The organism is Brevibacillus sp. FW301-21C12A (assembly GCF_058788915.1).
In genome coordinates this window covers 55,296-109,028 of record NZ_JBYTBG010000014.1, presented here as the reverse complement: position 1 = coordinate 109,028, position 53,733 = coordinate 55,296, and the positions used below count along the sequence as shown (strand labels likewise).

43 protein-coding genes and 2 pseudogenes (1 of these 45 cut by a window edge) are annotated in these 53,733 nt (G+C 44.9%); 33 read left to right on the top strand and 12 right to left on the bottom strand.

The genetic code is table 11. From position 1 onward, the window contains the following. Positions 1-70 precede the first annotated feature (70 nt). The 27 genes and pseudogenes from AC3WQH_RS11565 to AC3WQH_RS11435 all read left to right on the top strand — a co-directional run bounded on the left by AC3WQH_RS11565 (position 71) and on the right by AC3WQH_RS11435 (position 40,093). The gene (locus AC3WQH_RS11565) at positions 71-481 is read left to right on the top strand and encodes a CheB methylesterase domain-containing protein (protein ID WP_005833254.1); all 411 of its coding nucleotides are present in this window, start codon (positions 71-73) and stop codon (positions 479-481) included. 140 nt (positions 482-621) lie between these two features. Continuing rightward, positions 622-978 carry a response regulator gene (locus tag AC3WQH_RS11560; protein ID WP_005833252.1) on the top strand — a complete coding sequence of 119 codons (357 nt, stop codon included), beginning with the start codon at positions 622-624 and terminating at the stop codon, positions 976-978. 309 nt (positions 979-1,287) lie between these two features. Beyond that, positions 1,288-1,485, top strand: a pseudogene (locus tag AC3WQH_RS11555) (RNA polymerase subunit sigma-70); the annotation flags it as partial. A 386-nt stretch (positions 1,486-1,871) separates the two neighbouring features. Further along, a complete protein-coding gene (locus tag AC3WQH_RS11550) occupies positions 1,872-2,105 on the top strand; it encodes a hypothetical protein (RefSeq protein WP_492332047.1) in 234 nt (77 codons plus the stop codon). Continuing rightward, complete coding sequence (locus AC3WQH_RS11545) at positions 2,106-2,498, top strand: type II toxin-antitoxin system VapC family toxin (protein ID WP_036712124.1); 393 nt, start codon at positions 2,106-2,108, stop codon at positions 2,496-2,498. A gap of 78 nt (positions 2,499-2,576) precedes the next feature. After that, positions 2,577-3,710: a DUF6155 family protein gene (locus AC3WQH_RS11540; protein WP_007781146.1), complete on the top strand. Its 1,134-nt coding sequence runs from the start codon at positions 2,577-2,579 to the stop codon at positions 3,708-3,710. A 12-nt stretch (positions 3,711-3,722) separates the two neighbouring features. Next, positions 3,723-4,361: a UPF0158 family protein gene (locus AC3WQH_RS11535; RefSeq protein WP_007781149.1), complete on the top strand. Its 639-nt coding sequence runs from the start codon at positions 3,723-3,725 to the stop codon at positions 4,359-4,361. A gap of 28 nt (positions 4,362-4,389) precedes the next feature. Next, on the top strand, positions 4,390-4,686 hold the full coding sequence (locus AC3WQH_RS11530) for a nucleotide exchange factor GrpE (protein ID WP_157179516.1): 297 nt from the start codon (positions 4,390-4,392) through the stop codon (positions 4,684-4,686). A gap of 187 nt (positions 4,687-4,873) precedes the next feature. Beyond that, the gene (locus AC3WQH_RS11525; protein ID WP_007781152.1) at positions 4,874-6,538 is read left to right on the top strand and encodes an SWIM zinc finger family protein; all 1,665 of its coding nucleotides are present in this window, start codon (positions 4,874-4,876) and stop codon (positions 6,536-6,538) included. Positions 6,539-6,689: 151 nt separating this feature from the next. Next, positions 6,690-6,869, top strand: a complete 180-nt coding sequence (locus tag AC3WQH_RS11520) for a hypothetical protein (RefSeq protein ID WP_007781155.1) — start codon at positions 6,690-6,692, stop codon at positions 6,867-6,869. Beyond that, the gene (locus AC3WQH_RS11515; protein ID WP_238504109.1) at positions 6,862-7,446 is read left to right on the top strand and encodes an ATPase; all 585 of its coding nucleotides are present in this window, start codon (positions 6,862-6,864) and stop codon (positions 7,444-7,446) included. Before AC3WQH_RS11520 ends, AC3WQH_RS11515 begins: the two co-directional genes overlap by 8 nt. Positions 7,447-7,811: 365 nt before the next feature. Continuing rightward, positions 7,812-8,879 carry a restriction endonuclease-related protein gene (locus AC3WQH_RS11510; RefSeq protein WP_197186982.1) on the top strand — a complete coding sequence of 356 codons (1,068 nt, stop codon included), beginning with the start codon at positions 7,812-7,814 and terminating at the stop codon, positions 8,877-8,879. Further along, the gene (locus tag AC3WQH_RS11505; RefSeq protein WP_197186981.1) at positions 8,876-11,965 is read left to right on the top strand and encodes a pPIWI_RE_Z domain-containing protein; all 3,090 of its coding nucleotides are present in this window, start codon (positions 8,876-8,878) and stop codon (positions 11,963-11,965) included. Before AC3WQH_RS11510 ends, AC3WQH_RS11505 begins: the two co-directional genes overlap by 4 nt. Beyond that, positions 11,949-14,414, top strand: coding sequence for a pPIWI_RE module domain-containing protein (locus tag AC3WQH_RS11500; RefSeq protein WP_197186980.1), 2,466 nt, complete (start codon positions 11,949-11,951; stop codon positions 14,412-14,414). The genes AC3WQH_RS11505 and AC3WQH_RS11500 overlap by 17 nt, the downstream gene beginning before the upstream one ends. A gap of 15 nt (positions 14,415-14,429) precedes the next feature. Continuing rightward, a pseudogene (locus AC3WQH_RS11495) lies at positions 14,430-15,385 on the top strand (3'-5' exoribonuclease YhaM family protein). 92 nt (positions 15,386-15,477) lie between these two features. Then, entirely contained in the window at positions 15,478-16,599 is a 1,122-nt protein-coding gene (locus tag AC3WQH_RS11490; protein ID WP_197186979.1) for a Fic family protein, read from the top strand. Positions 16,600-16,726: 127 nt separating this feature from the next. Continuing rightward, entirely contained in the window at positions 16,727-17,104 is a 378-nt protein-coding gene (locus AC3WQH_RS11485; protein WP_197186978.1) for an HIRAN domain-containing protein, read from the top strand. A gap of 54 nt (positions 17,105-17,158) precedes the next feature. Continuing rightward, entirely contained in the window at positions 17,159-18,112 is a 954-nt protein-coding gene (locus AC3WQH_RS11480) for a helix-turn-helix transcriptional regulator (protein ID WP_492332046.1), read from the top strand. Between the two features lie 41 nt (positions 18,113-18,153). Further along, positions 18,154-21,117 carry a PD-(D/E)XK nuclease family protein gene (locus AC3WQH_RS11475; RefSeq protein WP_492332045.1) on the top strand — a complete coding sequence of 988 codons (2,964 nt, stop codon included), beginning with the start codon at positions 18,154-18,156 and terminating at the stop codon, positions 21,115-21,117. Beyond that, positions 21,110-24,454, top strand: coding sequence for a UvrD-helicase domain-containing protein (locus tag AC3WQH_RS11470; protein ID WP_492332044.1), 3,345 nt, complete (start codon positions 21,110-21,112; stop codon positions 24,452-24,454). Before AC3WQH_RS11475 ends, AC3WQH_RS11470 begins: the two co-directional genes overlap by 8 nt. Positions 24,455-24,872: 418 nt before the next feature. Then, positions 24,873-25,643, top strand: a complete 771-nt coding sequence (locus tag AC3WQH_RS11465) for a methylase (protein WP_492332043.1) — start codon at positions 24,873-24,875, stop codon at positions 25,641-25,643. Beyond that, positions 25,636-29,946, top strand: a complete 4,311-nt coding sequence (locus tag AC3WQH_RS11460) for an Eco57I restriction-modification methylase domain-containing protein (RefSeq protein ID WP_492332042.1) — start codon at positions 25,636-25,638, stop codon at positions 29,944-29,946. Before AC3WQH_RS11465 ends, AC3WQH_RS11460 begins: the two co-directional genes overlap by 8 nt. 322 nt (positions 29,947-30,268) lie before the next feature. Then, positions 30,269-32,953: a DEAD/DEAH box helicase gene (locus AC3WQH_RS11455; RefSeq protein ID WP_412836708.1), complete on the top strand. Its 2,685-nt coding sequence runs from the start codon at positions 30,269-30,271 to the stop codon at positions 32,951-32,953. A 224-nt stretch (positions 32,954-33,177) separates the two neighbouring features. Further along, the gene (locus tag AC3WQH_RS11450) at positions 33,178-35,718 is read left to right on the top strand and encodes a DEAD/DEAH box helicase (protein ID WP_238504430.1); all 2,541 of its coding nucleotides are present in this window, start codon (positions 33,178-33,180) and stop codon (positions 35,716-35,718) included. Between the two features lie 39 nt (positions 35,719-35,757). Next, positions 35,758-36,294, top strand: coding sequence for an HD domain-containing protein (locus AC3WQH_RS11445; RefSeq protein WP_023554869.1), 537 nt, complete (start codon positions 35,758-35,760; stop codon positions 36,292-36,294). 152 nt (positions 36,295-36,446) lie between these two features. After that, complete coding sequence (locus tag AC3WQH_RS11440; protein ID WP_492332041.1) at positions 36,447-38,807, top strand: DUF8426 domain-containing protein; 2,361 nt, start codon at positions 36,447-36,449, stop codon at positions 38,805-38,807. Continuing rightward, positions 38,807-40,093 (top strand): McrC family protein, encoded by a 1,287-nt coding sequence (locus AC3WQH_RS11435; protein WP_023554867.1) that lies wholly within the window; start codon positions 38,807-38,809, stop codon positions 40,091-40,093. Before AC3WQH_RS11440 ends, AC3WQH_RS11435 begins: the two co-directional genes overlap by 1 nt. Positions 40,094-40,457: 364 nt before the next feature. On the opposite strand, the gene AC3WQH_RS11430 is transcribed toward AC3WQH_RS11435, so the two are convergent. The 5 genes from AC3WQH_RS11430 to AC3WQH_RS11410 all read right to left on the bottom strand — a co-directional run bounded on the left by AC3WQH_RS11430 (position 40,458) and on the right by AC3WQH_RS11410 (position 45,455). Beyond that, positions 40,458-41,399, bottom strand: coding sequence for a tyrosine-type recombinase/integrase (locus AC3WQH_RS11430; protein WP_036715667.1), 942 nt, complete (start codon positions 41,397-41,399; stop codon positions 40,458-40,460). Then, a complete protein-coding gene (locus tag AC3WQH_RS11425; protein ID WP_492332040.1) occupies positions 41,396-42,070 on the bottom strand; it encodes a tyrosine-type recombinase/integrase in 675 nt (224 codons plus the stop codon). Before AC3WQH_RS11425 ends, AC3WQH_RS11430 begins: the two co-directional genes overlap by 4 nt. Positions 42,071-42,249: 179 nt before the next feature. After that, positions 42,250-43,393 (bottom strand): IS3 family transposase gene (locus AC3WQH_RS11420; protein ID WP_423236789.1). Its coding sequence is split into 2 segments (ribosomal slippage): positions 42,250-43,123 and positions 43,122-43,393, totalling 1,146 coding nucleotides; the frame shifts between segments, so codons are not numbered across the junction. A gap of 36 nt (positions 43,394-43,429) precedes the next feature. Further along, on the bottom strand, positions 43,430-43,927 hold the full coding sequence (locus AC3WQH_RS11415) for a hypothetical protein (RefSeq protein ID WP_492332039.1): 498 nt from the start codon (positions 43,925-43,927) through the stop codon (positions 43,430-43,432). A gap of 10 nt (positions 43,928-43,937) precedes the next feature. Continuing rightward, positions 43,938-45,455: a tyrosine-type recombinase/integrase gene (locus AC3WQH_RS11410; RefSeq protein WP_197186783.1), complete on the bottom strand. Its 1,518-nt coding sequence runs from the start codon at positions 45,453-45,455 to the stop codon at positions 43,938-43,940. A 75-nt stretch (positions 45,456-45,530) separates the two neighbouring features. Between AC3WQH_RS11410 and AC3WQH_RS11405 the strand changes: the two genes are divergently transcribed. From AC3WQH_RS11405 to sigK, 4 genes are all read left to right on the top strand, one after another. Continuing rightward, positions 45,531-45,704: a hypothetical protein gene (locus tag AC3WQH_RS11405; protein WP_197186782.1), complete on the top strand. Its 174-nt coding sequence runs from the start codon at positions 45,531-45,533 to the stop codon at positions 45,702-45,704. A 22-nt stretch (positions 45,705-45,726) separates the two neighbouring features. Next, entirely contained in the window at positions 45,727-46,488 is a 762-nt protein-coding gene (locus AC3WQH_RS11400; RefSeq protein ID WP_197186781.1) for a hypothetical protein, read from the top strand. Positions 46,489-46,758: 270 nt separating this feature from the next. Further along, complete coding sequence (locus tag AC3WQH_RS11395) at positions 46,759-48,420, top strand: recombinase family protein (RefSeq protein ID WP_197186780.1); 1,662 nt, start codon at positions 46,759-46,761, stop codon at positions 48,418-48,420. Then, the gene (gene sigK / locus AC3WQH_RS11390; RefSeq protein WP_238501168.1) at positions 48,356-48,901 is read left to right on the top strand and encodes an RNA polymerase sporulation sigma factor SigK; all 546 of its coding nucleotides are present in this window, start codon (positions 48,356-48,358) and stop codon (positions 48,899-48,901) included. The genes AC3WQH_RS11395 and sigK overlap by 65 nt, the downstream gene beginning before the upstream one ends. A 316-nt stretch (positions 48,902-49,217) precedes the next feature. On the opposite strand, the gene AC3WQH_RS11385 is transcribed toward sigK, so the two are convergent. From AC3WQH_RS11385 to AC3WQH_RS11355, 7 genes are all read right to left on the bottom strand, one after another. Then, complete coding sequence (locus AC3WQH_RS11385; RefSeq protein ID WP_005833246.1) at positions 49,218-49,514, bottom strand: hypothetical protein; 297 nt, start codon at positions 49,512-49,514, stop codon at positions 49,218-49,220. A 481-nt stretch (positions 49,515-49,995) separates the two neighbouring features. Beyond that, positions 49,996-50,148 (bottom strand): hypothetical protein, encoded by a 153-nt coding sequence (locus AC3WQH_RS11380; protein ID WP_492332038.1) that lies wholly within the window; start codon positions 50,146-50,148, stop codon positions 49,996-49,998. A gap of 5 nt (positions 50,149-50,153) precedes the next feature. After that, complete coding sequence (locus AC3WQH_RS11375; RefSeq protein WP_157179545.1) at positions 50,154-50,360, bottom strand: hypothetical protein; 207 nt, start codon at positions 50,358-50,360, stop codon at positions 50,154-50,156. A 22-nt stretch (positions 50,361-50,382) separates the two neighbouring features. Beyond that, on the bottom strand, positions 50,383-51,516 hold the full coding sequence (locus AC3WQH_RS11370; protein WP_492332037.1) for a hypothetical protein: 1,134 nt from the start codon (positions 51,514-51,516) through the stop codon (positions 50,383-50,385). A 115-nt stretch (positions 51,517-51,631) separates the two neighbouring features. Further along, positions 51,632-52,081 (bottom strand): hypothetical protein, encoded by a 450-nt coding sequence (locus AC3WQH_RS11365; protein WP_005833242.1) that lies wholly within the window; start codon positions 52,079-52,081, stop codon positions 51,632-51,634. Positions 52,082-52,125: 44 nt separating this feature from the next. Continuing rightward, positions 52,126-52,494, bottom strand: a complete 369-nt coding sequence (locus tag AC3WQH_RS11360) for an SMI1/KNR4 family protein (protein WP_007784817.1) — start codon at positions 52,492-52,494, stop codon at positions 52,126-52,128. Then, a complete protein-coding gene (locus AC3WQH_RS11355) occupies positions 52,454-52,585 on the bottom strand; it encodes a hypothetical protein (RefSeq protein ID WP_007784819.1) in 132 nt (43 codons plus the stop codon). The genes AC3WQH_RS11360 and AC3WQH_RS11355 overlap by 41 nt, the downstream gene beginning before the upstream one ends. 49 nt (positions 52,586-52,634) lie before the next feature. On the opposite strand from AC3WQH_RS11355, the gene AC3WQH_RS11350 reads away from it, so the two are divergent. Together AC3WQH_RS11350 and AC3WQH_RS11345 are read left to right on the top strand one after the other, a co-directional pair. Next, positions 52,635-52,922 carry a hypothetical protein gene (locus AC3WQH_RS11350; protein ID WP_005833238.1) on the top strand — a complete coding sequence of 96 codons (288 nt, stop codon included), beginning with the start codon at positions 52,635-52,637 and terminating at the stop codon, positions 52,920-52,922. 586 nt (positions 52,923-53,508) lie between these two features. Next, on the top strand, positions 53,509-53,733 hold the 5' end (the start) of the coding sequence (locus tag AC3WQH_RS11345) for a CarD family transcriptional regulator (RefSeq protein WP_005833235.1). Its footprint extends 303 nt past the window's final position; only the first 225 of its 528 coding nucleotides appear in the window; it begins with the start codon at positions 53,509-53,511; its stop codon lies off the right edge, out of view.

Here is a 53,733-nt window from a genome sequence, read left to right as displayed (position 1 = left end):
CCAAATTGGGGTGAAGTCCCTTTTTTATCCCTAGAAATCCTTGTGTCTCAAGGGCTCAGATTTCTGCAAAATGCTCAATTTAAAAGTGAAAGAAGCAGAAGATGGCGATGTTGTGATGCCAGGGATCATTTATATTGCTCCTGCAGGGTATCAAACTTTATTTCAAAAAACAAATGACGGAAAGACCATACTAAAAATTGTGCTGGATGAGAGCAAATTGTACAAGCCATCCATTGATGTTACGATTCATTCCGCATCTTTGATTTATCGCGACCGTTTATTGGTCGTTATTCTTACAGGAATGGGCACGGATGGGTTAATTGGTTGTAGTGAAGTGAAGCGGCAACGGGGTCATGTGATCGCTGAAGCTGAAGAATCATGTATCGTATATGGTATGCCTAAAGCTGTTTATGAGGCGGGGTACGCTGATCGACAAGTGTCTTTACCTAATATATATCAAGAGATTCTATCATTTATTTAGATGGATCTTTATTTTGCCAAACACAGGTATGCTCTCCTTATTACATGAATCCTTTCCAATCAAGTATTCTATTGCTATTGTTTACTCCTATTGAAAATGGGTATATGTTACTAGGACAAAAGGTTGAGGAGATGTAATTTATGGCTAGAATATTAGTCGTTGATGATGCTGCGTTCATGAGACTACGGTTAACGGACATTTTGACAAAAGGCGGGCATGAGGTAATTGGTGAGGCTGAGAATGGTTTGGAGGCAATAGAAAAATATGCACAATTAAAGCCTGATTTAGTCACAATGGATATTACAATGCCTGTGATGGAGGGAATAGATGCCGTAAAGGGCATTAAGAAAATCGATCCCAATGCATCAGTTATCATGTGTTCTGCTATGGGACAACAACAAATGGTTCTAAATGCTATTCAGGCTGGCGCGAAAGATTTTGTGGTGAAACCTTTTCAAGCAGACCGGGTACTCGATGCCATCAAAAAGATTGTCTAGGGGCTGTCCAAAAAGGGCAAATCCGCTAACGTTTAAAAATCAGAAACATTGCTATATCAACGTTTCTGACATACAAAGGGGCATCTCAAAGTCGAAATATCGACTTTTGAGACAGCCCCTTTTTAAGTCTTATTGAATGTTAAAAAACAAACTTGGGTTCCTGTCTTAACGAGAATTATTACAGAAACTGGACGAGATTGGTCTTTGGACACTTCACATTTGTAAGGGGTTTTCATGTGGTACTTGCACATCTGGGTATTCGCCCACATAAGGATAGAAGTAAGCTATCCAGACGTGGAGGTGGCAGCCATGTCCAGCATCATCGCGGCGCTTTCCCTTGTGTTCAAGGAACTTCTCATGTTTGTCGCTTATGTCAAGAACAACGCGTTCCCCCAGCCTCTTCAGGATACGGAAGAAGAAAAGTACCTCCGACTCATGGCAAAAGGCGATCCGTACGCCCGCAACAAGCTGATCGAGCACAATTTGCGGCTGGTGGCGCATATTGTGAACACGTTGTGAACACGAACCTATGTCAGGAAACGGCGCGTTTTGTGTGCAGCGGGCGGTTTGTGCGGTGAGGGAGGACAAGCCATCTGGATCGATAAGCTGGTCCGAAAGAGGCCGGCTTATCTCCTTCTGGATTTTGAGTGTGTTATGTTATACTGTTGGTAACACGAAATTAAGCGCTCCAGTATGACAGAAGAAACGATTATGACAGGAGTGAAATGATATCGAAAAACAGCGATCGATTCAAGCTGATGTTGAAGCCAATCCGGAGCTCCAATCCCTGATTGAGCAGAGCAGAATGGAATATAAATCCGGCAAAGCCCAGAATACGTCGGAAATACGGAAATATTTTGCAACTCTTAAATCGGAAGGTTGGTGTTTTAACCATGTCTTTGCCCAAAAAGATGGATCAAAAAACGGCTAATGAACTTCGTTCCATCTTGACGAAGATGAATATTACGCAAAGCAAAGTGAAAATCAATTTGGATAACCAAACGATTGAAGTCGAGGATGACTATTCCATTGATGACATACTTGAGTCGGCCGGGGTTTTAACACCGGAACAAGCTAAACAGTTGGCTGTTGAAGTCAAGAAAATGCGCGAGGAAGAGTGGAATTAAATGGATGGTTATTTACTCGATACCAATATCGCCATTGCACTGCTGGCTGGTGAGCATGCCGCGTTGGATTTTGTTCGGCAAGCCAGTGACGATCGGATGTCGATTTATTTCTCCGTCATTACGGAGTGCGAAGTGTTTAGCGGGCTGGAATCCGCTTATCGTTTGCAAGGAATCAAGCTGTTTAATTCACGAAGATGTATTGAGGTAAGTTCCAGTGTTGCCCGACTTGCCGGGGACATACGCAGGGAACAAAAGTCGAAAGGACGGAAGCTTAAAACTCCGGACGCAATTATTATTGCAACTTCTATTGAGCACCAGCTTGGTCTTGTATCAAGGGACCACGATATGAGCTTTGTTCGGGAAGCATTCGGTTTGCCGCTGTTTACCATTTAGCCTACCCATTGTAATTCCAACCGGGATACAGTGGGTTTGTTTATATACTCGGAATACTTAAAAGGAGAACAGACGATCATGGTTTATAGATGCAGAATCGAACTGAATGAGATTGCCCCGAAGATTTGGCGGGAGTTTCAATTTCATCCGGACGTGACGTTTCATCAGCTTCACAAAATCATCCAATCGGTCATGGGATGGGAAAATTACCATTTATACGAGTTTCATGTGAAAGAAAAGGTGATCGGTCTGCCCGATCCGACATTCGAGCATATAGAAGACCGCGAGGTGCTGAATGCACGGAGGGAAATCGTTCAGAAGCATGTTCACGAAGAAAACACCGTATTTACATACGTGTATGATTTTGGAGATGATTGGCAGCACACGGTTACGTTGATCAAAATCGACGCATCGACATCCGACCCGGCACCCTTGTGTCTAGATGGTGCCCGCGGCTGTCCGCAGGAAGATGTGGGAGGCGTGTGGGGGCATCAGCATATGCTGGAAGTACTGCTTACTCCCAATCATCCGGAGCGGGATCATTTTATAGGCTGGGTTCGAGAAGGATATGATCCCGAACATTTCTCCTGCGAAGAAGTGAATCAGGAGCTTGAGCGGCAGAAGGACAAGCTGATCCCCAAGTCACTGGTTAAGCGGCCGGTAGGGAAAAAGCCTGTGAAGCTGACGAAGTCTGCTCTGAATAAGCATCTGAAGCAGCTAAATAGCGACCAGCTTATCGATTTGGTGAAGGCTTGTTATGGCGCCAGCAAAGATATGGAGAAGTTTCTTGCTGTAAGAATACTGGGCGATGAAGCAGTAGAGTCTCTCTTTCAAGAGTATTGCAAGAAGGTTGAGAAAGAGTTTTTCCCTGAGCGGGGATTTGGCAAGCTGAGACTCCAGGAAGCGAAACATGCGATTTCGGAATTCGAGAGATTGACTGGAAATTCCAGGTACGCCCTGGAATTGAAGCTGGTCTACGTTGAAAATGGAGTTGATTTCACCCTAAGCTACGGGGATATTGATGAACGCTTCTACTACAGCATGGTGTCCATGTATGCCGATATCATTGATCAAGTAAATGAAGATGAAACAGCCGAGTTGTTCGACGAATTCGAGGAACGTCTCGAAGCCGTTGTTTCGAAAACAGAAGGGATCGGCTGGGGTTTTCATGACAATTTGGCTAATCTGCACGTTCAAATAAGATGGATTTAGGTGGGGAACTTAATGCGCGGCAGGAAGAAAAATAAGCGGACCGGTCAGAAAGCGGAATTCACGGGGCTGTTGGAGCAAGACGAGAATTTCTATTTTATCGCCGGATATACGGATGGAGGCTTCCCGTATGGAATCACGTGGGAGGAATATGAGGCGGAACAACGCGGCGAGTTGATCAAAGCGACAGTAGCTGAGGGAGAACCTATGAAAGAATTGAAATTGACCAAGCAGCAGTTTCAGGAGATTGTGGATGCATACGACATGTACGTAGAAGGAATAGAGTCCTTCCTGAATATCGAAACTGGAGATGTTGTCATGTTGCGAACGTTTGACCGGGATGAAGAGGACGAAGAATTAAGCGAGATCATTGAAGAAGGCTTTAATGAAATTTACTTTCGGATACCGAAACGGGAGTCGGATGAAGGATATACCGACATGGTTGATTTTGCGGAAACGGTTGAAGATAAAAAGCTGCAATCCACTTTGATGCACATATTAAGCGGCGGCAAGAGAATATTCCGAAGATTCAAGGATGCGTTATCTTCCGACAGCGAGCAGTTAGAGCGGTATTACCAGTTTGTTGAAGAGCAGAATCGCAAACGTGTTTCTGATTGGTTCGAATCCATTGAAGTGAAGTTGATTCTCGAGTAATAAAGAAATGTTTGGGCAGGGGATACCGGTGAAACGTTCTTCAAGACAGACGATGATTAAGCTGTATGCTCAAGCGGTCATTTCGGAACTTCAACAATTAGGTTATCCCAATGATCAAGCTAAAGCAGTCTTTTTTCGACACTATCGAGACATGAAACGCTTATTTGGTCTTGAGCAGAATGTATGCGATTTTGCAAAGATGATTGATGAATTTGAACGTGCCATGCAGAAGAAGCATGACCCGAGTGATCCCAATTCAATTGCTGTTGGCCATCTAAACCACTTGGCTAAAACATACATCCTTAAGCATAAAAGCAACAAATGAGCAGGATTATTTTCCAATCGGTAACCGATATACGACCTGTGTCGCTGTCACCATTTCTAAAAGATGAATATGTCGACGCTGCGGCAGATCAACATATTTTCTTTTTCACCACTGAGCGATCTTATCAGGTGTTCATCGACTATTGGAATTCCAAGATGGAAAGAAGCATCCAAAGGGGGTGGTCCTCTTGAATTTATCCGATTTTTCCAGATACATAGATCCTGCAGTTGTACACAGAGGGAAGGAATACGCGTCCGAAGGACGGGTAATTTCCTTGAAGTCCATTGCCGATGAAAAGTACACTGCGGTTGTGCGCGGGTACGAGGATTATGAGGTTTATGTAAGGCTAGACAACGAGAACAACATAATGGAATCGGAATGCGATTGTCCGTACGATTTTGGACCGGTATGCAAGCATCAAGTCGCCGTATTCCTCGAGCTTAAGAATAGAGAAGCAGACGGGGTATCTTCACCGGAACCGTCTCTCCGGCAACTGTTGGAAGCAGAGAGCAAGGAGAAATTAATCGAATTGCTGCTCTCGATTGCATCGGATTCATATACCGCGGAAGAGCGCATCAGACTCCACTTGTCGAAAAGGGGCGCGGATCAGGAGTTGGACGCCTGCCGACGGTTGATTCGATCCTACATTGACACATATTCGGATGATCATGGTTTTGTGTCTTGGCGGAACGTAAGCCACGCGGTGGAAGGTGCGAAGATCGTCGCTGAAAAGGCTCTCTCCGCCTTCGATGAAGAGGAATGGTTGCACGGGCTGGCGATTCTGTTTTGCATCATCGAAGAGATGATTGAATTATTGCAGTCCGCCGACGATTCGGACGGTGGAGTCGGGATCGTGATCGAAAGCTGTCTGGAATCGATCTTCAAGCTGGTTCAGGATCGCCATCATATTCCGGCGGAAGAACGCATGAAGATTTTCCGTCGGTTGTTGGAGGAGATACATCAACCTTATTATGACGGGTGGCCGGATTGGCAGCTCGCGCTCCTCGAGGCGGCGGGCGCGCTGATCGAGTCGGAAGAGATGCAACATCAATGGGATGATGCGGCGGATTCGCTCCTGGGTCATATGTCCGGGAGCAATTGGTCGAAGAGGTACGCAGACGAGCGGGTGGCTGTGCTCCGATATGGTCAAATATTGGAACGTTCAGATGAAGAACAGGCGAAAGCTTATTTGTATAGACATCTGCATTTCCCGGAAATCCGGGAGATTGCGATTCGTGCGGCGCTTGAGCAAGGCGATGCCGAGGAAGCGATCCGATTGGCGGAGGCCGGGGAAGCTCAAGATCAGGGGCTGCCGGGGCTCGTCTATCGCTGGAAGAAATATCGGTATGAGGCATACCATCGCACAGGACAAGTCGAACAGCAGCGGAAACTCGGGATGGAGCTGATCATGAACGGAGAATATGATTATTACCGGTCTGTGAAGGATACATTTTCGGATGAGGGAGAATGGTCCTTGTATCTGCAAGATATGTTAGATCAATTGGAGCAGAGCCCGAGGGGAGAGCATACGTATACCCAAATCCTGGTGGAAGAGGAGATGTTCGCACGGCTTTTGGAACATGTCCGCAAGGCACCTTACCGAATTGAATCGTTCTATGAGCAATTGCTTCCGCATTACCCGGAGGAGGTGAAGGCGCTTTTCGTGGCATATATCGAATTCCGGGCGGATCAATCCAGAGACAGGCGAGATTACGCCGATGTTTGCCGGATCATTCGAATGCTTCAACAGGTTGGCGGACGGAAAGAAGCGTTCACCGTCACACAAAAATTGTTAACCAGGTTTCCGCGAAGACCGGCTTTCCGGGAGGAGTTGGGGAAGATCCGTTTTTGAACTTTATAATGGAATAAGAAGTCACGCGGTTTGTGCACAGCGGATTTTTTTGTGATGAGGGTGGACAAACCGGTATGCGAAACCTGTAATTTTGATCATAATCGAATATGTTATAATAGTGTCTAAATGGAGACGGATTCGGTGGTGATCGATGATGGAGCGTGTTCAAGATTTGCAAAAACTGATCAAACTTACGGGCGATCGCGCGAAACTGGATGCAAAAGCGAACGGAACTTACATTGTTTATCAAACGGAAAAAGGCCAGATTGTCAAAGAATATGCAAACGGCCTGATCGAGCCGATCGACAATCCAGGGGTTCCTCATGAATGAGTTCTCCGCCGTGATGATTGTATTCGCCGGCAATAACGGCAGCGGTAAAAGCACCATTCGCAATCTGATAGTGGACAGGCTTGGTATCAGTGTCAATATAGATCCCGACGCTTTAGCTCGCGGCATTGATTCTGACCATCCGGATCGCCGCAAAGTATCCGCGGGCAAAGAAGCGATTAAGCTTGCGAGAGAATGTATTCAGCATAAACGAGATTTTTCGTTAGAAACGACTTTGGCTGGCGGCAATGCTATTCGACTGATACGGGATGCCAAGGCGAACGGCTTTGAAGTGACGATGTTTTATGTGGGTCTAAATGATGTTCGGCTCAATATCGAACGTGTTGCCGCCAGAGTTCAAACCGGTGGACATCATATACCGACTGAAGACATCATTCGGAGACAAACCACATCCATGCAAAATCTTCTGACTCACTTCCATCTTATTGATCATTTGATTGTGATTGATAATAGCGAAGTTTCCGGTAAAATCGTTATGCAAGCTGAACATAGTATTTTAAAATATCAGGCCGAATCTCTTCCAAAATGGGTGCATAAGATCAAGGATCAGTTACATTGATTATGGAGAATCATATGAAGTTTGAAATTAGCAAATCTAAGGAAAACAAAATTAATAATTGGGATAAATGTGAACCCAAAGATGTAACGGGAGCAAAGTTTGCGTACATATTTATACCAACAAGTCTAGGATTGGTTATCAAGGTCCAGTGTGATGTTTGTAAAAGGGAATTACTACTAACCGAAGATGATTAAATCTTGAATTTTACATTTCTCCCAATGTGAATAAGGAATTCTACGCGACCGGATTAGATCTGGTCGTTTTTTTTGTGCAGAACATATATTCGCTGACAAAGTGTTGTCATGACTTAACTATAAAATAAAAATATACTAGGTGATTCTTAATCCATTACCGGTGGTGTTGAAATGCAAATTGATAAGAATGATGTGAGGGATTGTTTGTTAAACTTAATCGCAGGTTTGTCACAGTGGGGAGAAGACTTCAGCGAGCCGCCGGCTCTATTGCGTCAAGGACATATGCAGTTTGTTCGACTCCTGATGTTGGAGGGAAAAAAAGCTCCAATTGATTTGCATTCACTTATTCAATTGTTGCAAAAACCGGCAGAAGAATGGGGAATTGTAGTAGCCGGTATCTATCCGGAGGAAGCGCCGCTCTTGATTCCGGATCTGGGCTTGTCACCAGACGCACGTGAATTTAAAATCATGTACGATTCGCCTGAAGAAGCTCAGACACAAGAAATAGTAGAGATATTGCGCTACTGCCGAGGGACAATGCCGATGCTAGAGGAGAAGTACCGAAAACTTCGAGAGTTCCTTATTACCAATCCGGTTGTATCTGCTTACCGTTTAATGGAGTTTGGGCTGGAGCTTAAGGATACAGAACTGATGAAAAAGCTTAGTCGCTGTTATGAAGAAATTTCGGACGATGTAGAACGATATCGCAAATGTCCACGATGCGGATGGACGCTGGAATTTCGTAACGATCACTGGCAATGCGGGGCAGAAGATCTTTGTGGGAAACTGGCCAGTCGCGGAGAGCTTAAGAAATGGGAAATCCATGAGCCCATGCATCGATTGCGTTATGGAATTTATCGGTACACGATGTTGCCAGGGTTGGCTGAACTTACAGCTAAAGATTGGCTAACGAAGAAAGGTTACAAAGTTGAACTCTTTCCGCAAGTAGACCGGTTTGATTTAGCCGTCGAATTGGATACGCATATCGTCTATCTGGATATGAAGGATTTTAAGCACCCCCTACACCTGGCTAACTTCTTCAATAAAATGCAACCCCACCAACTAGAGAAATATCGAGACCCACATGTATATATTGTCATTCCGCAATACCGAACGAAAATATACCCCGGTTACTCGAAGCTTGTTAAACAAGCACTTATGGCTCATGCGAGTCATCTGAAAGTCATAAATGAGCGGGATGTGCAGAAGCATCTGGCTGGGGAGGCAACGGAGAGATGAGAGTATCGTATTGGACCTATTTTGAGCAGTTCCTTCCGCGTCTCTTGCCATCTGGATTGCCGCGGCAAAACATTGAAACCATTTATACTGTGGAATTGTTCGTTACAGGATGTTTGATGGTTGATTCTTCTATGGATATCAGCGAAGGTTATACGATTTTATCAGGTTACGACTCACCTATTCTTCCCAAGCCTGCTCGGAAGGAGATTGCACACCGTTTAAGAGTTTTATATAGTGCTTTGCGCTCAAGGATGACATGGGACAACTTATTCGAACGATATGAAGAAGTTTCGGTTGAATATAGATTATATGAAAACGACGGTAGTCATTGGAGACTCCGGACTCCTGCCTTGTTCGCCGATCGCAGGAAATGGTACGAGCAATTATTAGAACAAGCTGTTGCCCATCTGTCTAAAGACATACACTTTGCTACATCAGGCAAGTTCCACTATTACAAATATAATCAGGAACAAGAGTCCATTCGTTATGTCGGAGAAATTCCACCGCCGTTGGTTAATACGTCAACATTTCCGAGATATAGACCGAAGGGGAGATTTACACTTCATCTTGGAGACGAGCATACCTATCAGACAGAGGGGATGCGAGAAGCTTCGGCAGCCTTGGAATGGAAGGAACGGGCCGGAATTGGACTTAAACTAAAATCATTGACAAACCCCAGTATCCGACAGTTTGAGTATAAGGGCTTACAGCATATCGTAGGGGGACTGGGGTCGGGAAAATCCACATTTATGGTGTTGGAAACGGATCGATTAGTCCGAGCAGGAGCTCGTGTCGGATTCATTGAGAGCAGTGTCCCTCAAGTATTAAATCGAGTTAAGGAACTTCGTTTATTGGGAATTAACGCTGTTCCTGTAATTGGAAGAACGGGTCGCCGTAAACATCAGAAAGATTATATATCCGCCCGTCGCCATCAGATTCGGGATGTAACGGATTGGGGGCAGGATTCTTATCTGGAACTCCGACATGTATCCGATTTTTGCATCATCCATGCCCTTGCCAATGACCATGAAAATACGACAGATTATCCATGTCGTCAGTTAATACAGCAGGAGAAAAAGTGCGTATGCCCCTATGCAGCCAGTTGCGGAATCTATCGCGATTTCGCAGCCCTGATCCATGCGGAAGTATGGGTTACAACCTCAGCAAGCATATTGAAAACAAAACTACCTGTTATGCTGGACCCTTATGAGAGAACAGTCTATGAAGCGATGTATGACTTGTTAGACATCATTTTCGTTGATGAAGCCGATGCGGTTCAGAAGCAATTCGACGATTCCTTCGTCTCCGAGATTGCATTGTTTGGTAACTCTCAGCATCTCTTTGAGAAGACCCTGTTAGAATCATTTCGAAAAACGATAGGTTATTATGGTAAGTATGCACATGACGAGGTTGTACAAGACTGGATGGATGTTCTGAATCGCCTTGAAAGCACCATCCGCCGCGGTGTATATCGTACATTGAATTTATCGCCTGAATTCGCTCAGTTTTTGTACCGGAAGCTATTACGGCTCTCTACCGAAGCTTATCGCATCAGTGGCGCTTTCGCCAAGGACGAACAGAATCGGGAGAGAATTGAACAGGAATTACGCAACTATGCGGATCATCCGCTGGACCACCCTATCTATGCAGATGTAACGAAAATGCTGCAAGCTCGAACGAAGAAGGAGCGGGAACAAGCTCTAACTACCATTCTCCATAAGTTGGGCGGTGAGACAAACCCTGTTGGAAGATTGAAATTCCCGGTTCATTCGTTGGAATTATATTTATGTCTGGCACTTATCGATCATGATATACAAGTGTTCATGGATCTTTATCCGCTAGTTCAAGCCAAATTAGGAAAATTATCTGAATTCGAGGGACTCTACACGATTCAACGTGAGTTTTCAGCAATTATGAAAGATGCGATGACAGGACGTATGACGGGGTATCTGTATGAAGTAAAACCTGGGAATGACACAGGTACATTCAAAGCCGTTCAGTATTCAGGTGTCGGTCGACTTCTCCTTGAAGACTGGCAATCGATCTACGCTGGAATAGATGGATATGAAGGTCCTGCGGTTGTTCTGCTTTCAGGTACAAGTCTGGCTCCAGGATCAGCCCATTATCATATTGCATCGTTGCCTGGATGGCTGTTGGAATCCAATCTGGGTGTTCCAGTCATTCACCAGGAATATTATCCGATCTATGAGCACGGGAAGGAAACCCCTATCCAAATATCCGGTGAGATTGAGGATAGGAGAGAACGAAATCTACGTGCGCTAACCGCCAAGTTAATGTCCAAGATTGAACAAGAATTGCTGGAGTGGCGTTACTCGGGTGCAAATCGTAAAGTGCTGTTGATTGTCAACTCTTATGAAGACGTTGCTGATGTCGGAGCCGTATTTGCATCACATTCTTCTTGGAAAAATAGATACCGCCAGTTAACGAGGGACCCGGATCATTTTCATGAAGCCGAGTTTTCAAGAGCAGAATTAGAGCGGTTTGCTAACGAAAACGCTGATGTGCTGATCGCCCCGTTACTTGCGATAAGTCGCGGTTATAACATTCTGGATGATACGAAAGGTTCATTATTCGGATCTGTGTTTTTTATGATACGGCCATATCCGATACCGCAGGACATGACCTATCTCATCCAACTTTTGCATGCCAAACTGCCTGACTTCATTGAACGTGCCGATTTTGAAGGCAAGCTTTATAGGCAGGCACTGGACCTCATTCGCAGCGAAAGTAATAGCTTGCTCCACCGGATGTACCGTAAACCAGACTATTGGTCCGTATTAAATCCTGCGGAGAGAAAGACCATAGCCTGGTATACGTTTATCCCAGTCTGGCAAACGATTGGAAGGCTTCTTCGCAAAGGCACACCGGCGAGAGTGTTCTACTGTGATGGTAAATTTCTAGCTCAGCCCATGCGCACGGATGTTGGGGAATCGATGTTGGATTACTGGCTGAAGATCATGGTGGATCATGAATCAAATCCAGCATTTCGCAGTTTATATGGACCATTTATAGACAGTATGAAAGTCATGATGGAAAGGAATGAGGCCCATGAGTCGGACTGGTAAATTGCTGCAGCTGTATGCTTTCGAGAGCGACCAAAATGCTTGGAATAATAAGCAGATCTATCTACTGGATATACCAACGGTTTGGAGAGAATTTATTCGTCAATTTTATAATGGCGTTAAGCTGCCCTTTGCGATTAAGCCATTAGGTAAAAAACTGCAAAGTATATTTCCACAGATCGTCTCGGTCAATAACCAATTTTATCTGGATGAAAACCGTCCGTGGCTCATTGCAACGCAGCCAGTCCCGGTTGGAATGATCCTATTCCTGGCTAAGGGATGGATGAACCAAATAGCAACGAGGCAAGGCGTAGCTGCAACGGATGATTTGGATACGAGTACAATGGACTGGCGAAGCGAGGCGGTAGATTCCATTTTGCATCGTGATTCAAGGTTAAAATATGAATTGCTTCCTGCTCTAGTTGCACATCAATTTTGCTTGAGTCCGAAACAACTACTGCTTGATAACCGGGATGAGCCTGTTGAGCTTATGTTCTCGCAGGTATATGCCACGCAAAAGGCAGAGTGCATGTCTGAGCCCATAACCACTAGATCTGGTACTTTTTCTTATGTCGTCCGATTTCGGTTACAATATAGGGCCGGTGAGCCGGAACGACTATTATTGATGGTTTCGGCTGGAATAAGACGGTTTATTACGAAACCACAGGAGACCAAATATCTGAAAGGCGGCATTAATAGCACGTTATTGGTTTCCATGGACAATCCTCTGATCAAAGATCAGGGAATGGGATTACGTTCGTACGCGAGTTTATCTTTTCGCAGAGAAGGTGGAACTGAGCCTTATACACGTTGGTCTGAAGGGCTCGACGAATTGTTTTGTGATGTCTTATGGGGCAATCCGTTATCGACTGAGGATATCTTAACAAATCCAGTCAAGTATCACTCAGATCGTTCCCCTAAGATATGGGTCGTTCATAATAACAGAGTCTTTAACCCCCTATATGTTGAAGCGGGAATCAGCATTCAGGAGAAAATGAGATTTTACGAGATGGTACGGGAGAATGTATCCGACTGGAGATCGCTTACGCCGTTGCCACTTGTGCCGAAGCCTAAGCTAGAAGGGACAAGGAGGCGAGTGAGAGAACCGATCCCACCCGTATACTGCGGTCATGATAAAGATTTTGTGCTTGAAGTGTGGGGACCGGACTCTCTTTATCAATGTGTCGTCGAAGCATTGAAGGCTAAAAAATATAAAGGAAAGTTGCTGGCTGAACATGTTGACGGAGAAGTTTTTAGGTTGAACTCTTCCTCTCGAAACCGCATCATTGTGGTCAAGTGTGACAGGAAGGACTATGTAGATGGCTTGGATCGCGGAGCACTTAAGGACCTGGCGGATGAACATCGAACCAACAAAATCCTCCGGAGCATCGAACATGTTAAAGGGAATCAAGCCATAACTTGCTCATTGATTGAAATATTGCCTAAAGACGACTGGAAGAAGCTTGGCGAAGGAATAGATCCCAAGCAAGCCGTACGCAAAGGGTTTCAATTAACGGGGAGGATCACTCAATTCGTCTATCCCGAAAACGGGGCAAAGAAGTCTAAACGTAAGAAAGATAAACCGGAGTCAAGCTATATTCACAAAGTCTTCAACTGTATTTTGGATTTATTGGGGGATGCGGGAGTTATCGATTACAAGGCACATATGGATGTAAATGAACAACGCCCAATCATAGCCTATGATCTGGTTTCAGGTGATAAAGGAACTTATGCGATTCTTACGAAATTGGAAGACGGTGTATTAATGGTAAAAAGCCGGGGCAGTGAGGAATGGTTGAGTTTATCAGAAGCTGTGTTGAAAACAGATCAATTTGATCCGCTTCCCAAAGCCCCGGATGCGCTAAAGAAAGAGGTCGCTCGCTGGTTCGGTGAGCAGTTAAGAATGGAACGAATGAGTGGCAAGGAGCCGATCGTATTAGTTGAAGCGGAGCTTCGATATAAAGGGTTGGACGGCATTCAAAACAACAAAATTGGCCGTGGTAAGAATCCTGACTTACCTGGATGGATACAGAACGATCAGGGGATGACCGTTATTCGTGTTAATTCCAATGATGACGTTCCAGCCTATGGTTTTCGCCCCATGTCATTCTCTATAGGTGTCTATTCTGATAACGAGTCAGGACTGTATTACGGTGTAGGAACCAAACCCAAGACCCAGAGGAACATTGCCAAATCTATGACCAAGTACGATAACCCTGAAACGGCATTTCAGCAACCCCGAGTTGTGGAATATATGCCATTAGGTCCGATGGATAGGCAAGACCGAGAGCGCTTAGCTTGGATGGTGCATCGCTTACGTGAAGTGTGCATCACCTTTGAATCGACTACGGCACAACCTTATCCCTTGAAAATGACGGGTACGTTAAAGAAATACTTACAATTCAAGGAATATGAGATTACTGAGGCAGAGGCAGAGTTTTTGGAGTTGTAGATGGGGGTGAAAAGAATGACTTTGATAAAAGAACTGACCACGAACGATGAGTTCGTCGGCTTCTATTTGCTGAAAGAGCTGGAGCTGAAGCAGACCAATACATCCCCGGCAAAGGATTACTTCGATTTGGTGCTGTGTGATGCCAGCGGCCAGCTCCCTGCAAAGTATTGGGATGTGAAGGAAACAGAAAAAGACAGCTTTTCTCCGATGACGCTAGTCAAAGTTCAGGGAATCGTTCAATTGTATCGGGAAAAGCCGCAGGTTAAGATCACCCGGATTCGCAATGTAAGTAATGAAGACGGTGTGTCCCTAACCGATTTATTCGGGCGGCTCCAATTGGATCTGCGGAATTATTAGAGGTCATATACAGAGTAATCGAGAGTATTTGGGACCCGGTCATTCGTGATATTGTAAGCTTTTGCGTCGATAAGGTGAGTGAGAAACTGGCTCATTATCCGGCAGCCAAAATGCACCATCATGCATACTTTGCAGGCTTGGCCTATCATATCGTTCGTATGCTAGAGATCGGCGAGTTCCTTTGCAAGCAGAGGGCATTTCTAAAAGAGGATATGATCAAAGCCGGGATTATCCTACACGATATTGCAAAGCCAGAGGAGATGATCGCTCAGCTTGGGGTCGTGACAGATTATAGCACTCAGGGAAAGTTGATCGGTCATATTGCAATGGCAGCTGGTTGGATCACAGAAGCTGCATTGCGGCTGGAACTTCCGCTTGATTCGGAACAAGTAATCGGATTGCAGCACCTTATTCTCTCTCACCATAACCTCGGAGAATGGGGGAGCCCGGTACAGCCGCAAACGGCAGAAGCGGTAGCATTGCACTATATTGACGCACTGGATGCCAAACTCCAGATGGCGGAGGACGCACTAAGCGCCACTTCGGACAAGGAGTTGTGGACACAGCCGGTCCGAGGGCTGGAGAATAAAGCGTTGTACAGGATGTCATTGTAGAAATTAAAATATACGAAGAAAATGCAATGAAACAAAAATACTTTGCGGCAAAATAGCGGCAATGGTATAATGTTATTGAGGAAGGTGATGTTATGTTTACACCCAAATATTCAATAACGGACACCATAGCCCGCAGACTAATGGATATACAACGCGCCAGTGTTGTGGTGGATTTGCTTCCACTGCCCGCATCTATTCTGGATTTGCTTAAGAAAGAATCGATGGAAAAGACGGTCATTCTTTCAACGAAAATTGAAGGAAACACGCTTGACGAGGCGACGAAGCGAAAAGTCTTGTACCAAACCAGCAATGACAATGAAGAGCAGGAAGTTTATAACTTAATGAAAGCTTTGGAATACCTGGATGAAGCCGAAAAAAGACAGCTCCCGGTCACAGAGGAATTTATTAAAAAGCTGCATGCTATTATCCGAATATCACACGGACGAAGACCGCGTGTTAGCGAGTATCGCGAAGAACAGAATCAAGTAGGCAGCCGCAATGCCTCCGGTTTTTATTTGCCGCCGGAATGGAAAGATGTCCCGATATTAATGGAGGATTTGGTTGCCTGGGTGAACTCGCCGGAAACCTATTCGGTTCCGGTTCCTATCAAGGCTGGCATATTCATGTGGCAGTTCCTAACGATTCATCCGTATTTGGACGGGAATGGCCGAACGGCTCGGATGATCACGACATATCTTTTACGACGCGGCGGATATGGCTTAAAGGGGTTATTTGTACTCGAGAATTTCTATGACCGCAACTTGGCTGAATATTATCGCCGACTCCAGTTGGGTCTCCATCACAATTATTATTTTGGGCGGAATGAAGCTGATTTGACGCCTTGGCTGGAATTCTTTATCGATGGTTTGGCGGAGGTTTTTCAAGAAGCCGCTGCCATCGTAACGGAGAAATCTGCTCAAATGACGAAAATCGAACCGGATCTAATTCGCAAGTTAGATCCCCAGCAAAGAATGGTGTTTGCTCAATTAACCTTTAAACAAGATACCCTAACGACAAGCGAAATGAGGGACCTGCTGCGTTTGTCGGACCGTTCAATAAGGGAAAAGGTAAGTCATTGGAGAGAAGAAGGATTCATTGAGCCGCGCGATCAAGACGCCAAAAGAGTTCGTTCGGTCAAATTATCCGCGGAATACGAGAAGTTGGCACAAGACATTCGGAATGCGCCGGATCAGTTTGCCCATTTTCTAAAATGAATGCAGCACTGCGATCTCAAGTTGAGATGCCGCAGTGCTTTTTTTGTGCGCAGAACATATATTCGCTGACAATCTATGGTCGTTGCGATCCGTCATAATGAAGGAAAGACATGCGGGAGTGAGTACAGTGGATCAACCGATCTATATCGCCGTCACAGGCACGCAGCATTACTACGGAGCAGCATTTCTAAAGCCGGGTCAGGTCGTTCACTTGATCAAAGACCCGGATAATCCGCATGACCATGAAGCGATAAAGGTGGATATGATCCCATTGGGCAAAATCGGTTATGTCGCCAACAGTCCGCATACCGTACCGAAAGGATGCCGCAGCGCCGGCCGGATTTATGATATGTTTGAGCATCATGTTTGCGGCATGGTGCGATTTGTCGTTAAGGATACGGCAATTGTTGAACTTACGCCGGGTCTAGAGGAAGTGTACATCATCAAAACGACAGAGAACGTTTCGTTTTCTCCTTATAGGCAGGAAGAACCAGGTAAAGCGTAGAATCCCAATGATGATAAGGATTTACATTCTATATGCCACGATAGGAGATATAGCATGACGGATAAAGTGATTCGGCTCTTTAAAATACTTCTCGCCATTCAATCCAATCCGGGGATTTCGGCCAAGGAGCTGGCGGACAAATGCGAGACAACGGATCGTACGATTTATAGGGACATGCGGATTTTGGACTTGATCGCACCGATTACAAACGAGGGTTACGGAAAAGGGTACCGTTTTGTCGGTAATTTCGCCATGTACCCGCTGAATTTCACGGAGCAGGAAGCGTTGGTGTTCTCTGTCCTGCCCTCCGTGTTGGACACCAGCAAATTGCCTCCAGGCTTTGAATCCGCCTACGACAAGGTGATGGCTACCCATGTGAAAGAAACCCGGAAGCGGTACGATACACTGGAAAATGTCGCAGACATGATCCAAATGGGCACCCCGGCTTATCGGGAGAACAGTGCCAACTTCTTGCTGCCCATCATGGAAGCGATTATCGCCAGTAAGACGATCAGGGCTGTTTACCATACCCAGAGCCGGAATGAATTGACGGAGCGCCAAATTGATCCGTACTATTTGGTCCCGCGGGATCAACGGTTTTACTTGATCGGCTATTGTCATTCCAAGCAGGACATTCGCACGTTTCGTATAAGCCGTTTCCGCCATGTAGAGTTGACAAGTAATCGATTCGACAAGGGTGATTTTAACATTGCTCAGTATATGAAGCATACCTGGTCGATTGAACGCGGGGATTCTTTAATCACTTTTAAGATTAAATTCCAACCTGATGTCGCACGGTATGTGAAGGAAGAAGAATTGTTCGTGAGACCGAAGATGACCGATCTGCCGGACGGCAGCTTATTATTCGAGGTCACCGTCAACCACGAGCGGGAGTTTATGAATTGGGTGGTTCAGTACGGACCTTCAGCGGAGATTTTAGAGCCTGCATCTGTCCGGGAAAAGTTCAAGGAACAGCTACAGCGTTGGGGACAGTTGTATGGGCAGTAAGGTGCTGTTGTTGAACGATAGACGAAAGGAAGGTGTCCCTTTTGAAAATAGCAGGCACGTTTCTAGAACGTTTATATGATGCAATCCGTAGAGAGCCATTTCGCCGCAAAATTGTTATTGCTCCTTCCTACATCGAAGGACAGTCCTGGTTGATGCGAATATGCCGGGAATTAGGGCCGGTTATGAATGTGGAGGTCCAAACGGTTCAATCCTTTGTAAGAAGTCAGGTTCAGTTCTCCCTGTATCAACAAGGGCTGACTTTAATCGGGGAACAGCGGTCCTTTTGGATTATCCATCATGTCATGGAACAAATGGCTTCCAAGCCGGATTCCTACATCGCGGTGGATCAAGTAAAGCCTGGTATTGCCATGCATGTTCACCAAGCCATTATGGATCTGCGCCGTGCCGGAGTGAGTGCGGGGGAGCTTCGAGACGACCACTTTATGAGCCAGCAAAAAGGCAGCTATGTCAGAAAGGTGTTGTCAGCGTATGAGCGCTTTCTGAATCAGCGGAGCTGGATCGATTTCCCCGGCCTTTTGTCGCATATACCAACCCAATTGCCGGAAAACGTGGAGCTTATTCTGCCAGACCCTATGCCGCTTTCACCGGTTTCCGCTCGAATGCTGGAGCGGTTGTCAAACGGACGGATGACGAGGATTATAGCGGTTTCTTCCTTCACTGACGTCCAATCCACAATGCCGTTCGGAAAGGTTCAGTTCTATCATGCGACCGGAAGGCTGGCGGAGGTTCGCGAAGCATTGAGACGCATTATTCAGGGCCGGATGCCATTGGATGAAGTGGAGATGATCGTACCGGATGAAGAATATGCGTTGGTTATTTCGACCATGTGTGCTTCTTTCGGTATTCCCTGTTCCTATGCAGACGGGCTGCCTGTGATTACATCCGGAATGGGAAGAGCCGCACATTTTCTGCTGAACTGGTTGGAGTCCGGTTATCAGGTGCGGCAGCTCGTATTGATGCTGCAGCAGCAATTGATCACGTTCTCCGATCGTGACCAAGGAATAACGAATGCGGATTGTATTCGAGCCCTGGAGAAAAGCGGAATCGGCTGGGGGAAAGAACGGTATATCAAGTTGCTGGGGTCGGGGCATGTTCGGTTCCAAGGGGATGCAGATGAAAGACCCGAAGAACGGGAGCGGACGGAACAACAACAGCGGGATGACGACATCAAGAAGCATCTGACAAACCTCCTGGGAGAATTGTTTCCAGACGAAGCGGCGCTCTCATCTCCTAAGGGAATCTGGGGATGGCTCGTTAACATCTTGGATAGATTTGGTGTATGCGGAACGGAAGAGGATGCGATCGTCCTGCAAGAAATGAAAGGTATCGCTAAAGAACTGCAGGAATGTCCTGTTCCGGACTCGATGCCGTTTCAGCAAATGTTCTTGTATGCCCGAGACATGCTGCAGGAACTTCGAGTCGGGGTGCAACGGTTACCCAAGCCCGGATTCCTGTACATATCGAGTTTGGCGAACGGGGGGATCAGCGGGAGAAAACATACGTTTCTTCTCGGGATGGATGAACAGTCGTGGTCCGGGAATATCAGGCAAAATCCCATGCTTCTCGATGAAGAGTGCAGACGGATCGATGCCGGGCTTCAAACAGCCGTGCAGAGACAAAGAGATCGGCAACGCCTTCGTGATGGTCGGCTTGGGATGATAAGCGGCAATATCACATTTAGCTTCTCGTCGTATGACTTGGCAGAAGGAGCGACAGCAAGCCCGGCTTTTCAACTTCTACAGGTATTCCGAAAAGTATCCGGAAAAACGAATGCGGACTATGAGATGTTGCACCGAAGCTTAGGCGAACCTGTCGGGTATTTGGATGTAGAGCAGCCATCCTCTACTGAGCTAAATGGACTGCCATTGGACGGCTCTCATTATGTCTTCCGACAAATCCATGCGAATGTAAACCTTATGAGGGACCGGCAATCCTTCATCGAATCGGTCTATCCGTCGCTTCGTCAAGGCAGACTTGCACTCGAGGCGCGTGGCAGCTCGCAAGTGACGGAGCATGACGGATATATAGCGGGGGATGAATGGACTGATTATTGGAAAGACCGGGACGAACGGACGCTTAGCGCAAGTCAATTGGAGAAGTACGCGGAATGTCCGATGCGGTACTTTTTCCAATATGTGCTCAGGATTCGCGTGAAAGATCAGGTGACTTTTGACCGTACCTCCTGGCTGAAGCCGAATGAAAGAGGCTCGCTGCTGCACGAGGTTTATCGTCGTTATATGACGGAAGTCAACGCAAGTAAAGTCATGCCTATTACACACGATCATGCCCGTTTGCTTCGTATTGCGGAGGAGACGATTCTCTTGTATGCCGAGCGGATTCCGGCACCGAGCCCTCATGTGTTTGAGAGGGAACGGCAAGCGATGCTCCGGGATGTGGACGTGTTCTATCGCATGGAATTGCAGGCTAAGACGGCTCCCCGGTTTTTCGAACAAGAGCTCATCGTGGACGGCCAGCCGTTGCACCTTGAGCTTGGCGAGGACATGGCGATTACGCTGCGCGGGATCGTCGACCGGATCGATCAAGTTGCGCCGCATCAATATCGGATTATCGACTATAAGACCGGCAGTCCTCGGCCTTACAAGGAAAATGGCATGTTCGCAGGCGGTACGCAGCTGCAACACGCGCTTTACGCAATGGGGACGGAGCTATGGATGCGGCAAACGGGTGTGGATTCTGATGCAAAAGTGCTTGAAGCGTCTTACGTCTTTCCAAGCGAACGGGGGCACGGGCAAGTGATTGCACGCCCGCAAACCGAACGGAATCGAGTCACCGCGGTGATCCGGGGAATCCTTTTGTCGATGGAACAGGGATTGTTTATTCCCGCTTCAAATCCTGCGGTCTGCCGATATTGCGACTATGCGGCTGTATGCGGAGAGCACGCAGAGATGATGGCCCATAAGCGAAAGGATGAAGCAAATTCGGAACTACTGCACACGCTGCTGGAGGTGGAGAACATTGAATGAACCATCCGATCAACAAGCTAGAAAGAGGATATTGGAGGAGCTGAACACGACCTTTCTGGTAGAAGCCGGTGCAGGCTCGGGAAAGACAACCAGCTTGGTCGGCAGATTGCTGGCACTCATCGAGTCCGGAACGGCGAAGATGGAGCATATTGCGGCGATCACCTTTACGAATAAAGCGGCGGATGAGATGAAGGAGCGTTTCCGCATTGCTTTAGAGCGGAAAACGGCTGATATTGAAGGCGAAACTAGAGAACGAATGGAAGAAGCTTTGGCCAATCTAGACCAAATCTTTATTGGAACGATCCATGCGTTCTGTTCCTCCATGCTTCGCGAGCGACCGATTGAGGCCGGATTGGACCCTTCTTTCGAAGAAATGGATGATGAAATGAATCGTGCGTTCCACGATCAATGCTGGGATGAATATCTGATTCAGCTGCAGGAGGAAGATAGTGAAGCACTTGCCTCCTTTACCGAGGTGGGAATCGACGTCAGCATCCTGAAGAATGTCTATGATCGGGTATCTATTTTTACGGATCTCCAAATCCCTTGCGAACCGGTTCATCGTCCTGATTTCAACCTCATCCGACTCTCCTTGCTTCCCATGATTGAAGAAGCCAACAGGTTTCTACCGACAGCTGAACCGGAAAAAGGGTGGGATAATCTTCAGGCAAAACTGCGTACTGCTAATCGTATGCTGCGGTTGTCGGATGAGCAGGACGATATGTTGATGCTAACGCTTGCGAAGATGTTTGACTTCAAACTGGATGTGAAGCAGTACAAATGGACGGATAAGAAGCAAGCCAAAGCCATATCCGAACGATTTCACGATTGGCAGATTACGGTCCTGTTCCCCTTTCTTCAATCGTGGCGGGAATATCTGTATCCGAAAGTCATTCAATTTGTCTTGCCTGCATTGGAGTATTGCAGAGAACGGCGATTGCAGGCAGGGAAGCTGAACTTTCAGGATCTGCTGATGTATGCCTGCCGTCTTCTGCGTGATTACCCGGAGGTTCGCGCATTTTTCGCCGGGCGCTACCAACGGCTTATGGTCGACGAATTTCAGGACACCGACCCGGTCCAAGCGGAAATGATGTTTCTCTTAACGGGGGCCGGCGATGATCCGAATGAACGGAATTGGCGGAAGCTTACTCCAAAGCCGGGTTCCTTGTTCCTCGTGGGAGACCCGAAACAGTCCATCTATCGTTTCCGCCGCGCGGATATTTCCATTTATAACGAGGTTAAATCGCGGATTCAAGCATGTGGAGATGTGCTTCACTTGACCAGCAATTTCCGATCCGTCGATGCGATCGGCGATTTTGTGAACGGGCAATTTGTCGGCAAGCTTCCCGTCCGGGAAACCGATGTTCAAGCGGCGTATGTCCGGATGGAAACGAATATACCGAATCCAAAGGGGAATAAGCGCGCGGGTCACGGGGTTTATGCACTCACTTACCCGAAAATTCCCGGAGGCAAGGATGAAGTAGCGGCGGTTGACGCACAGCGTATTGCCGCAACCATCGCGTGGGCTTGCCGCGACGGAAATTTGCAGGTTCAGGAGCGCAACGGTTCATCTTGGGTGCTCAGAGAGGCGCAGCCCAGCGATTTTCTTATATTGACAAGAACGAGGCATTATTTGCATCTCTACGCAGAAGAATTGGAGAAGCGGGGCGTTGCTGCGGAAACTGTCGGAAGCTCCGCTCTATACCCCGAGCTTCATACGCTGGGACAATTGGCCCTCTACCTGGCCGATCCATCCGATCAGGTGGCGATGCTGAGCGTCTTGCGCGGACCTCTATTCGGGATTAGCGACAAGGAACTAATGGCGTATCGTGTTCAAGGGAATGCGTGGTCGATCTACCGGCTGCCAGAGGAGTCAGCAGAACAGGATAATCGAGTTGTCGCTGCATGCCGGAAACTGCGGGAATATGCCAGCTGGGTGAAAGAATTGCCTGCATGGGCAGCCTTGTACCGCATTCTGGAGGATACTGGTCTTTTGCCTTATTCCACGGTGCAAGAAGCAGGGGCGAACCGTTCGGGAACACTGCTTAAAATGCTGGAATTATTGCAACGTGACGCCATGCTCGCATCGGATTGGCATGAACTGACGCGTGCGATTTCGAACATTCGGGAGAGTAACGGCATGGAAACCGCCAGTCTCTACGCGGGCAAAGGGCAAGCGGTTCGGATCATGAACGTGCATAAGGCGAAAGGGCTTGAAGCGCCTATCGTGTTTCTCGCTTGTCCTTGCGGGGAGAAGGATCATGACGCCGACCAGTTTGTTGATCGTTCGGAGGCTGAGGCCGCGGGCTATTTCCTGATCCAACAATCGAAAGGGTTCCAGAAGGAAACGATTGCCCAGCCGGTTGGCTGGGAAGCGATGAGCGTGCGGGAGCGAGCATTCATGCATGCGGAGCGGGATCGGCTTCTTTACGTCGCGGCGACGCGGGCCAAGCAAATGCTAGTCGTCAGTCTCTACCCCGAACAACCTGCCAAGTGCCCGTGGAGTTCACTCATGGATGGGATGGAGCTCATCCGGGAGTTGGATGTTCCGGAATCGGATGTTCAAACAGATGAGTATGATCGGGAACTTGACGGAGATATTGTAATTGGGACAACTTCATCTGGTTTATCCGGGTCCGAAGCCTCATCCATTGATCTAGGTGCTTACTTGGCCCAGAGAGAGCAGGTGTTCCATCAACTGCGCCAACCGACTTATGCCGAATCAACCGTTACCGGGCTGACGAAGAGCATGAGCGACACGCCGGAATGGTCAGCCACTGGGAGGGGCCAATCTTTCGGCAGCGTGATCCACAAGGGACTTGAAGCAGTTGGAAAAGGTCTTCCGATGAGCGAATTGCCTGTATACGTTCAATACCTCTGCCAGACCGAAGGAGTATCAGGGAAGGACGCGACTGATGCCCTGCCTATTATTCATGAAGTTCTAGACAGTGAACTCTGGCAGCGTAGTCTGAGAGCGAAGCAGCGATTGTTTGAAATCCCGATTATGATGGTTCAAAGCAATGGGGAGACAATGTCTTATCCCGCAACCGAGCAAACGATGTCGGAAACAGCCGCCGCGTCATTGACGCATCAGTCCATTAACGGCGGCAATCTCTTGGTGAAGGGTGTAATAGATTTCGCTTTCGAAGAGGAAGATGGCTGGGTGATCGTCGACTTCAAAACGGATCAATTGGATGAGAGCAAATTGGAGCAGTTTGTTCGGTTTTATGCGCCGCAAGTGCAGGCTTATGCTAAGGCCTGGTCTGATACGTTCGGTTATCGGGTGAATGAAGCTGGATTGTACTTCGTTAGTCTACGAAGATGGGTATCATGCTAGTGACGATTTATAAGTTTACTGATAGGAGGGCTAATGTGTTAGATATAGAGACTGTTCGGGCAAACTTTTTAACTCACGAAGGAGAAGTATTCCGCCAAATCCATGGCAGTGAATTTACGTATCGAGTGCCAAGATTTCTTGGAATGGAAACTTAGGGAGCTTTCAAATTTTCTATTTACTGCAAACAAATAGATGAATTATTGTTTGATCTTTTCCAAAACAAGATACTACGATAAGTACTTTTTTATAATTATAGTTCAGGGTAAAATGAAGCTGTAGATACATTTTAAGGGATGAATAAATATGATCAACTCCTAGATATCACAAAAGAAGCAATACAAGAATAAGCGGGAAATTTATTGGCAAAATCGTTGCTGATATGATGTCAGATCGATTGCTTGTGAATGGAGATAAAGACATGATGAGTAGTTCAACTGAATTAGCTTCAGATAAGGAAAAAATAATAAAAAATAAAAAACGTGTTCAAAATCACGGGGAAGTGTTCACACCAAAAAGGATTGTTAATAAAATTCTTGATTTGCCTAACCTTCGTGAAGCATGTCTGAACTTAACTTCCACTTTTTTAGAGCCCGCTGTGGGAGAAGGCACATTCCTAGTTGAAGTTTTAAATAGAAAGATGAAGATGGTAGTAAAAAATTACGGTGATGATTTAACAAGGTACGAGAACTATTCCCTACTTATATTGTCAACGCTATATGGTGTTGAATTGCTTGAAGATAACGCTCAAAAATGTGTTATGAATTTGTATCAAGTCTATTATGAAGCCTATCAGCAACAAGCAATTAAACATGGTGCAAAAGTGAAAAACAAAGTCTTAGACAGTGCTAAATTGATTATCTCTAAAAATATTGTACAGGGGAACTTTCTAACTAAATTAGCTTCTAATGGTAAACCTATTGTTTTTAGTGAGTGGAAACCTGTTAACGTTCATAAATACGTTAAGACAATTATGGTTCAACGCACTGAATATACGCTTGATGATATTCTTGGTGGCGTGGAAAAAGAAAGCGGAGAGCCTTTAGTTCATGCAGTAAAAGTGGAGCAACTGGATCTGTTTGACTTGTTTGATGACGATGATGTCACTAAAACAAAAGAAAAACGAATGAAATACGTTCCTGTAAAGATTACTGATGTCTATAAGGAAGAAATGGAGGAAGTCGATGAATAGAACAATCATTAATCCATATGAAGAACTGGACTTGAAAATATATGCCTATACCCTGCCTGAAGTTCCTTCTCATAAAGGTTACATTAAAATAGGTGAAACAAATAGAAAAGTTAGAAAACGTATTTTTGAACAGGTTGGAACGGTCGGACTCAACCCTAATATTCTTTTTGAAAAGATTGCAAAGAAGTCTGATGGTAAATGGTTCCATGATAAAGACCTTCACCGTTTCCTTCAACAGAATGGGATTCAGAAAAGGGATTTTAATGGCCATGCAGACGAATGGTTCTATTTTAATGGAACACTCGAAAAGGCGGAAATTCTAACGGACAAGTTTATAAGTAATGATTATGATGGAATTCAAATTGATGAAGCTCGTTCAACCTACAAACTTCGGAATGAACAAAGTAAAGCCGTTCAGCTAACTCTTGATTATTACAATAGTGGACAAGAACCAAGGGAGTTCCTTTGGAATGCAAAACCTCGCTTTGGGAAAACACTTACTGCATACGATTTTGTGAGAAAAATCAATGCAAGAAATGTACTGATCGTAACCAACAGGCCTGCTATAGCGAACTCATGGTTTGATGATTTTAAGAAATTTATTTCTTGGCAAGAAACAGGAATGAAATTTGTTTCTGAAACGGATTCTTTGAAAGGTAAGGCATTGTCTCGTGAGGATTTCATTGATTTTCTAAATTCTACTGACCATGAGAACCCATCGCAAATCACCTTCATTTCACTCCAAGACTTGAAAGGGGCGAAGTTTGCAGGTGGTGTTTATGAAAAACTTGAATGGGTTGGTCAGCTGAACTGGGATTTACTTATCATCGATGAAGCGCATGAGGGTGTTGATACCGCAAAAACAGATGTGGCGTTCGATAAAATAAAACGGAACTTCACTCTACACTTGTCAGGTACTCCGTTCAAAGCATTGGCAAACAACAAATTTAATGAAGAACAGATCTTCAACTGGTCGTATGTCGATGAACAAGAAGCCAAAACGAATTGGGACTACACAACTGGAAGTAACCCGTACGAAAATCTGCCAACACTAAGCTTATTCACTTATCAAATGAGTAAGATGATTGAGGATCAAGTCTCTAAAGGCTTAACATTAGACGATGATAGTAATGTTGATTATGCTTTCGATTTGAATGAATTCTTCAGAGTTAAAGACGACGGAAAGTTTGAATATGAAGCAAGCGTGAAAAAATTCCTTGATAACCTATCTTCAGGTAAGTTTCCTTTTGCTACAGATGAATATAGGAGCCAATTAAACCATACTTTTTGGCTTTTACCTCGTGTTAACTCTGCAAAAGCACTTGAAAAGTTGTTGAAATCACACCCTGTTTTTGGTGAGTATAAGATTGTTCTAGCGGCTGGTGATGGAGTAAGTGTTGACAGCGATTCAAACTTTGAAGAAGAAGGACTAGACTATAAAAAGAATGAGAACAGTTTCAATAGGGTTAAAAAGGCAATTTCTGAAAACGAAAAAACCATAACCTTATCTGTTGGTCAACTTACAACGGGTATAACAATACCAGAATGGTCTGCGGTGCTTATGCTTAGCAATATTAAGTCGCCAAGTTTATATTTCCAAGCCGCTTTCCGTGCGCAAAACCCTTATGAATTTGTTCAGGATGGTAAGCTTTATAGAAAAGAAAACGCCTATATCTTCGATTTTGCACCAGAACGAACGCTATTGCTCTTTGACGAATTCGCAAATAACTTATCAAGTGGTAACTCAAAAACAAGTGAAGAACGCAAGAAGAAGATTAAAAAGCTATTAAACTTCTTCCCGGTAATTGGGGAAGATGATGAAGGCAATATGCATGAGTTGGACGCAACTGAAGTTTTAACAATCCCGACAAAGATAACTTCAAAAGAGGTAGTAAAGCGTGGATTTATGAGTAATCTACTATTTTCGAATATCTCAGGAATTTTTGGAGGAAATTCACCATTCAAGGAAATACTTGACAAGATTAAACCAGAAAAGAACAAGCGTTTAATAGATCGTAGAGAAATCAACGTAACAAATCCAATGGTCGATGGTGATGGAAACGTTGATGTTCCTAAAGAAATTGTTATTAATCAAACGAAAGAAATTTTTGGTGACGCAATCTATAAAGTTATGGAAATACCTAATATACCTAAAATTCCCGAAACTACAACTATCACTACTGAAATCAAAGACACTCTAGATAGAGGGTTTAGCAAGTTGAAAGAGACATTCAACTTGAATAATTCTCAAGTGGATAAAGCAAAAAATGAAGTAACATCGGTAATTAAAGACGTAGTTCAAAAAAATGTAGAAACGTATCACAGTCAAATTAAAGAAATTGAACAAGACTATAATGTTCAAATTCAAAACGCCCAAGAAGCAAATGACGAAGTTAAATTAGAGCAACTAAAAACGGAATTGGAGCAGAAAAAGGTTGAGGTTAATCAAACATTCACTGAAAATCTTAATACAGAATTAAGTTCAACTGTTGAAACTGCAGTCGAAGAACAGATTGTCCGAGTGGAAGAGAAGAAGAAAAAGACCACTGAAGATGATGTTCGGGATCACTTGCGCGGATTTGCTAGAACTATTCCAGCATTCCTTATGGCTTATGGTAATGAAAACACCACTTTGAGTAATTTTGAAGAAAATATAGACGAGCCGTCTTTTGAAGAATTAACAAGTATTACAGTAGATGAGTTTAGGAAACTACGTGATGGCTTTGACTATGTAGACGATGATGGGAATAACCGTAAAGTGCCTGGTTTATTCAACGAAGTTGTGTTTAATGCTAGTATTAAAGAATTCTTTATTACTAAGAACAGATTATCGAACTATTTTGATGAAACACTGATTGAGGATATTTTCGATTACATTCCACCGCAGCAAACAAACCAAATTTTCACTCCTCGAAGAGTGGTAAAATTAATGGTTGATTTAATTGCAGAGAACAACCCGGGTATTTTTAAAAACTATAATATTAAATTTATTGATTTATATACGAAAAGTGGGCTTTATATCACGGAAATCGTTAAACGCTTGAATGAAGGATTGAAAGATCAAATTCCTAATTCTGAAGAACGTATTAAGTGGATTCTCGAAAATCAAGTTTATGCTTGTGCACCAAGTAACATCATATACAATATTGCTAAAAATTATATTTTTGCAGATTTCAAAAACATCTCGAGCAAAAATATAGTTGAATGTGATCTAACCGAATATGCAAAAAATGGTAATGCTAAAAAGAAAATATCAGAAATTTTTGGAGATGAGAATTTGAAATTCGATGTCATTATTGGAAACCCACCTTATCAAGAAATGGATGGTGGAGCACAAGCAAGTGCTAGCCCAATTTACCACCATTTTGTACGTTTGGCAAAAGAACTTAATCCAGAATTAATTTCATTCATAATGCCAACACGTTGGTATGCAGGAGGGAAAGGTCTTGATGATTTTCGTGATGAAATGTTAAACGACATTCATCTCAAAGAACTTCATGATTGGCTGACTCCAGAAGATATTTTCCCTAATACCAATATTCGTGGTGGCGTATGTTACTTCTTGTGGGATAAAAATTATGACAACAGCAAAAATCTTGCAAGAGTCGTAACATATGAAAACAACGCAATTGTCAGTGATATTTCAAGGTCGTTGAAATATAAAGACTTTGACATACTGATAAGAGACTCTAGAGCAATTTCTATTTTAGATAAAATAGATTGCAGTGGTAATAACAGCCTAATGGAGTATGTGTCTGCTCGTAACCCATTTGGATTTTCTACCAACTTTACTAAAAACAATAAATTTAAAAATGACAGTCGCTCTATGAATGAACCGATAAAATGCTACGCTAATAAAGGTATTGTTGGGTACATTGAGTTAATTGAAATAGAAAAAAATAACTTATGGATAAATAAATGGAAGGTTTTAACGCCATATTCCAACAATATAGGAACAGAGTTAAACGATGATAATCTAAATACAATTATTGCTGGTCCTAATTCAATATGTACCGAAACATATTTAGTTATTGGTGCAGACTTAGCTCTAAATGAAAATAGCGCAAACTCTTTAGCTAAATATATGAAAACCAAATTTGTTAGATTTTTGCATAGCTTGTCCAAAAATAGTCAACATGGTACTAGAAATACGTATAGATTTGTTCCTGTACAGGATTTTTCTAACAACTCCGATATTGATTGGTCAGTTTCAGTTCAAGAAGTAGACAATCAGTTGTATAGAAAATATGGATTATCTGATGAAGAAACGAATCACATTGAAACGAGAATTAAAGCAATGTAAGATACAAGTTGAAGCATGTTAATAAAGGAAGGTCTCGATCTGAAGCCGATCAAATAGAGGCTGAGACATTTCTTTTTGTTTCTTTAGTTTTGAAATAGAATTCTATCAATTTTACTGACAATCTTTTTATTGCAACCCAAACAAAGCGGTTATTTAATGCTTTGTTTGGGTTTTTTCGCATTTTCACAGGACTTACTGCCTATATTGTCGAATCATCAGTACAGGGGAATTATTCCATGGGAACGTATATTCTATGACAACGTGCTGTCGAATCAATATGTTCTAATATGATCAGCAGTCATTTGAGATGGAGGGATTGGGTATGGCATTTCTGAAATGCTCGGAATGCACCAATATGCTGAAGGCGATTCAAATTTCCAATAAGATCAGCCAAGCCGGGGAACAACGATTGCTTGAATATTCGCCAACCGGGATCAAATGCTCAGACTGGACTCCTGTAATTGAAAAACTCCGTGGATTCGAGGAGGGAATTTACTGTCCGTCTTGTTTTGCAATTGTTCCATTGGAGAAAGAAGAATTTATTTTATGTGAGGATAACCGGATTCCCGGCGTAGTAAGTCATGAATTTTCATCCGATGATGTACTGGATAAGCTGAAGAAGTTGGCCGAGGAAGAAGTTGCCGAGATTTATGTTCATACACTTCCTGCGAAAGAAGCTACTTTTGCGGATATTCCTGAATCTACACCGGAGCCCATCAAGGACGCCTTACATCGAATGGGAATTACGCAGTTATATTCTCACCAAGCACAAACAGCCGATGCAGTCCATTCTGGGTCGAATGTTGTCTTGGTCACTTCAACATCATCCGGAAAGACGTTGTCCTATAACCTGCCGATTCTTAGTCGTTTATATAACCATCCTGAAGAACGTGGATTATACATATTTCCAACAAAAGCGTTAGCAAATGATCAGTTGGATCAAATTAAACGTTTTGGCATGCAACGAACGGAGAATAATTCTTCCTTGGATGAGTGGTTTGAAACTCAATTGCACTTAGGAGATCGCCTGATTCATATCGGCCGGCTGGATGGTGATACCGAGAATGGGCCGCGGCAGCGAATCATGGAAAAAGCACAGGTATGGATGACGAATCCGGATATGATTCATTACTCCATTCTCGGGCAAGTTCAGAAGGTGAAGTACGCGACCGCACACCACATTCGAAATTATCTGCGGAACCTCAAATTTATAGTGCTTGATGAGATGCATATGTACCGAGGTACATTCGGAAGTCATGTCGCATTGGTACTCAGACGCCTGCTTAAGGTTTGTCGAGAACTTGGTAATACTCACAACATCCAGATTATTACGAGCTCAGCAACGATTGAAAATCCTATTAGATTAGCAGAGGATCTTACAGGTCTTAGCGGATTCACCCTCATCAATACAGATGGTTCCGCCCATCAGAAAAAGGGGATCGTCCTATGGAATCCCGGTATGTCAGCCGATGAACAAGTCCGCCGCGCGCCTTCTACCGATGCCATTACGATGGCGAAACAGATCATGACTGTTGATCAGAAAGTGATTAAGAGCATCATTTTTCAACCTTCTCGCAGCCAGACTATGGTATTTACCCGTTATATCAAAGACGTCTTGCGCCAGCCTCTCCGACTACCAAAAGAGAAAGTGGAAGGAGAAAAACTCGCGGCATTTTATACCGGAATACTGCCGAATGATACTCGGAAACGGATTATTGAGCGGCTCAAGTCCCATGATATTCATGTCATTATTACTACCAATGCCCTTGAAGTCGGGATTGATATCGGTGATTTGAGTCTTGCCGTTCTTGTTGGTTATCCCGGATCGAAAGCGGCATTCTCCCAACAGATCGGACGTGTTGGCCGCAAAGGCGAGGGTGTTGCCATACTGATCTGGCAGGATGAACCGCTTCAGCAGTATTACATGCGTAACCCGCTTGAATTTATCCATAAAGCTCCCGAGGTAGTTAGGATTAATCCAACAAATTACAAGTTGTTAGCCATGCACATCCCGTTACTAAGAGAAGAGCTCGGGAGAGAAGTCACGAAGGAAGACTTGCAGGACATGTTTCCTGGATTACTCGAAGATTATATTGAGACTGTACTGCAAGTAGCTGCAACAGCTAACGATGAGGCGACCGTTGATGACAAGTTTAGTCTTCGATCAATGTCTGGTAAAAATTACAGCGTAACCATTCGGGGACAAAATCAAACGATAGTAGACAGTTTGGATGAGTGGAGTGCTCTTCGTGATTTTTATGAAGGTGCGATCTATTGGACTCCTGGAGAGAAAGGCTATCGAGTAGACTCTATCAATCGCAGAAAAGGTGAAATTATTGTATTGCCTATTCAGGAACTAACCTATTACACTCAATCTACTTATCGCGATATCATCGATATTATGCAGACTTATCAGAAGCAACACATCGAAGGAATCGATATGGCTTATGGTGAACTGGAGATTAAGCGGAGTGTCTTCGGTTATAAAAAAGTTTACTTCGGACAGAAGCATGAGTCTGAGCAGGTTCAATTGGATCATCCGTCCGTCACCCGATTCACTCCGGAAGGAATGTGGGTTACACTAACGGATTCTCAATGGAGCCAATTGAAAAATGGCATTCAGGAGTTAGCGGATGAGGGCAGATCCATCGACTTATTGGCTGAAGCTTCCCTTCACGCTGCAGGTCACGCTATGACTTCGGTTATTCCTGACCTCATTATCTGCGACGCTAATGATTTTACAGGGTTTTCGGCGAGCGGGATGACGGCTTTTGCCAATAGACCTGTTATCGGCTTCTATGGCGAGAACGGGTCCGGTCTCGGGACCATCGAAGCGATCTATGAGAAACTTCCGCAAGTGCTTCGAAAGGCTCTTGAACTTATTGAGAGCTGCCCTTGTGCCGAAGGATGTCCTAGCTGCGTGCAGCTCCCAGGTAAAGGGAATATTGAATTGTTCAAACCTGGAGCCAAAATGCTGCTGAAGATTTTGATAGAAGGGATCGATTAAGAATGCCTGTAATCTGTTCCGCTTGCGGAGGCCAAAGACCTTACGGGGACTTCATTCAAATCAGCTATAAGGCGGATCCAAAGGGCTATTACCGTAAGATCCATCAACGGGCAAACGGGATTCGAGTTTCAGAATGGCGCTCCCTTGAACCCGATACGGAGTCCTATATAAACAAACCATCCGGCGTTTATTGTTCACATGATAGACATTCAATCTTGGACGACATGCTGACACCGGAAGAAATGGAATTGCTCACAGACCGAAGACTTCCTGTTCAACATGTATTCGATAGTGAAAAACTCGTCCAGAATTTGCTCGAACTCGGAACTCGTATTCGAAGTGACGTCCACGTGCATCAAATTGACGCCAACCAAGGCGCTTATGCTGACCAAATCCTTATGCCCAGTTGGCTGCAGCGGAAGCTTCATTCTCTGGGGATTAATAAACTGTATGAGCATCAAGGGGAAGCTATACAGAACATCCGTGAAGGCAGAAATGTCGTTCTCTGCACGAAAACCGCATCTGGAAAATCATTGGCGTACAATGTTCCCATCATCGAAAAATTGGTTGCTGATCCGAATGCCTGTGCGCTTTATTTGGCCCCGTTCAAGGCATTAGTCGAGGACCAGTACGCTCACTTGAAAAAATGGGCTGATGATGTAGAAGAGCAGGGGAATCAAATCTCGCTTAATGGATTTTCTCGATTCTCTGTTAATGGACAGCAATTATCCGTTGGGGTTCTCCACGGGCAACGTAACGTTCCAGAGCATATGAGAAAAGATCAGGCATCTAGCTTCGTGTTCTCTGAGGGGCGCTATTGGCTGACCAACGTACACTATCTGCATTTAATTCTTCAAGGTGCAGGTTCGCCTAAGGGAAAAGGCCCTGGGCTGTTGCGCTTTCTGCAAAATCTTCGGTTTGTCGTTATTGATGAGCTTCATCAATACTCAGGCTTGTTAGGTTCAAAGGTTTCTTTGGTCCTTCGCAGATTAAGAATGTTATGTGACAGGTTGGGAAATAAAAACGTCCAGTTTATTGCCTGCTCGGCTACAATTGCTAATCCAAAGTATCTAGCTGAAGAATTAACAGGAATGCGTGGAATGAAAGGATTTCATGAAATATCGGGAGTACAAGCGCCAGTAAAGAAGAAAGCGATTTTGATGTGGAATCCGGGCTTATCAGACGATGAGCAAAAGAAAAGGGCCGTTGTTTCCGATCTCTATGAGATTCTGCGCACGATCTACAAGGATGGAAGATGGCCGAGAAGTATCATTTTCACAAGCAACCGCCAGCAAGCCCAGCTTTTAAGTCGTGAAATAAACATGATACTGCGCAGCCACCTTCATGATCATGGCGGGCTTTCGGCAGACGACCCACATGAATTTTTTCTGCCGTACCATGCATACCTCACGCAAGAAGTTAAAGAACGAACCATACAAAAACTTGAGCAAGGCGAGATCCTTGGAGTGGTCACTACTAGCGCCCTAGAGGTCGGGATTGATGTGAAGTGTCTGGATGTATGTATCTTACTCGGATACCCTGGCTCCCAGGCTTCCTTTTGGCAGCAGGCTGGACGAGTGGGACGCAGTAGAGACGGTGTGGTGATTATGATGCTTCAGGAAGAGCCATTGCAGCAATACTTTGCCCGCAATCCTGAAGAATTCTTTAAGCTCCCGCCTGAATCAGCAGCGATTAATACAACGAATCCCAAGCTATTAAAGGAGCATCTCGCATACGCAGCTCACGAACTGGGAGGAACGTTGACCAATGCTATGAATTATGTTCGCTCTTCGGCGCTTCGCAAGGTGGTTGCGGAAGCAAGCGACCAGTGGCAGCAGATCGAAGGAAAACTCCTCTATCATGGTGAAACGCCAAGATATCAAACTTTGTTTACAATGGGGGCTACTTATACGGTTGTAACCAAGAACGGCTGGAATGAGGACATCTTGTTTCAAAGTGTAGATGAGCGTTCCTTAATAAGAGATTATCACGTGGATGCAGTATTTCTGGGACCTGACAATCGTACCTTCTATAAGGTCAAGTGGGTCAACGGTAAGCAACGCAAAGTGGTTGTGGAGCCGGTAAGAACGGATTATCATACCCGCGGAATTGTTCGCGATAGCATTGAAATCCATGACATAACCAATCCACTGAGAAGTGACGCGGCGATCAAATCCAATCTTGGAAACATCATCGTAAAACGAAGCACATTTGGCTACAAAAAAATCTACAATCACGGCGCAACGCCTCCCGAAACCGTGCAATTGACAAACACATATCCTGTCAGTTTCCAAACCGAGGCGTTTTGGCTGATGTGGGATCACCAAGGAAGGGATGAACTTAAAGGTCTGCTCAATGATGTACTGGATCGCGATACCATTGACTTGGAGACCATGGCTGAGGGAAGCCTTCATGCGGTTGAACATGCCATAGCTTCGGCGATACCGGCCGTTGTAAGGTGCAGTATGGCTGATTTTCAGCACACCTCTTTTTATTCTGGCTCAGCATTGTTTGGAATGCCCGGAATGTTCTTCTACGACAGCCAAGCAGGAGGCGGTTCAGGTATAGTCGAGGTCGTTGCGGAAAAATTCGAGGTTCTCTTGGAGAAAGCCCAACAGATCATTAGCAGCTGTGGTTGTTCGGACGGCTGCCCATCCTGCATTCAGCTGTTTCATTGTGAGAAGCAGAATGAGCCGCTGCATAAGGCTGGGGCTTTGCTGGTTCTTAATCACCTGCAAAAATATCCGGTTTGCAACCATTCATGAGAAACTGATCTTTGAAATTGAAGGGAGGAAACCGTGTCCATGACTTTAATCGATAAGGCAATTGAGTTTGCTGCCGTTGCACATCGGGAACAGCGCCGAAAAGGCACAGAGATACCATACATTAGTCATCCTTATGCTGTGGGCATGATTTTGCAGCGGGCAGGTTGTTCGGAGGAAGTTGTCGCGGCTGGAATTTTGCATGACACGTTGGAAGATACCGATACAACGGAGGAGGATTTACTGGCCTTCTTCGGTCCTAAAGTATTGGAAATCGTAAAAGGCTGCTCAGAACCGGACAAAGGTGCATCATGGGAGGAAAGAAAGCAGCATACGCTCGATGAACTTAAACATGCAACCGTTGCTATTCGGCAGACGTCCTGTGCAGACAAACTACACAATATTCGTTCGATTAAGAGGGACTTGAAGCAGTACGGTGAGGAGGCATGGTCTCGTTTCAAACGAGGACGTGATAGTCAGGAATGGTACTATAAGGGGCTGGTGGAAAGCCTCGGGTACAAATCACGGTTTAAGTTGCTTGAAGAGTCCCGAAATATGAGGCAGACTTCGATCGTCTAGCTAACTATTTGGTGGAACGCGGGATCGAGTTTCAGTCGAATAGTGAAGGGCCAATCATCCTGATCGGCTTCTGCACAGCGCTGATGCAGCTATTGAACTTATATCCGCATGAGATTTATCATCATTTCAATAAATGAAATCGAGGAGATCCAATGAGCAAAGTATATTTCGGAAAGTTTGACAGTAAGAGACCGCATCAAATCCAGGAGAAATATTACGCTGCGGGAGCCAAAGGGAGTTCCTGGTACGGGGGGATTGAACCTGGGGATTATGTCTTTGTAGTGACCAATGCCAAAGTAATTGCGTTATGGAAAGTGAGGGAGTATGGGCAAAAAGTAAATCCTATTAATCCGTCAGATACGGGTGTTGTTTTATTCGACGAAATCAAGAGGCTCTCGAATCCTGTACCTGTCGTGCAATTTATTAAAAGTCCATATTTTAATTTGGACCTAAACCTGCTTAATAAAATTAACAAAGCTACTCCAGGTCACGGTTTCTTTCCCATTGAGACAACCTCGGCGTTTCCCATGGAAAACTGGGATCAGCTTTCTTTTACATCGGTTCGTCGTTATTACGTCACACTAAGTTCTCAACTCCCGCCAGTTGCAGAAAACGACATCATGGTTGTAATCGACAATCTCGTAACATCAAGAATTGTCGGGATATTGGAATGGAAGAATGGACAATCCCAACCTTATGCCAGTTTGCAGAAACTGTACGAGGACAAAAATTCCGTCAATGAACGGTATACATTGCTACAGTTGCTTGAATTTGCCGAAGAGGAAGCGCCGATTAAACGTAACTATTTGAAAAGCGTCCTGAATGAATTGGAAAAGCAAGGTTATTTTGTAGTGGATAATCCTATTCGCCTTTATGACAACGTCTTGGTTGGCCGCCGCAAGACACCGATCAGCAAACCGAATATGGAAGTTGGAACTGATGGGAAAACGCCAATCACGCATGCGTTAGAATCTTCGGATGTCGAGGACGCGCCGGAATTGTTTGAACAATACCGTGCGTATGCTGAGTTGCTGGATTTCAACCCCAATTTGATTTTATACGGACCGCCGGGAACAGGGAAGACGTTCGCTACGAAGAACATCATTGAAGCGTTTGAGTATACATTCCGTAAACGATATATCCCGTTCGTCCAAGTTGAACGGGAAGAACGGGTACGTTTCATCACTTTCCACCAGTCCTACTCGTATGAGGAATTTATTGAGGGTATTCGCCCCCAATTGGAAGAAGACATGAAGCAAGACGAAGCAGGTGGTGAGATTCGGTACCGCGTGGAGCCTGGCGTTCTGAAAAAGATGGTGGAAGACGCGTCAGCACAAATTATCAAAGCGGAATCTGAGTCCTCCGGTATTTCGGGAGCCGAGTTCATACATTCGGGATCCCGGGTCTGGAAAGTATCGCTCGGCCGCCGCAACAGCGATCACATTTACAACCAATGTAAAGCGGGCAAACAAATAGCGGTCGATTTTCTCGATCACATCGACCTTACAGACAAATCATATGACGAAATTTATTCCTTGCTTGAGAATGAGCGGGATGATGGGGCTCAAAAGCCTACAATGGATGCCAATACGCTAGATACTCTCATTAACCAAATGGAACGAGGTGATATCGTATTTGTCTATGATGGCCCTCGGACGATTCGGGATATTGGTGTGATAACAGGGGATTATGCTTACAGAAAGGGACATGTGGCGCCACATGTCCGGCCGGTTGCGTGGTTGAAAGAATTTACGGACCCCGCGGATATTTACGATATGAACGGCGGAGTAAGTCTTACTCTCAAAACGATTTACGAGCTTCCCCGAATTCAAATGTCCGACGTTCAGAAATTGATCGGTATTTCCAACGATATAAATAAAAAGGTTAAGACACAGCAGCATCAGCAAAAACCATACTATTTGATCATCGATGAAATCAACCGAGGTAACATCTCTAAAATCTTTGGCGAACTGATAACATTGATTGAAAAGGACAAAAGGCAAACGGTCAGCACGATCTTGCCCTATTCCAAAAAGCCTTTCTCGTTGCCTAGGAACCTGTATATTATCGGTACGATGAATACTTCCGATCGATCGATCGCGATGCTGGATACCGCGCTAAGAAGACGGTTCGTATTCGCGGAAATGGAACCAGATTATGCGGTTTTCGAACAAAATACAGCAAAAGTGGGCTCGGTGGAACTTGCAAGTCTTTTGCGCAGCCTTAACGAAAAAATATCGGAGAAGCTGGATCGAGACCATCGGATCGGCCACGCCTATTTGATGGATGTTTTAACGATCGATGATCTTTTTAAGAGCTGGTATTATAAAATTTTGCCATTAATCGCTGAATACTTCTACAACGATGTCGCTGCTATTCAGTCGGTTGTTGGAACCAAGTTCTTCGAGAAATCCGGAAGCATGCGGTTCTTAAGCACGCAGCCTTCCGATAAAGATACGGTTTCCGACTTCGAGAAGGCCTTGTTGACCCTCTATAAAGGAATAGAAGACTGATGCCGAAACTCATCACCGTCTTTGAAGACAGGTATTCGTTGGAACCAATCTCGAATGAACATAGGATGGAATTATCTTCGTTGGAGTCCATTTGGGGAAGGCAAAATATTAGCTTCAGTGTAGATAACCGAGTGCTGCTAAGGAAGTATGTTGGATTTATCGCCACTCCTTCCTTGCAGCTACAGATTCTGCCCAAACTTTATGAAGATGCGGCATCCGCTGAAGACTTCGAAGAGGAAAAACGTTCGTCCGTTCGGATGCTGTTCCGTTTGCTGGCATCTAGCGGGTTCCTTTCAGTCAAAGATATTCCGGAACCTCAACTTATAGCGGCTATGAACGGAGATTTGCTGGAGATTTTCATTCACATTTTCATTAAGAGGTTCTTGGAACTCTTTCAGAAGCAAATTCATCGTCAATATGAAGATTTTGAGGGCAACCTGGCCTTCATTAGAGGAAGGATCCTTTTTCAGCGGCAGTTGCTCAGGAATGGGGGATTTAAGCATAAGCATTATGTTAGTTATCAGGAATTCACGGAAGACAATCTGCTTAACCAAATCATTAAAGCCACAATGATTTCACTTAGAACATTGACGAAAAACGAGGAAAACAAAACTAGTTTGAGCCATGCGCTTTTGCTTTTAGAGGATATTTGTCCCATCCGGCTTACCGAATCGATGTTCCAAAGAGTACGATTCAATCGGTTAAACGAAGACTATCGGCCGGTGTTTGAACTCGCTAAGATGTTTTACCTTAACCGTCAACCTGGGGTCCATGCGGGCGACGAGCGTACCTTTACCTTTTTGATCCCATTGAATCAATTATTTGAGTTCTCGTTATATCAATGGTTGGATAAGGGGTTATCTTCGGATGATTGGGTGGTCCGTTATCAGACGCCACAACGTTACTTGGATGCTGAAAAAGAGGTTTTTCTGCTCAGACCCGATATTACAATCGCATGCAGCCGAGCAGGATCAGACACGCCAATCGAAATGATTGTAGATGCGAAATATAAAAATCCCATTTCTGAAGAGAATACTCGACTTTCGGAGTCGGATGTTTACCAAATGTTGGCCTATGCAGTCCGTTATCAATGCAATCGGTTGTTTCTGGTATACCCAGTTTTCCGTGCGAATAAATATTTCCAGAATCCGCTAGCAACCTATTTGATACATAACGGAAATCAGGAGATCCGGATATCAGCTCTTCATATTGACATTGCTTCCGAAGACCTGGATCAAATACAAAAAGAGTTCATAAAGTTAATATGCCATTTTTTTGAGAGTTAAGAAGGGAGCATGAAATGAAAGTTCCGGAAGAGGCTAGTCCTTATGAGATACGAGAACTAGCCGAGCAACAGTGACCTTTGCTATTATTGATTTCAAAGCACATCCACTATATAATAAATTTGTTCCTTCTATCGCTTCTGTTCCCAACGGAAGCCTAATGAGTGGCCATCCTCTGGCCCAAATCATGTCCTCGCGGGACAGTTGATTGATACCATTTCCTCGAGCCAGGTGCTTTCGGTATCCAATTCCCTTTATGGTGATTAATTACAACACGGGAGTAGTCTGTCCTTGTGTACTATAATTGTTCAAATAATGAACCCGAATGAAGCATTTTTTCTTTGCTTTCTTCGGGTTCTTTTTGTTGTTATTGAAGAAGATCGGAACACGCGTCATTCAGCAGCTTCGCAGCGTCAACTGGAGGAACATATCGCAAAGTTGTTGATAACTGCTTATGGCGTAGTTGTCGTTTTATAGCGATAATGTCAATCCCACTGCTCTGCATCAAGTATGCCGTTGTATGTCGAAAACTATGGGCAGTGACTGTCTTTTGTATGCCGGCCTCTAGGCAAAGATTCTTGATGATTCGGTTTAATGCTGCTTTTGTTAGTGGTCGATTGTTTTCAAAGAAAACCTCGGAATGTCCGGAATTCCGCCATTCTTCTACAACCGGATGATGCAAATAACGCTCCAACTCAACAACGAGGGAATCGGGCATATAAACGACTTCGGAGGAGGTTTTCTGCCCTTTGTTCACCAGAATAACCTTGCGCTCAAAATCAATCTGTTCGTACGATAGCTGTATAATCTCCCTGTTTCGAAGAGCGGTCGTTGACATTAGCAATATGAGGATGTAGAACTTCCGGACAAATGGATCGGCTTTAAGCGCTGCTTGAAATAATCGTTGACATTCACCAATGGAGAGGGAACGATCTATTATTCGGCGTTCATAATACGGATTCGGATAGTTTTTCATGGGGTTATTTTTAATCATCCCAAGACCGTGGAGTAACGTGAAGAAGTGTTTCAGGTAAACAATGTTATTGAAAATGGTATTCTTTGATGCCTGAAAATTTTGCTTCAGGAACTGAATATAACCATCAATGCAATCAGCATCAATAGGTCGATAGGTCTCAGATTCCGTGTCGTAGTAAAATTTGTCGAAATCCAATTCTCCCTCAAAGTCTAAGCTCAGATATTGTTCAAACTTCATGAACTGGCGGCTATATGTGTAAATTGCTGAATCCTTGAGGTGAGTATGCTTCTTCCAGTTGGCATAGTATGTGGAATCCAATAATAAACGGTTCATTTGTTCTCCAGCCTTTCTCTTATTTTCTGAACAACCTCTTGAGCGAATGGGTGTTTGTTTATGGCGTCTCGCAGTTGATCGTCGAAAAGTCTCAAGTACTTCATCGTACTGTCGAGCGATTCATGACCGAGAAGCTTTGCAAGAGTATAGATATCGATTCCCGCTTCAAGGCCTTGAACGGCAAAAGAATGACGAAAAGAGTGAGGACCTAAACGATCTTTGTCTTCCTCTTTTATCGACCGAGACTCGCGAATAATACGTTTCATAAATTGCTGAATGGCTCTAGATGTAATGGGTTTATCCCCGGCAGTGCTTGAGAAGATATAGAGCCTCTGATAATCGGAATCTGGCATCACCTCGCGAGCGCGACTGTATTTTTTCTCTATAAAATCTGTGAGCATCATTAGGGCGAGCTCGTTGATTTTTCGGACTTTCTTGGTATTCTCAGCCCCTTTGGGTGTTACCTTGATTGTTTGAGTATCAGGAGTGATATCACCGATCCTTAGATGGCAGAGCTCGTTTATGCGAATTCCACTCCCAAGGAAAGTCCAGATAATTGCAGTGTAAAGGCTATCGTGGTTACGAGCTTGAGCGATCTGCAAGATTTCCGCGATCTGCACTTTAGTAAAGGCTTTTGGTGCGTCATCGTTTGTAATGCCCCCCTTTGTCAAGACACTTTGAGAACGAAAATAAGTTATGTCCTCCCATCTTTTTGAATGGTGGTACAGTTCCGAAGGCCGCTTGACATGGAGCCTCTGCGGGCATGACTGCTCGCGATCGGGCGATGGCTAGTAAGCTAGCATCGCGAGGCTAACTAGCCTATCATGCCCGCCCCTCCATGTAAAGCTGCCTATGCTACCGATGTTACATGCTCGTAGTAAATCCTGTCTGGTGTTGCATAGTCCAAAGATTGATGAGGACGGTCCGTATTGTAGAACGTGACGTACCGTTTGATGCCTTTCCGTAATTCTCGTGGATTTTCAAATTCATTCAGATAGATACATTCATACTTTAAAGCTCGAAAGAATCGTTCTGTACGACTATTGTCCGTCGCACGTCCCTTGCCATCCATCGATACCTGGATTTCATGTTCTGCCAACAGATTGAGATAATCTGCATTCGTAAAATGGCTGCCTTGATCACTGTTGATGATTTCTGGCTTACAGCGACGAAATGCTCGTTTCAGACAGGTCATGACAAACCCTTTCTCTAGCGTGCTCGACAACTCGTAATCAACCACCTTGCGACTGAACCAGTCTATGATGGTGAACAGGTACATAAATCCTTTCCCCATGCGAAGGTATGTGATATCTACTCCCCAAACGTGATTGGGGCGATGGATGTCCAGTCCCCGTAACAAGTAAGGGCGAACGTACTTTGCATGCAGTCGCTTGCTCAAATTGGGCTGTGGATGGATTCCGTGAATCCCCATGAGTCTCATCAGACGCCGTACACGTTTGCGATTGACGTTGAAACCCATTTCCCGCAGTTTGACGGTGATCCGCCTGTACCCGAAGAAGGGCTTGTCGGTGTAGATGGCATCAATCACGTGCATGATTTGAATGTTTTCAGCGCTCTCCTCCGTTCCTGCGGGCTTGCGGTACACACTTGTACGATTAACACCTAACAAAGAAGCTTGGCGCTTAATGTTAATTGTGGGATGATCGCGCTCAATCATGGCTTGGCGCTCTTTGACGGATTTATTTAAGGCCAGATTTTTTTTTGAGCCAGTCGATCTCCACGGTTAGTTGACCGACCAGCTTTTCCAGATGTTCTTGTTTGCTCTCGTACTCCTTTCTCAGTTTGTCCGCTTCACTGGTTCCCTTCTCGAACACCATCGAGGCTCGCTCAAGAAACTCGGCTTTCCACCGGCTGATCATCACCGGATTCAGCTCATATTTGGCGGCAATTTGATTCACGGTCTGCTCTTCCTGAAGAACCTCAAGCACGACCTTCGTTTTAAATTCTGGGGTATATCGGTTCCGTTTTTCCATGGCTTCATTATAACTTATTTATCACGCTCCCGTGTCTCAGCCTATGGGAGCATTGTAGTTTGACCATCGAACGCGTAGTATAGTCTTCAAGTCCCCGAGATCCTGATGACCAAAGAATATTTTGTATGTGGTCTTTATGAAGGTTCGAAGAAAGGAAGACTTCTTGGCTTTTGTATTAGGATCCTCATTAAGCTTAATATAGTCGGACAAGAATTCGCCGTTTGATACCTTTTCAAACTGCGGATCGTTGCCAAACTTTTCCTTCACATGTTGCTGGAAAAGTTTCATCTCTGACCGATACGTTGTTTGCGTGGTCCGGCTAAGTCCAGAAAACTTGCTGCTTTGATAGAAAGCATCAACGGCTTCGAGAAATGAAACGTTCCGCACTGCCGGGGGCATATTAGGTTTTGGCTGTGTCTGGACAGGCAAGGTTTCCATAACTTGCCGCATTTTCTCTGGACCATAAAGACATAACAGCTGATTCAGTTGTTCTTTAAGTTCGGTATACTTTGTATCGTTGATTACTTTAGGCATGGGAACCTCCTCAGTAATTGATTTTGTTTACAGCACTTGTTAATTGATTGGGGCTCCGGTGGACGTATCGTGCAGTATTTTCTGGCCGATCATGCCTTGCCAAGTACATAAGCAATTGTGACGGGCAATCTGTACGTTCCGACAACCTGCTGATGAAAGTGTGCCTCAGTAAATGGGGCCCCCCTGGATATTTCCATCCCGAGACAAAAGAATAAAGTTTGTACTGTGCCCTTAATTTGCGAATAGTTGATTGGCTGTTGTTTCCAAACTGATGGACATCTTGACCTTTGTTGACAACAAGCTTTTGAAAGTAATTCTGTAGCGGATCAGGTAAGGGTAGAATGGCCGATTTCTCGTTTTTTCCGAAGACAGAGATGGTTCTATTCTCGACATTGATATCCTGATAGCGAATGTTAGCAACTTCATGAATTCGCAAACCGAGACAAAGCATCAACCCAAAGGCTGCCAGTTCCAATGTGGGATGATCAGAATAGAGTTGGATATTATGAAAAAAACACTGGAGTTTAGCATCTGTTGGTAACTCGCGATAATAGTATCTCTCGTACGGGATTCCTGTAACATCCATTGTTATGTCTTTAGCAAGCCAGCCCAATTTATAGAGGTTAGCCAGAAGAAATCGGATATCGTAAAAACAATTGCTAACCGTTTGCTTGGTATATATCCCTTTATTTTCCAAACGGAGTAAATATTGCTTGAATTCGAGTAAATGCTCCTCAGTAACTAATGACAATGGTAATTCGTCGCATGAAGTGCTCTGGAACTGAACGTATGTTTTATTCAACCAGTTTAAAAATAGGGCGTAACTGATTTTATATTTACCGTTAACGCTTTTTTCCTTGACTCCTGAACGGTGTAAATCTTTAATATGCGCAGTGATAGCGGGATGATTTATATCTTGAGTCCTCTTTTTTGTAGAAATACCGTTTGTTGATTTCTTTAATTCGAACCCATTAGAGATTAATTTGCGAGCTATTGCTAGAATCATGTCACGTTGAACGAAATTGTAGGAAGAATGCTCAATGAAATTAATAAGTGCATCTTTATTTGCCAATTCTTTGTTTTGAATGGATCTAGCATCAAGCCCATAACGGGTTTTAAAAAAATCAATGATCTCTAGTGCGTATTCCATCAAAGAAAAGTAGCTGGTGGATTTGATCGACTTTTTATTATCAAGGTAATCCAGTAGCACGGGGGCAAAGATTTTGCCTTGAATCTGGGTTGAAAAGATCCATTCATTTAATGCAAGAGAACCACTTTCTGGTGAACATATCTCGACGTCCTCTTCAGGCCAACGAAATGCATACATTGTATTCAAGAACAACAGCACCTTCTCCCAACTTAAGCTCTTGATATCATGATTGCCATTTGGGGCGGTTTGTAAACATTCTTGCGAAGTAGAGTTCTCATAAGAAGCATTCTCTGAAGTAGTTTTCGCATTTTGCTTCCAATGACATGAATTCATGAATCCCAAAATATCGATATCTCTAATATTCTGAACGTTATCCATCTACATCTCTCCCTCAGATTCTGTTTCATCGACCGTTCAGACCGCAGTTTTTGCTTAGAAAGGAGGTGGGGCCCGATGGTCCACATCATTGATGTAAAGGTATCATTTGCTTTGACTTCTGTCCCGGTTGCTCCACATTTGGAGCAAAAACACGTTGATTTTCGGGTTGTGCAAGGATTTTGGTCGAAAGAAACAAGAATCTGCTCCATTTGTGGAGAGTTGATGATGGATGCATTGATACGGGATTAAGATGATGGAGTGTAAAGCTTAGTTGAAGGACGATCTTCTTCAACTAGCTTTTAAATTCATCCATGATGAAATAGACGAAATCACTTATATCAGCAGGCACGATCGAGACTGGTATGAGGTGAAAGAACTGGCAGCTACCGACCCAATAACTTTCGGTATTCTGCTACGGAAACTTTCCTTGCCTAATCGTCGAAAAGCATTGATACAGGCATTTGATTTAAGGACATCGGAGTTAAGAACACTCTTGCTGGGGGATTTTTCGGAATCTTCTTCAACTATTTCTGACCTATATCATCCAGTGAAATATAGAAGAAGATTCAGCAATGAACTGCTGGCCCAATTTGGCATCATCCACCGTGTTCCTTTTGAATTTGCTTATAAGGATGGGCTTGTTATGGAGCGATGGGATTTTAAAAATTTTGATTTTAGCGGGACAGTTTTAACTTGTATGGAAGACATAGTTCCGTTATTGAGACTGTCTAAGGATCGTAACAGAGATGTAAATGGATATGTTCTGCAGCCTGATACGGATAAAGAATGTTATGTCCGATTAGAATCACGAGCGGATGTGATCGTCGTAGATCTTTATAATGGTGATTTATTGAGTTTGGACCAACTCATGTCCGCCCTAAAATCGACGTCCTTTACATGGTCTGGATTCATTACCCAATCCGTTGTGCCCGGGTACCGGTACTGGACATTCATTGGAGCGGAAAATGAATCAGCTATTGCCCGGGTCTTGGAATCGGAGTTCAAGTATATCCAAAACGACATGCGATTGTGATAGGACAATCAGCATATGGAATAAGGTGTATTGAGGTGAAAAGTATGGAGCGAATGCCGACAATCAAAATCGTATATGTGCCTCATACTTTATGCAGTGATACAGCACAAATCTCAAACACCTTATCCGCTGCAGAAGCCAAAAATGCCGTTATAGATTACATCTTAAAGCGTTTGATCTTGAAACCGACTGAATAAGCCGGTTTTTTTGTTTCTCCCTTTGTCCATACTGGGAAGTATTAGCAGTAAGAAAGGAGAGTGGTGATACTCCATGTATACGGCCATATATCCACGGGTCTCTACAGGGATGCAAGCATCAGAGGGCACCAGCCTGGATGCGCAAGTAGAATTATGTATTCGGAAAGCCAAGGATTTGGGAATCCCGAAAGCCAATCTGAAAATTTATCGCGAAGAGGGTTTTACGGGTGAGGACATCGACCGTCCGGCGATGAATGAATTGAGACAAGACGTCGCACAGGGAAAGATCGCTCGATTGATTGTTACCCATCCCGATCGATTGACAAGGGACTTAACCGATAAATTAATCCTCTGCCGAGAGCTGGAGCGGAACCAGGTTGAATTGGTGTTCGTGGACACGGAATATCGGAATACGCCGGAAGGGCAGCTGTTTTTCAATCTCATGAGCTCGATTGCTCAATATGAGCTGTCCTTAATCAAGAAGCGGACGGTACGTGGAAGACTTAAAGCGGTGGAAAAAGATAAGAAGATCATGCCCATGCGTGTGGCTCCCTATGGATATGACCTTCATGAAAATACTTTGATTATCAATGAGCAGGAAGCCGAATTTGTCCGGAAGATATACCACTGGTATGTTCATGAGAACTATACGCTTCGTGAAATCGGGGATCGACTCTATTCCTTAGGGGCGGTACCCAAACGGGGGGAAAGCAGGAACTGGAGCGCCAGTTCTATTCGAAGGGTCCTTACTTCAGAGGTATACATCGGCAAATTCTATTACAATCGTAGAGAAACCCGGAAGATTCGCGGGGAGAAAACCAAGAACGGTACACCGAAAAAAACATATTCCTTTCGCGAGGAGAAGGATTGGATCGAGGTTACCGTGCCAAGTATCATTGACCCGAATCTGTTCGAATTAGCCCAGGTGCAGAAAGAGAAAAACATGAAACGGTCAGGGAATGTAAAATATGAGTATTTGTTAAAATCCATGATCCGGTGTGGGCATTGCGGCAGAATGTGGCAAGCAACTACTTATACAGGCCGAGTAAATAAAGAAACGGGAGAAAAGATCCGTTATACCTGCTACAGGTGTCCGAACCTATTCCCGAAGAAGTACGGTGAAGGAGTTGAGAAGTGCCCGACTCAAACGTTACGCGCCGATATGCTGGACCATTACGTCTGGAAGCTGATCTTGGAGACATTGTCGGATCCCGATGATTATATGGAAAGACTGCAAAGCAAATCGAATGAGATTAACCTGGAACTTCAATCCGCCGCGGACCACATCAAACGTCAACTGGAGCAGAAGGAGAAGGAAAAGGAAAAAATCAAAATCATGTTCAAGCGGGAGGTCATCGATGAGCAGGAGATGCTCACAGAAATGCAAAAAATCAATGCCGGACTGAGGACGCTGGAGCAGGAGCTTGCGGGGTACGAAAAGCAGCTGTCTGAACAAGCGGAGAAGGAAATATCGGCCAATCGGATTGCCGAGGTCTCCAAGGCTGTCCGAAACTTTATCGAGAGCGCCGGTGGTGAGCTTACCCTTGAGGAAAAGCGCCATATTGTAGAGATGTTGGTTGATGAAATCATTATCCGATACGACGGGAACGAAGTACAGATTACTGCAGTCGGAGCACTAGATGAGTTAAAACGCCAACAATTTATTCAGCATGAAGTCGACATCGTTTCATGTTCACAACCTCAAGAAATTCGAAAACACCGGCGAAGACAGTGAAGATCTGATCTCCATCGGCACGATCGGACTCATCAAGGCGATCGAGAGCTACCAGGTGGAGAAGGGAACCAAGCTTGCTACGTATGCGGCGCGTTGTATTGAAAATGAAATCCTGATGCACCTTCGCAGTTTGAAGAAGACCAAAAAGGACGTTTCCCTGCACGATCCCATCGGCACGGACAAGGAAGGCAATGAGATCACGCTCATCGATGTGCTCGGTACGGAGACGGACGCAGTGGTGGATGCTGTCCAGCTCAAGCTGGAATCGAACAAGATTTATCAGCACATCCACATCCTCGACGATCGGGAAAAAGAGGTTATCATTGGCAGGTTTGGACTCGATCAGGACAAAGAAAAAACGCAGCGCGAAATTGCCCGCGAGCTTGGCATTTCCCGTTCGTACGTCTCCCGCATCGAGAAGCGGGCACTGATGAAGCTGTTCAATGAGTTTTACCGGACGAAACAGACACAGGGGAGATAAACAGATAGAAACCGCTGGCGGTTTTCGGCTAGTGGTTTTATCCCCATATGTACGAAACGCAGCGAAATGTCCTGTATCCGGCAACGTTGTGCCGAAGTGAGGCAAACGCTCGCCACTATACGAAAAGAGCGTTAGGAGTGCCTTCGGGTACTCCTTTTGTTTGATGCGAGGTATAGAACGGTTCTTATTTATTTATCTTCTTTCGTGATTGCACATTTCGTCAGTCTGTGCATCAATAATGAAGGTGTAATGCCAAGAGCTTTTGCGAATATGCAATAGTTGTTCCAGTAATCGTAATTTTACATCGAAAAACAGGTTATATATCTGTGTATGTGAGTCTCTCCCTGATTACTTTCCATTCCAAATTTTCGTACACTAAAACATATTCATAGTGGTTTACGCGCAAGTTCCCTTCACTTGTCGTGACTTTTTTATTAACATCCACATGATATTTCCCTTCAGCAAATTGGATATTGGTATGATTTTTAGCGCCTGCCATTTCCAACTCGTTTGATGCTTTGTTGTGTTCACTGATGAATTCTTTAACGGTAAGCAGTGCCCCCATATTACCAGGCAGGTCTTTGAATTGAAAAAAAACAGTTAACACGATCATAGCCAGAACAGTCCCAATGATCCAATTTCTAGTCTTTTTTATAATAATCACCACATTTTTCTAGTTCTATGAAAATGAAATGGTGCATGATGAACTTCAGATACCATAATATAATACGTTTTCAATAAATTAGAAGTTACGATGGGCACTATTTTTTCATTTTTTTCTGCAAGCTTTTTCAAATCCAACTCAATCATACTCAGTCAACTGTTCAAATGTAACACCAGCCCTCAGTTGTCCCAGCCGCTAGGATCGCCATTTTATACAGATCAAGCCGGATCACTTCGTCATTCGGATGGCGGTTGATAAGTCTGGATAAACTCTTTGCCAGCTTGTATGCTGGATGATTGTTCACGACCGTGTGGATTGGCCCTGATCTACAATACGGTATCCATAATGGTAATACCCATAACCTGTTTTGGAAGCAAGAATAATGGAGGGGGCAAACTATGCCTCCCTCCATTACTGACCGCCATATTCGTTACAATGTTTTGCTCGCAGAAGCGCTTACGATCTGTCTGGTAGAAACGTTCAGCCGATTCCACAGGTTGGCCGTGGCGATCCCGGCGATCAAGGTCGCCAGTGCCTGCCCGTCGAAATGGCGTGCAGCGTCATGGAAGATTTCATCCGGCACTGGATCTACCCGGTCGTTGATTCGGGTAACCGCTTCGCTGAGAGCAAGGGCAGCACGCTCGCTATCGTGGAAGTATGGCGCTTCACGCCATGCCGATACAGCAAGTAGGCGCTCATTGTCCGGGTTTCATCCGTCAGTTTTATAGAAGCTTTATAGGCAAGCTGTGGCTCCTTCCCTTTTGCTGGCTCCGCAACTACTGTTGCCCATCTCACTATGAAGTTCTTGCTCCTCCCCCTACCTCACACGCGATTGCCACCCTTCAAAACGGCTCATGTGCACCGAGTCCAAATCCCTGACAAAAAATGACTTGCCATCAGCCGCCCATCCCAAAAATTGGATGTTGTCGATGGTGTCCAAATAGGAGCTGCCGTCGAGCGGGTATGTAAACGTTTGATTCGCCGTCTTTACGACAAGCTGCTCGATGGCATCCTGGGCATTGGAGGTGAAGAGAAATTTTTCTGCGACGTAGTTATGACCGGTCGGGGACCAGAAAACTTTGGTCAAGTCGCGGTCCATAGACACGGGATGAGGGTTATCGGCGGTCGGCACGCTTTTGCCTGTTTGCAGGTCGGTTATAAAGCCGTGCCATTCTTTGACGTCAAAGCGCAGCTTCATATCGTTCGAATACGAAGGAAAGCTTTTGAACGAATGCGTGTACTTGAGCCCTGTCGGCAAATCAAGCTCTTTAATTGTGCCGTTTGCCTTGTACAGTACTTTTTTGGATGTGGGTATCCAGTAGAGCAGCTTTACCGCCTGTGTGCTGCTTTCTTCTTCAGCCGGGAGCGAAAATTGGTCGTTGACCTTCATTTTCAGCGTGTTCATGTCTTGCAGGTAAAGCTTGTGGCGCTTTTGCAAATTTGGTTCTTTCCGATCCGACTGGATAAAGGTGAGGTAGTGGCCGTCCGGCGCAAGCGCATAATCGAGAATCGGTGTGTCGGCGGTCCCTTTTACGAGCAACGTTTTTTGGTTCGTGAGCGGGTTGTAGCGGTACAAGCTGGCTTGGTCCATAAGGAGAAGCTCGTCCTTGCTCTGTGCCCACTTGGCGAAACCGCTCAGTTGGCGCAGTTGCTTCGTTTTGCTGTCATACAAATAGGGGATGGTCGGTTCCCCTGCTTTGAACCCTTGCTTCTCCGCATACACAAACCGTCCGCTCGGCGAAATGCTCGCGCGGTGCACGGCGGGAACCTGCGCGATGAGCGTTTGCTTTTTTCCATCCAGGCTGATCCGGTATATTTTCGAAGGTTGGGCGGCAGCGTTCGTTGTGGTCGAAGTGGTGCTCGCTGCGCTTGTTCCGGGCGAGGCTAACGGAGAGCATACGGATGCGGCAAGGAGCACTGCTGCCAAGGCTAGTTGTTTCGTTTTTTTCATCAGGCTTCATCCTTTCTCTGACTGATTAGACGTGCAAAAAGCGGGAAAGTTACCAAAACAGCAAAAAAGACTCCCTGTTGGCAGTCTTTTTGCTTAGCTTGTGCAGGAGGCGCGGTCAGCGGACCGTGCCATCGGTCGAAACCGGGATGCTGGCTTGCTTTTTCCAGCAGGACAGGACGAGATAGCCGAATGCGATGCCGCAAATGCTGGAAAGCTTGCTTCCATAATAAAAAAACGACATGGCAGGAAGGTATTCCGCTGCGGGAGAATAGTAAAGGAGAAAAAGGATACTGCCCATAAGCGCGGGAATGCCGAACGCAATGAATTTGATCCAGTCAAATGACCAGCTTTCTTTTGCCGCACATGTTTGAACAAAAGCAGGCAGCCCAAACAACAAGCCGATGGAGACGGGATAGAGAGTGCTGTACAAGATCGCGGGAAAATGCTCAAACGTCGCTTTTGCTTCCGCCATGAAAACTTGTTCGTAATACAAAACAAGATCCAAGACGAATGCGGCAAAGATCACATATCCTACATAAAGGGCAAAGAGCTTGAATTTTTTCATGCGCGTTTCCTCCTGGTCTTTATCCGAACCGTTTCGCGAACGGCCTATTCCAACCAAAATTCTTTCCCCTCCCGTTCGAGCAGTTTCATAAACCATTCGGTAAAACTCATGTGCAAGTCCAGCGGGTTTTCCGGGTCCATCGCACTGATCCACGTCAAGTAGCCATTTTCCGCTCCGGCTTGCTCCTGGTTTACACAAAGGGCGCCAATGGAGTGACTGCTCCAGATGATCGGGTAATACGGATCGTCAATGCTGTATCCTTTCCAATAGTCAATCACTTCCGACAGGCTCAAAATGTCATAGCCGCCGCCGTAGTCGCTGTGCTGGAACAGGACGGCTTTGCTGTATTGACTAATAAAAGAGCGGTAATCATCAGGGAGCCAAAATTTGTAGCGGGCAACGAACTGGTCCAACGCTGCCGAAGATTTTTACCACTCGCTTCGCTTCGTCGTAAACAAGTTCTCCGGCGAGCGAATCAATGAGCGTTTGGAAATCGGTATTCATGTCGGGTTCCTCCGAACAACATTTGAAATGGAAGGGCAGTGGTGTATGTATGGAATTTCTGATTGTGATTGGTTCAAAAGTGCTGACATTTCACTTCCTGTCCATTGTGCTCAGCGGGGTGTTGCGCTTTGTATGGCCAAAGCTTCATCTGCTCATGATTTTGGGCGCCAATGCGATCGCGGGATTTTTGTTTTTGCAAAAGCTAGAGCTGACCTGGTCCGTTGTATTTTTGGGCATCAATTTGCTTACAGCACTCGGCGGAATCGGGATTGCGAGTTTGCTGAGAAAATTGATTCGCGATCTGCACGAGGAAGGCGGGACCGGACATACGCGATGACGGGTGGCTTTGTCTACTGCTTCTGGTTCAAGTCATGCCTGTGGCGCACTCAAGGCGTTAGGATGATAAACAAGCTTTTTAGGTCGAAGGACTGGCCAAAACGGCATAAAGCTGCCCTTTCATCCTATTCTGTATTCGCTCCCGTTTTTCCTTGTTTTTTAGCAATATTTCCCTTTTGTTCCGTTCACATGAAAAAAGTCCCCGAACAAGGCCAACGGGTTGCCTTTGTTGCCAATAGAGCGAGTGAAAAGAAGCAGGCATCGCGCACAGATGCCTGCTTTTCGCTGGGCAAAAGCAAGCCAGTCCTCTTCCCGTTCGGCAAGCTCGCGAGGATAGTTTTTTGCTTACTCCTTCCAGTAAATAAACAGCTTTTGGAAGAGAAAGGGACATCGCCTGCCAAGGAAAACCCGTCCTAATCCCCGACAGGCAAAAGCGCATCGGGACGGCTGTTTTCTTCACGAATCTTTCATGCATTTTTATCCAAAATTAAATATTGACTTAAAATAAAAGTGCATGATAAAATAAAAATTTTTAAATTCGATAACTGTGTTATAATGAATTAGATCGCATTGTAGGAGGTGGACGTATGTTTCATGTAGGTGACAAGATTTTTTACCCGATGCACGGGGCAGGCGTAGTCGAGGCAGTGGAAGAAAAAGAATTCCTGGGTGAAAAGCAGCTCTATTATGTGCTCAACATGCTGCAAAAAGAGTTGAATATCATGGTCCCTGTTGAAAAAATGTCCGCACTGGGCATTCGCATGGTCGTAGAGGCTGGCATTTTGGATGAAGTGTTGGCGATCATGCAGGCA

Coding starts and splice junctions, on each gene's coding strand:
- AC3WQH_RS11565 (WP_005833254.1), top strand. CDS start 71: ATGCTCAATTTAAAAGTGAAAGAAGCAGAAGATGGCGATGTTGTGATG.
- AC3WQH_RS11560 (WP_005833252.1), top strand. CDS start 622: ATGGCTAGAATATTAGTCGTTGATGATGCTGCGTTCATGAGACTACGG.
- AC3WQH_RS11550 (WP_492332047.1), top strand. CDS start 1,872: ATGTCTTTGCCCAAAAAGATGGATCAAAAAACGGCTAATGAACTTCGT.
- AC3WQH_RS11545 (WP_036712124.1), top strand. CDS start 2,106: ATGGATGGTTATTTACTCGATACCAATATCGCCATTGCACTGCTGGCT.
- AC3WQH_RS11540 (WP_007781146.1), top strand. CDS start 2,577: ATGGTTTATAGATGCAGAATCGAACTGAATGAGATTGCCCCGAAGATT.
- AC3WQH_RS11535 (WP_007781149.1), top strand. CDS start 3,723: ATGCGCGGCAGGAAGAAAAATAAGCGGACCGGTCAGAAAGCGGAATTC.
- AC3WQH_RS11520 (WP_007781155.1), top strand. CDS start 6,690: ATGATGGAGCGTGTTCAAGATTTGCAAAAACTGATCAAACTTACGGGC.
- AC3WQH_RS11515 (WP_238504109.1), top strand. CDS start 6,862: ATGAATGAGTTCTCCGCCGTGATGATTGTATTCGCCGGCAATAACGGC.
- AC3WQH_RS11510 (WP_197186982.1), top strand. CDS start 7,812: ATGCAAATTGATAAGAATGATGTGAGGGATTGTTTGTTAAACTTAATC.
- AC3WQH_RS11505 (WP_197186981.1), top strand. CDS start 8,876: ATGAGAGTATCGTATTGGACCTATTTTGAGCAGTTCCTTCCGCGTCTC.
- AC3WQH_RS11500 (WP_197186980.1), top strand. CDS start 11,949: ATGAGTCGGACTGGTAAATTGCTGCAGCTGTATGCTTTCGAGAGCGAC.
- AC3WQH_RS11490 (WP_197186979.1), top strand. CDS start 15,478: ATGTTTACACCCAAATATTCAATAACGGACACCATAGCCCGCAGACTA.
- AC3WQH_RS11480 (WP_492332046.1), top strand. CDS start 17,159: ATGACGGATAAAGTGATTCGGCTCTTTAAAATACTTCTCGCCATTCAA.
- AC3WQH_RS11465 (WP_492332043.1), top strand. CDS start 24,873: ATGATGAGTAGTTCAACTGAATTAGCTTCAGATAAGGAAAAAATAATA.
- AC3WQH_RS11460 (WP_492332042.1), top strand. CDS start 25,636: ATGAATAGAACAATCATTAATCCATATGAAGAACTGGACTTGAAAATA.
- AC3WQH_RS11455 (WP_412836708.1), top strand. CDS start 30,269: ATGGCATTTCTGAAATGCTCGGAATGCACCAATATGCTGAAGGCGATT.
- AC3WQH_RS11450 (WP_238504430.1), top strand. CDS start 33,178: ATGCTGACACCGGAAGAAATGGAATTGCTCACAGACCGAAGACTTCCT.
- AC3WQH_RS11445 (WP_023554869.1), top strand. CDS start 35,758: ATGACTTTAATCGATAAGGCAATTGAGTTTGCTGCCGTTGCACATCGG.
- AC3WQH_RS11440 (WP_492332041.1), top strand. CDS start 36,447: ATGAGCAAAGTATATTTCGGAAAGTTTGACAGTAAGAGACCGCATCAA.
- AC3WQH_RS11435 (WP_023554867.1), top strand. CDS start 38,807: ATGCCGAAACTCATCACCGTCTTTGAAGACAGGTATTCGTTGGAACCA.
- AC3WQH_RS11430 (WP_036715667.1), bottom strand. CDS start 41,399: ATGAACCGTTTATTATTGGATTCCACATACTATGCCAACTGGAAGAAG.
- AC3WQH_RS11415 (WP_492332039.1), bottom strand. CDS start 43,927: ATGCCTAAAGTAATCAACGATACAAAGTATACCGAACTTAAAGAACAA.
- AC3WQH_RS11410 (WP_197186783.1), bottom strand. CDS start 45,455: ATGGATAACGTTCAGAATATTAGAGATATCGATATTTTGGGATTCATG.
- AC3WQH_RS11405 (WP_197186782.1), top strand. CDS start 45,531: ATGGTCCACATCATTGATGTAAAGGTATCATTTGCTTTGACTTCTGTC.
- AC3WQH_RS11395 (WP_197186780.1), top strand. CDS start 46,759: ATGTATACGGCCATATATCCACGGGTCTCTACAGGGATGCAAGCATCA.
- sigK (WP_238501168.1), top strand. CDS start 48,356: ATGAAGTCGACATCGTTTCATGTTCACAACCTCAAGAAATTCGAAAAC.
- AC3WQH_RS11385 (WP_005833246.1), bottom strand. CDS start 49,514: ATGATCGTGTTAACTGTTTTTTTTCAATTCAAAGACCTGCCTGGTAAT.
- AC3WQH_RS11370 (WP_492332037.1), bottom strand. CDS start 51,516: ATGAAAAAAACGAAACAACTAGCCTTGGCAGCAGTGCTCCTTGCCGCA.
- AC3WQH_RS11365 (WP_005833242.1), bottom strand. CDS start 52,081: ATGAAAAAATTCAAGCTCTTTGCCCTTTATGTAGGATATGTGATCTTT.
- AC3WQH_RS11355 (WP_007784819.1), bottom strand. CDS start 52,585: ATGAATACCGATTTCCAAACGCTCATTGATTCGCTCGCCGGAGAACTT.
- AC3WQH_RS11350 (WP_005833238.1), top strand. CDS start 52,635: ATGGAATTTCTGATTGTGATTGGTTCAAAAGTGCTGACATTTCACTTC.